Source organism: Sphaerospermopsis aphanizomenoides BCCUSP55, from assembly GCF_001586785.1.
Taxonomy (GTDB): Bacteria; Cyanobacteriota; Cyanobacteriia; order Cyanobacteriales; family Nostocaceae; genus Sphaerospermopsis_A; species Sphaerospermopsis_A aphanizomenoides_A.
Genome location: NZ_LUFH02000039.1, coordinates 1 through 49,595 on the forward strand (window position 1 = coordinate 1; position 49,595 = coordinate 49,595).

Below are 49,595 nucleotides of genomic sequence, written 5' to 3' on the forward strand. Positions count from 1 at the left end.
GATACATTTTGATGTACCTTGATGCAAGGGTTTTTACCTATTTTACCCCTTTTTCTTGCACCTTGTTCCTTTTTTCTTACCCTTAAACTCTTTATTTATCTGGCTTTTGGCTTTATTCAGCAAACCCTACATACTTCTGTTTTTTCACGCCTTTCTACTTATCACCAATTTATCAAACATTCTCAATCCTGACTCGTGAATTCTTACTCTTGTTCAATCAACTTTTCTAATGTTCTTCGCAAAGATGGAAACTGGTCAATTATTACAAATAATTTATCCATATCTAAGACATCTATTTGAGTTTGTAGAGAATTAGCGTAATCAACTAATAACTGACACTGATGCTCTTTTCCCCAGGAATATAGACGCTGAATAAACTGTTTTATCTCACGCATTTTGAGAGTTTTACGTAAGCTATGCCAGATAGTTTCTTCTGCTTGTTGTAACTTAGTTAATAATTTTGGTAAATCTATGGTATTGATGAATAATTGCGGAGAAACAGTATTAGTTTTAGAGCTATCGCTGGGATTTTCTTCTGCTATTATGCTCACTGGTTGTAAATACTTCTTAATTTCTGTAAATAGTTGTACACAGCTAATCGGTTTAGATAAACATCCCTGACAGATATTCTCAAGTATTTCTTGGTCTTGGAGATGACATGAAGCGGTGATAATTATGATAGGAATATGTTGAGTTTGTGGGTCTTTCTTAAGATGTGTAGCAACTTCTATGCCATTAATATCTGGCATGATTATGTCCAATAAAATTAAATCAGGATAGTGTAATTTAGCTAAATTAATAGCTTTTTGTCTATCTTCTGCCAGCAAAATATGATGATGAGTTTGGTGAAAATAGCCTTGGATTAAGTCTCGATTTGATGCTACATCATCTACAACCAAAATTGTGCTTGGTGCAAACTGGTTTAAATCATCAGGGGAAGATTCTGGAACTATTTTTATCATATCCGATCCGGGTGAAACGGCTGGAAATACAAAGGTAAAAATACTACCCTCTCCAGGTTCACTTTGCAGTGTTAATATGCCACCCATCATGTTGATTAATCGTTTAGTGATTGCTAGTCCTAGCCCTGTACCGCCATATTTACGACTGCTTTTTCCAGAGCTTTGAACAAATGCTTCAAAAATGCTTTGTTGCTGGTCACGGGCAATCCCAATACCTGTATCTTCAACAGCAATTTCTAACCAGATTTTTTCTTCTTGATCAGCAAAATATGACTTAGCACGGATAGATATTTTGATGTGTCCTTGTTCTGTAAATTTGACAGCATTCCCAACTACATTAAAGAGGATTTGCCGTAACCGGATTTGATCTATATCAATAGCTTGAGGTATTGTATCTTCAACTATTGAGTATAAAAGTAAATTTTTATCAGTTGCAATTGGGTTAAATATTTGGATAATTTCATTAATTAGTGTGCGTAAATCCACAGGTTCGTAGTAGAGATCCAGCTTTCCGGCTTCAATTTTGGACAGGTCGAGGATATCATTAATCAGTACGAGTAGAGTCCTGCCACTGGAGACAATAGCGTGAATATAAGATGATATTTGAGGTTCTGTAACAGTAGATTTTAATAAATTTGCAAAACCAATAATGGCATTCATGGGTGTACGAATTTCGTGGCGCATATTAGCCAAAAATTCACTTTTTGCTTGGTTAGCACTTTCGGCTTGCCTTGTTGCTTCTTCTAGAGCCAAATTTTTCAGTGTTAGTTCTTCCCGTCGAGTAGTTTCTTGTTCTAATAAAGCAGCTTGAGCCAGTGCAATTCCTACCTGAGCAGCCACAGCTTCTAGTATTTCAATTTCATCATGTTTCCACTCTCGAATTTGCTGATCCTGCAAAGTTTGCTTGCTGATACAGTGATGTATTCCAATGCAGCCATTAGGTTTTCCTTGGTAAGAAGTACGAATACATAACATTGATTTAATTTCTAGTTCGTAGCAAAGGTCAATCACAGGCTGCAATAATGCTTCAGTTTCAATATCTGAGATCACAATTGCCCGATCTTGAGCTAAGACTGCTTCAGCATGAGGATTATTGGCAACAGGAATTATCAATTTTTGGCTTGATTTATAATTTTCATTTAAGTATTCTGCTACCAAAGATAGATGAGGTTCGGGTTGGTCAAGATATGCATGAATTAGACAACGATGAACTCGAAACGCCCTACCAATTTGCACCGCAGCAGTTTCAAAAATATGTTGAGTTTGCAAATTCTGCCGAATTTGCTCAGTGATTTGCTTGAGTAGTACCTCTTTTTGTAACTGCTGTTGCAAGGTTGATTCTACTTGTTTACGTTCAGTAATATCTGTCAACATTACTAATGCACCTACATATTTTCCTGTAGCATCAAGAATTGGTGTTGTGGAAACTATTGCCCATAATTCAGAACCATCTTGACGACGAAATTTGAAATCTGGTTGATCTTGAATACCTTGATGACAATTTTCTAAGTATGTTTGGGCTATTTTTTGTTCTTCAATGCCCATAAAATTAAATAAAGGTTTGCCCAGCATTTCTTCTACAGAATAGCCCAACATTACTGCCATTTGAGGGTTGACAAAGCTAGTTTTGCTTTCTGTATCCAGCATCCAAATTCCTTCAGAAGTTGTTTCTACAATGCGTCGATATTGTTCTTCACTTTTTTGGAGTGCAGCTTCTGCTTGTTGAGCGCGGATTAACTCTTGTTGTAAACGTTGATTAGCCGCTTGCAGTTGAGAAGTTATTTCTGCTACTTTGGTTTCAAGTTTGGCATTGGCTGTCTGGACTTGTTGGAGTAAGGTGGCTTGTTGAATAGCGGTTGCTACCTGTACTGATAGTTGTTCTAGAAATTCCACTTCATCAGCTTCCCACGGACGCACATCGCTACAGCTATGGGCAATTAGTAGTCCCCAAGGTGAATTCTCTACTAAAATTGGTACTAATAAACAGGCTTTAATTTGATACTGTGTTAATAATTCAATATGATCAGGATTTAAATTTGATTGATAAATATTGGCTATAGATTGAGAAACTTTGTTGTGATGAGAATCTAGCCAATTTCGCTGGAAGTATTTATGTGGAATTATTTGATCTAGAATAGACAATTCGGTTGTGACAACAGATTCCACGGTGATTTTTCCACCACCATTAGGATCAAAACGATAAATAATTACACGCTCAACCTGTAGTAATTGCCGTACTTCTGTGACTGTGGTATTGAGAATTTCGTCTAAACTCAAAGATGTATAAATGCGTAAAACGACATCAGCTAACAGTTGATTGCGTTGCACCTGGGTTTTTAGTTTGGCTTTTTTGTTGCTAACCTGTTCTGATTGATTAGCGAAGTTATGAATTGAAGGATTTGTCGGTTGCATAATCAAAGCAAGAGTTTGAGTTTATAGGCATTATCTTAATTGTTCCCAAAATATTGCTCTAGCACGTTATAACTGTTATAGCTTAAGCTTTTTCGGATTTTACTAATAGTAATGATACGGATCACACCGTCTATTGGGCATTAATCACTCAGTAATCTAGATAAAATCACTGCCTCTTACTTACTAAGATCAGCTTTCGACTTATTCACAATCACAGTTGCATCCTATCGTCATCACTGTCCAACTCATCAAAATCACTGAATATTAATTATATAAACCAGCCAGGGAAAGCAGTCATGCAGTTAATTAATTGTATTTTTACCAATCATTCTCATTCTAGACAAGTTTCTACTCCTGTCAGTGAAACCATGACCCAAAATTACAATATTTATACCTTAGAAGATTTAATTCAAACTCTGGAAGAAGCCGCTAACTATTTGGCAGCTTTTTCTGCTATGTAAGGGTGTGGGAGTATAATGTTTTCTTCCTAGGAAAATTGCTGGGCATAAAACCGCGCATATCTACCTTCTAAAGCTAACAATTCTTCATGATTTCCTGATTCCACAATTTGTCCTTTTTCTAATACCAAAATGCGATCGCACTTTCTCACTGTTGATAATCTATGGGCAATAATTAACACAGTGCGGGTTTCCATTAATCTTTCCAAAGCTTCCTGCACTAAAGCTTCTGACTCGGAATCTAAGGCAGATGTGGCTTCATCAAGTATCAAAATTTGCGGATCTAAGAGTACAGCACGAGCGATCGCAATTCTTTGTCTTTGTCCACCAGATAAATTCACACCACGCTCACCTACCCAAGTATTATAACCTTCCGGTAGTTGCTGAATAAATTTATGAGCATTGGCAATTTTTGCCGCTTCTTCTACTGCCTTAATATCAAAATATTTTTGTCCAAAAGCAATATTTTGGGCAATAGTTCCGGAAAACATAATCGTTTCTTGTGGAACAATGCCAATTTGTCTTCTTAAACTATTTAATGTCACATCTCGAATATTGACACCATCTATAAAAATTTCCCCACTTTCAGGATCATAAAATCGCGGTAAAAGATTTACAAAAGTAGTTTTACCAGCACCAGAAGCACCCACAAGTGCGATCGCTTGTCCTGGCATTACTAATAAACTAATATTATTTAAAACCAGTTCCCCAGGTTTATAAGCAAACGTTACATCCCGGTATTCAATTTTGCCAATCACATCAGGCAGATTGGTAGCATGATCTTTTTCTAACACTGTTGGCTGAATTGCTAACAATTCAAAAACCCGGTCAACCGAGGCTTCACCTTGTTTAAATTCATTATAGTTATGAGTAGTATGACCAATAGGATCAATTAACAAAGCTGCTGCTGCTAAATAACTGAAAAATTCCCCTACAGTTAAATTTTTTTGAGAAATTTGCCATACTCCCACCATCAGCAAAGATAAAGCACTCACAGCTTCTAAAAATCCCACAATGGGAATTTGAATTGCTTTTAACCGTTCTGCTGAATATTTAGCTTTCAAACTACGTTCTGCTTCATAGCTAAATCTAGCAATTTCATAGTTTTCTGCGGCAAAAGCTTTGATTAAACGAATACCGCTAAATACTTCTGTCAAAATAGCTGATAAATCAGAAATCCGATTTTGACTTTTCAGAGAATATTTCCGTAATCTTTCCCCAAACCAACCAATTAAAATTCCCATCACGGGGGCAACAACAACTGTAGTAAGGGTGAGTTGCCAATTCAAATAAATCATGTAGATGGGAATAGCTATCAACTGCAAAACGCAGGGAACAAAATCATGAAAAAGCTTATTGATAACTTCCCCAACTCTGTCAACATCTTCCGTGAGACGGTAAGATAAATCTCCAGCTTTTGCGGTTTCAAAATAACTGAGATTTAGCTTTTGTAAATGTGAATAAACTTGTTGACGGAGATGAAAAGCCACTCTTAAAGCTGCACGTGCCATGTATAAATCTTGTACAGCTTGGAAAAAGCCCCGCACCAAAAATACCAAAGCACAAATCCCCGTTAATTGGGCGATCGCTACTACATTACCTTGTCCAAAGGGAACTGCCAACTTCCCAGCGAGATTAATCAGCGTTAAAGTGGCCAATACATATCCTAATATTCCCACAAAACCCTTAGCAATGGTTTCCCACTGGGTGCGAATATAAGGTAAAAGTTGCCAATAATTAGAGCGTGAATTAGAGCGTGTGTTCAAAACCTAAACTTCCAAAAAAATATTTTTCCTTTGTTTGACGTTACCAGTTTTTGGCTAAATTTGGTAATGGGTTATTCACCTGTCACCTGTCACCTGTCACCTGTTACCTGTTACCTGTCACCTGTCACCTGTCACCTGTCACCTGTCACCTGTCACCTGTCACCTGTCACCTGTCACCTGTCACCTGTCACCTGTCACCTTTATTTATTCGCTCTATTTTCTTTAATGACATGAACAATCGAAGGTAATAAAGAAACCATAATAATTAAACCAATGATTGGTAATAGATATTTATCTAATTGTTCTGCTGGTAGTGACTTACCTAAAAAGAAACCTAACATAGTAATGCCAAAAGTCCAAACAAAACCACCAATCAGGTTGTAAACCATAAATGTGCGATAGTGCATAGAACCAATACCTGCTACAATTGGGGCAAAGGTGCGAATAATTGGCATAAATCTTGCTAAAACAATAGTTTTTTTACCATGCTTTTCATAAAATGCTTGAGTTTTCACAACGTGATTTTTATGAAATAACCAAGACTCTTCTTGATCAAATAATTTTCTGCCAAATTTATGGCCAGTAAAGTAACCTACATTATCCCCAAACACAGCACAAACAAACGCACCAAAAATTAGCACCCAAATATTCAGTAATTGCTGAGAAGCCACAAATCCTGCTGTAAATAGTAAACTATCACCAGGAAGAAAAAAGCCGATCAGTAGGCCAGATTCAGCAAAGATAATTCCCCATACCCCAAAGTAACCCAATGATTTAATTAGAGGTTGTTTTAAAAGTTTGAGATGGTTATTTTCAACACTTCTAGATCCCCCCTAACCCCCTTAATAAGGGGAACTAGATTCAAAGTCCCCCTTATTAAGGGGGATTTAGGGGGATCTGAAAATCTTTGATACACCATGAGAGACTTTTCAAACATCCTCTAATTAAATCTGGTAAATTAAAATGCATGAAATCTCACCTGCTCAAGAAGTTGCATTCAACATCTTAACGTTCAAAATTTTCTGAAAATAAAAATTAATATTAAGATTATAAAAAGTTATTTTAGATGTTGTAGATATTGGTTTAAAGGAACAAGATGGAAAGATATTTAAAAGTGTTACGATTATTTTGGAGTGCTGCGATCGCCGCAGAAATGGAGTACCGTCTTAACTTCATCATCGCCACCTTCAGCAGTATCGGTAATCTCGTAGGTAGCATTTTTGGACTATTCCTATTTTACCGCAACGGTTACACCTTTCCTGGTTGGTCATGGTCAGCCGCTTTAATAGTTTTAGGAATATTTACCTTATTACAAGGCTTTTCTGCCACTTTTTTAGCACCTAACTTAAACCAAATTGTTCGTCACGTTCAAGAAGGAACTTTAGACTTTGTATTATTAAAACCTATCCGCAGTCAGTTTTGGCTTTCTACTCACACTCTATCACCCTGGGGATTACCAGATTTAATCTTTGGCTGTATGATCATTGGCTATGCAGGTAACAATCTAGGTTTAGGAATAGACAAATACTTACTGAGTATATTTCCCTTGACCTGCGGTTTCGTGATTCTTTACAGCCTCTGGTTTATGCTGGGAGCTACGAGTATTTGGTTCGTGAAAATTTACAACGTTACAGAAGTATTACGGGGTTTATTAGAAGCTGGCAGATATCCAATAGTAGCTTATCCAGCTGCTTATAGAGTTTTCTTTACCTTTGTAGTTCCAGTGGCATTTTTAACCACAATTCCTGCCCAAGCAATGTTAGGTGAAACTCAGTTAACTTGGTTATTTGGTGCAGTCATATTAGCGGTGATATTATTTTTAATTTCCACTTGGTTTTGGCGGTTTGCATTAAGGTTTTACACCAGTGCTTCGAGTTAATTATTAACGAAGGCAGGAGGCAGGGGGCAGGAGGCCGTTTTTGTAACAAGGAATTTATACCCCGCTCCAAAAACTTTGGGCGAAGTCCGGTTTTAGTCCCAATTGTTTAGATAATCACTGTAAGCCGGGGAATACCATCAACAGCGATGACTCCCCAACCTACAAAAAAGAGATTACAACATATCTGGATTTTCACCCAGTTCTCTTAATCTAGCAGCCAATCTAGCCGCCTGTGCTTTAGCTTCCTCCTCTCTTAATTTAGCTTCCTCAGCTTGTATAACTGCAATTTCTGCTTGTGATTTTGCCGCTTCTTCTGGTAACAAAACTAAATTGCCAGCAACATCATAAAATCGTACCCAGATTGCACTTTCCCTATCTATAGTTCCTTCCCAAGTTCCTAACCAAAAACCCAAACGTCTACACCATAACCAACCATTTTCATTAGGTGTTAAAGGTTGATATTCTTGGTTTTCATCTAAATGCCATCCTTGTAAAGAATTAGGGTCAAAAGGATCATAGACAAAATAATCTGAAGTCCGAAAAGTCTGTTCATAAAGGTCTTTTTTAATGCCTTTATCTATAGCTGCTGTAGACCGTGACATTAATTCCACAATCACATCAGGATAGCGACCATCTTCTTCCCAAACCACCCAACCTTGTCTAGAAGCTGTGCCGTCAACATTAAGAACAGCGAAAAAATCAGGGCCACGAAAATCACGATTTATTAGCTGGTTACTGCTGTAGTAAATAAACATATTGCCCCCAGTAAAATAATCACTGCGATCGCACCAAGCCTGTTGCAACGACCGAATGAGGACATTCATGGCAATACGATGTCGATTTGATTCCAAGGGTTCACCATCATCAAATATTAAATCTGTAGGTGGGTTGTGGGGTTCCCAGTCCACAATGGCTAGATTGTTTTCGGTAGTCATGAGCAATTATCACCTTTTTCATCAAGCCTTAAATCTTAATCATAATCTGTTTTCAGCTTCCTAAAATTAAAATGTGCAGATTAAAAATGGCTACAAATTATCCCTAACCCAACTCCTAAAGTTCCGCATCGCCTGACTTCTGCCAATAGTTAAACACTGCTGCACATACTCATTAACTAATTCCAAAATCGGGATATTAGGAAAATTAGGACTAGATTGAGATTTTACATATTTCCCTTCCTGTAACAAGAAAATTTCCAAACCTTGTTGTTTATATCGCCAAAGTTCAGGAACTCCCAAAATTTCATAATTTTCAAATCGAGTCCGAGAAGTAATATCAATTTCAATCGCTAAATCTGGTGGTGGATCTATATTTAAATCAATTCGATTTTTACCAATTACAGCCGCTTGATTTTGAATATAAAAACTAGTATCTGGTTCTACAGCTTGACCCATCCTCTGATTTTTCAGTGTGGTAGAACCAAAAGGTTCAAAATCAATTTGCAGATGGTCTAATAAAATTCTGACAAACTCACCAACTATTTCTTTATCTTTTTCGTGTTCAGGTAAAGGAACCATAATCTCTAACCAGCCATCACTATAAGAAATACGTGCAGCACGCCTTTCTCCCATTTCTTCTAAAATATTTTCTAACTGCTGCCAACTAATATCCTTGAGTAACATTTGTTGGCCAGGGTTGACAATAATTTGTTGAAGTTCTAAAAGCATATCGCCTCTTTATAATTGATAATTGATAATTGATAATTGATAATTGATAATTGATAATTATTTATTTTCTCCTTTTACTCCTTACCTGATCATAACCACAATTTTTAACACCAACCTACTCATACCTCCTGAATTAGTTAAAATCAAAATCTAAAACACAGTGCAACAGGAGAAACCAGGCGTGCCTACACTCGGTGTAAATATTGACCATATCGCTACCATTCGCCAAGCCAGAAGAACAGTAGAACCAGATCCCATCGCCGCTGCGGTATTAGCCGAATTAGCAGGTGCAGACGGCATTACCGCCCATTTGCGGGAGGACAGAAGACATATTCAAGATAGAGATGTGCGTCTGTTGCGGCAAACAGTAAGAACGCACTTAAACTTAGAAATGGCAGCAACTGATGAAATGTTGGGAATTGCCCTCGACATTAAACCCGATTATGTCACATTAGTACCAGAAAAACGCGAAGAAGTAACCACAGAAGGCGGTTTGGATATTGTCGGGCAAATTGCTAGAATAGGAGAGATAGTAGATAAATTGCAAAATGCTGGCATTCCCGTGAGTTTGTTCATTGATGCCGAACCAGCACAAATCGAAGCGTCTGCCAAGGTTCAGGCAAAATTCATTGAACTACACACAGGACAATATGCTGAAGCCAAAGATGAAACCACTCGTCAACATGAACTAGCTTTATTAGCACAAGGGTGTGAACAAGCGATTAAAGCTGGGTTGCGAGTGAATGCTGGTCATGGACTTACATACTGGAACGTTTACCCAGTAGCGGCACTTCCAGGTATGGAAGAACTCAATATTGGCCATACTATCATTAGTCGAGCGGCTTTAGTAGGAATGGAAAGAGCCGTCCGAGAAATGAAACAAGCAATGAAGGGAACAGGGGATGGGGTGTAGGGTGTAGGGTGTAGGGTGCGGGAAAACAACTTCATCGTCAACTCCTGATAGCGAAGCGTGGCGTTAGCCATACTCCTGAACTCCTGATAGCGGAGCGTGGCGTAAGCCATACTCCTGAACTTCTTCCACGAGAGGGGTTGTAGCTGCGTAATCCTCAAAACTTAGAGTCACATTAGTAACTTCAGACTGCTATGACTGCCAAACAGCCTAACAACCTGCCTCTTTGGGTACAAGACCGGGATACAGTAATCGCATACAGCACCCATGCAGAATGGCGCTATCAAACACCCCCGGATTATACCCGTTCTAACGAAAATCTCGCTCAAGAAAGTACCTGTAATCACTTAGAGGGTACACTAGAAGCCCTCGTGCAGAACTTGGTCAGAACCTTCGAGATGGAGGTATCTTTCAAAAGCAACCCCCAGCAATGGTTATCTGTGGTGACAGATAAGTTTCGGGTTAGTACCAATGGCGGTAAAGAGTATACAGCAGCAGATTTATCAGCCCAAGGTACTTATAACTTATTTATGGCTGACTCCGAACATTACAAAGCTTCGGAAGAAAGTTTTGAATCATCAGCTAAAATATTCCACAGTACCTTTCCACAAGGATTTCCTTGGGAAGTGCTAGAAGTGTACTCAGGACCACCTAATGTTGCATTTAAGTGGCGGCACTGGGGACATTTCCGGGGTGCTTACAAAGATTTTGCACCTACGGGGGAAACAGTGGAAATTATCGGTATGAGTGTAGCTCATGTCACTGATGATTTAAAGATTCTGTCCGTGGAACACTATTTTGACAACAACCTGTTTTTAGAAAAGCTGACAGCAGGTGGCAAACTAGTCAATAGTGAAAACGAAAACAAAGCTGGTGCTTGCCCCTTCAGTTCTTGGTTTAAGGGATTCAAAAAAAGTTAACTGATTAGGGTACAGTATTGCTGCTGTACCCTATAAATTATCAAATAGTAACCAAAGGATAAAACATGACAACATACTATTACGTTTTGGCTAGTCAACACTTTCTGCTGGAAGAAGAGCCAATACACGAAGTTTTGAAGGAACGTACCCGTCATTACCACGAACAAGAAAAAGAAATTGATTTTTGGTTAGTGAAAAACCCAGCTTTTCTAGAAGCACCAGAAATGGCAGACAATAAAAAGAAGTGTCCTAAACCTCCAGTGGCAATTATTTCTACCAATTCTCAATTTATTACTTGGTTAAAATTGCGTCTAGAGTATGTAATAACTGGAGAATTTCAGGCTCCTTCACCAAAAATTCCTGATGCTTTGGCATCTTTAACAACTGTGTCATAAAGTCAAGGCAGGGAGCAGGCAGCAGGGGGAAAATAACAACTGATAACTGTTAACTGCTCCACACCATACTTAGCAACATAAACAGATAAGTTGGCAATTTACTCAGAGTAGAATCTATATATTAGGTATCCAATGTTTGTACCAAAATTTTATTCTTTACCAAGTGCTTTATTACCAGTATTAGCTACGGTCGCCGCAAGTATCACGCCCTTGATTAGTAGTATTGATCCTGTTTTTGCCCAAGCAGCTATTCCTGTATGTCAACCGCCTAATCCTGGGGAGTATCTGTTATTAGTTGTTAGTCCCACAACTAGTAATCAACAACAATTACGCAGTGCTTTACCATCTGATTTGAAAACAGTTACTTGTCAATATTTGAATGAAACAGTAACGCGAATTGGTGGTTTTAATAAAATTGATGATGCTAACCGTTGGGCAAAATATGTTAACAATATTGTGGGTTTATCTGCCATTATTACCACTCGACCAACATCACCAACAGTAGCACCTGCAACAATCACACCGCCAATTACGACATCAACAAGAGTTGTACCTGCAACAGTCGCACCGACAATCACGACATCAGCAACTGTACCAAATCAGAAAGTTAGTTATAATCCCAGAGTTTTGGGAGATGGTTTTGCAGTATTGGTGGATTATTTCAACCGCCCCGAACTGGCAAATAGTGTACAAATGGCTGTGGGGGGTAATGTCGGTCTTGTTTCCTATGGGCAACGCCCTTATTTATTGGCTGTTTATACTACCAACCAAACCGAGGCATACAACACATTACAAAAATTAACTGAAAAAGGGTTTTTTGCCCTATTAGCAGATGGAAGAAAAGTAATGTTGCTGCGCTCAGTTGTCAGTTCAAAGTGATTTTTTTCAGCTATCAGTTAACAGTTGTCAATTGTTATTTTCCCCCTGCTCCCTATTCCCTGTTACCTATTCCCTATTACTAATAAGCGGCTCTAGATAGCCAATAAATTGTTATTCCTAAAGCTGAACCTGCTATTACTTGAACTGGTGTATGTCCAAGTAGTTCTTTGAGACGGTCTTGACTAAATTCTGGTTTTTCATGAAATAATTCATCAATCATTTGATTGAGTATTCGAGCTTGTTTACCAGCGGCTTGGCGCACTCCCGCTGCATCATACATGACAATGATGGCAAAAACCGCAGCTACGGCAAAATCAGGAGATGACCAACCCAGAGTTTGCCCCACACCAGCCGCTAAAGCTGTTACTAAAGCGGAATGGGCGCTAGGCATACCTCCTGTGGTAACTAAGACACGCACATTTATTTTGCGATGTTTGATAACTTCAAAGATGAGTTTTAATCCTTGAGCCACAAAACAAGCTACAAGAGCAACCAGCAGCACCCGGTTGTTGAAAATGTCGCCTATGTCCTGCATGGTATTTTGGTTTGGTAATGTTCAGTAATTAATTTATGAGTAACAGTTGTGTGTTGAGGAAAAGTTGTTGATGTCAGTAGTTAGCTGTCAAAACATTGTGGTGCATAATTTTGTAACTATAGCAGGTGACTCCAGTTAAAAGGGTTGGATTGTCTATGTTTTATCATCTGTTGTTGTCCTAACCACTTTGGCTGTTGCTATAAATTTTGGATTTGCGATTTTAAATTTGAGATTGTCTAATCCAAAATCCAAAATCCACAATCCAAAATCCAAAATGTTTAGTGATTGCGATTGATGATGAAGTGAGCGATCGCTTGGAGAGGGACTGCTTTTTCTCCATAGAATGCCAATTCTGCACAAGCTTCTTCCACCAGTTGTTTTGCTTTAGCGCGAGATTCTTCAATTCCCCACAGGCTGGGATAGGTGACTTTTTGTGCTTTGAGGTCTTTACCTGCGGTTTTACCTAATTGTTCTTGGGTGGCAGTGATATCCAGAATATCATCTATGATTTGGAAGGCCAGACCAATATTTTGAGAATAATGAGTTAATTTTTGTATATCTGAAGGGGATGCTCCGGCAATAACTCCTCCGCAAACCACAGATGCTTCTAACAAGGCGGCTGTTTTGTGGTTATGAATAAAATTCAGGGTTGCCAAGGAAATATCTGACTTACCTTCCGATTCTAAATCTACCACTTGACCACCAACTAAACCAGCAGCGCCCAAAGCCTTACCCAGACGGGCAATTACCTCTAAAGTTCGCTCTGCGGGGACGTTTTTGGGGGTTTGGGTGGCTACGAATTCAAAAGCCAAAGCTAACAACCCATCCCCGGCTAAAATTGCAATATCTTCGCCGTAGACTTTGTGATTTGTTAACTTACCACGGCGGTAATCGTCGTTATCCATTGCTGGTAAGTCATCATGAATCAAGGACATGGTGTGAATCATCTCTACAGCACAAGCTGTTGGCATGGCCATGTCCATAGTGCCACCCATAATTTCACAGGCCGCAAGGCAAAGAATGGGACGTACACGCTTACCTCCAGCGAGGAGGGAGTAGCGCATGGATTCGTAAATTGTTTCTGGATAAACTACAGGAATCGCTTGATCCAAGGCAGTGTCACAAAGCTGTTGTCTTTCTTTGAGATAGGCAGCGAGGTTGAATCTGGCTGGTTCTGATGTTTTTTGAAAGTTATCCGTTGCTACCATACTGCAATTCCTAAAGTTTTGGTTTATTGTGATGTGTGTGACAATTTTACGGTGTGGTGGAGCAGAAACATTCGCTGGATTTTAGATTTGGGATTTTGGATTTGGGATTTTGGATTTTACTTAGATTCCATAAATCTCAAATCGCTTCAGTTAAATAAGAAACTATTACTCCTTAATTACTGGTTGTCCGCAAATAGCTAGATACCGTATTTTGCAATAGCATAGCGACTGTCATTGGACCAATACCACCGGGAACTGGGGTGATATATTCTGCCACCATAGCCGTTGTTGAAAAGTCGATATCGCCGACTAAACGACTTTTGCCACTGCTATCAGTGATGCGATTTATCCCCACATCTACCACAACAGCGCCCGGTTTCACCATATCAGCTGTGATTAATCCTGGAATACCTGCTGCGGCAATGAGAATATCAGCATTTTGGGTGATGGTTTTGAGGTCTTGGGTGCGGGAGTGGGCAATAGTGACTGTCGCATCAGCCTCTAATAGCATCAATGCCATTGGCTTACCAACTAAAATACTACGTCCTACCACCACTGCCTGTTTTCCCACCAGGGGAATTTTATATTCTTCTAGCAGTCGCATCACACCCGCTGGTGTACAGCTGCGTAAACCTGTCTCACCCCGCACCAGTCGTCCCAAGTTAACAGGGTGCAGCCCATCAGCATCTTTATCCGGTGCAATTTTATGTAAAAGTGCAATCGCATCTAAATGTTTAGGTAAGGGTAACTGTACCAGAATTCCATCTACCCTTTTATCTTGGTTGAGTTCAGCAATTACTTCCTCTAGTTCAGTTTGGCTAGTTTCCGTGGGAAAATGCTTCCCAAAAGAGGCAATTCCTACTTTGGCGCAAGCTTTTTCTTTGTTGCTAACATAAGCTGCTGAAGCTGGGTTATCACCAACCATTAGCACAGCTAAACCCGGAGGTCGGTCAATTTTCGGTTGTAAGTTTGTAATAGTAGCAGCCAATTCTTGCTGAATTTTAGCCGCTAATGCTTTACCATCAAGGATTTTGGCAGTTTGTGTTTCCATTGTTAATTAGTCAGAAGAAGGAGTTGAGGAGTATGGCTAACGCCACGCTCCGCTATCAGAAGTTCAGGAGTGCCACCCGCAGGTTGGAGCTTACGCTAACAGGAGTCAGAAGAAAAGATACATTTGGGTTCTTAATTCCTTACACCCTACAACCTACACCTTATCCCTTTTCTTCACCTGTTCCCTGTCACCTATTGCCTTGACTATTTTCTCAGATTAGCTGCCTTAACTGAAGGATAAAAGAGAGGAGGAACAGCTGAACCCTTTTTTTTGGTCAGCACAACATAGATAGTATGAATAAAAACTTGAAGAAATTGGTGACAAGGTAAGGATTAATGCAAAAATTATCTCAATTGCTGGCTTTTATGCAACAAACAAAACTTTCTTATTTGAGGTTCTTGCCGCAAGGATTGGCTTTTTTTCTGGTTGTAGGACTGTGTAGTTGTAGTAATGGCAAACCTACGGAATTGAATTTCAACAATTTTAGGATTGGCGCTAATGTAACACCGATTCGGGAAATTAAACCTGTAGAGGATAATAAGGCTACAGTTTACATCCAAGGCAAGGTAGAAAAAGAAGCTCCTCTAGTAAAGCAGCGGGGATATCAAATTGCTGACTCAACTGGGAAAATCTGGGTTGTGACTAATCAAAGCAATCTGAAAGTGGGACAAGACGCAGTGTTTAAGGGCAAAATAAAATACAAGAGTATTCCTTTGGCTGGTCAGGAGTATGGAGAAGTTTACCTAGAAGAAGAATAATATTATAGCGGTTGTCAGTTGGAAGATAATTAAGAATTCAGGAGTTAGCAGTCAGGAATCAGAATGCTTATGAAATGAAGAATAGAGACAAGTGAGATTTTATCAAAATCATCAAATTTGACTAAAAAAGCCTTTATTCTCCTGATTTGGAGTATTCTCTATCCTGAATACTTACGATGATAACAAACAGTTATCATAAAACTCAGATATAAAAGGAATTTCAACTATTTTCCCTATTCCCTATTACCTGCTATATGAACAATCAAATTGAACAAGTTGCCATCGCTATTCTTTACCAAGATAACAAATTTCTCATGCAATTACGGGATAATTTCCCTCATATTGCCCACCCTGGTTGCTGGGGATTATTTGGTGGACATCTTGAACCTGGTGAAGCACCAGAAATAGCCCTCCAGCGAGAAATTTTAGAAGAAATTGGTTATGAGTTACCATCTTTTTCTAAATTTGGTGTTTACTCTAATGTCAAAGTTTTACATCATGTTTTTCATGCACCATTGTTAGTGGCATTAGATCAACTGGTTTTAAATGAAGGCTGGGACATGGGATTTTTAACCCCAGAAGATATTCGTCAAGGTGGTTGTTATTCAGCAATAGCTGGAGAAATACGACCGTTGGGGGATATAACTCACCAAATTATGCTGGATTTTATTTCTAACTGAAAATATTTTCAGTTATCTATTCTCTGTTCCCTATTATATAGGACTACTATTTGATTTTTGATAGCTTGCGTGGCGTAGCCATACAAAACTCAGTACACCTAAATTCTATAAAACCCTCTTGCCTTTTGCCTCTTGCCTTTTGCCTGCCTACACAAGTAAATTCAGAAACCAAACCGGATTCCTATATGAATAATCAATTACCAGAAGTTGCGATAGTAATTCTCTACCAAGACCACAAATATCTCATGCAACTACGGGATAACATTCCTAACATAGCTGCTGCTGGTTGCTGGGGATTGTTTGGTGGTCATCTTGAACCAGGAGAAACACCAGAAATAGCACTGGTGCGAGAAGTTATTGAAGAAATCGGTTATGAGTTAACCTCTTTCGCTAAATTTGGAATTTATGCCGATGAAAAAGTGATTCGTCATGTTTTTCAAGCACCATTATTAGTAGGATTAGAACAACTGGTTTTAAATGAAGGTTGGGATATGGGATTTTTAACACCAAAAGATATTCACCAAGGTAGTTGTTATTCAGCTATCGCTGGTGAAGTCAGACCTTTAGGAATTCCCCATCAAAGGATTATGGTGGATTTTATTAATCGTGCCAACGACTAATCAATCAGTGATTGAGAAGTTGTTAAAAGTGAATCAATTAAATTACTAATTTGGTGGAGTCTACTTCATGCAAACGGTCAACAAATTACCAAAATGGTTAAGCATAGGCTTGGCATTTCCTATCGCCATTCTGAATGGTTGGTTATTAATCCAATTTGTTCAATATTTTCAACCTTTAGTTAGTGTTATTTCTGTTGCGATTTTATTAGCTTTTGTTTTGGATTATCCGATTAAATTTTTTCATCAACGGGGAGTACCGCGTAATTTAGCAATTGTGGGAGTTTTACTATTAGCGGTAATCATTCTGGGTGCTGTAGGTGTAATTTTAGTACCTCTGATTTTTCAACAACTCAACGAATTAGTTAATATTCTTCCAGTTTGGATTGATTCGGGAACTGAACAATTACAAGCTTTTCTAAATTGGGCTGCTACACAGGAATTACCTGTAAATATCACAGGTTTAGCAACTCAGTTATTAGAAAAAATTTCTAGTCAATTTCAGTCTTTTACGGGCAAGATTCTGAGTTTTGCATTTGATACAATTGGGTTTTTAGTAAATTTACTCTTAGCAGTCGTCTTAACTATTTATTTAATCTTAAATGGTGAAAGAATGTGGGACGGAATTTACCAATGGTTTCCTAACCATATCAGCACAAAAGTCAGAGCATTACTAAAAGAGGATTTTCAAAATTATTTCATTGGTCAAGCAACTTTAGGGGCGATTTTAGCGGTAACAGTTACTTTGGCATTTGTAGCGTTAAGAATTCCTTTAGCTTTGCTGTTTGGAATTGGTATTGGTATTTTCTCTCTTTTCCCTTTTGGAACTGGTATAGGTATTGGTATTGTGAGTTTATTGGTAGCGTTAGAAAATTTTTGGGAAGGGGTGGAAGTTGCAGCAATAGCGGTGACAATTGACCAAATTAATTCTAATATTGTTGCACCCAGGATTTTGGGTAATTTGACTGGTTTAAATCCTGTTTGGGTGGTGATTTCTTTGTTAATTGGTGCAAAATTGGGTGGGGTTTTAGGTTTGTTGGTTGCTATTCCTATTGCTAGTTTTATTAAGGATATTGCTGATAGTTGGCGGGCGGGTGAGTTGAGGAAAATTGATGATGTAGATGGGAGTGTAATTGAAACGCAAAGGGGAGCGGAGGTTAACGCCAGATAGCAAAACTTCATCAAAACCGCTATCAACAGACCCACTCAAAAAACGGGAAACACAGAAACAAGAAAGACTCAAGTGTCAACCAGGGGTACAACCAGGACATCAAGGAAAAACCCGAATTGAGGTTGGTCGAGTAGACAGATTTGAAATATTGCAACAAAACCAATGTCTACTCATTTACTACTCAAAAAAGTCCGGTATACATTAGATTGCAGATCGATGAGGTAAAGTAACTTCCCAGCCAGACAGTAAAGGAGTTTTACTCCTGACTCCTGAATTCTGAATTCTTAGAATCTTGTAAATCCTGATTCTGACAGTTATTACAACGTATAAGTGAAATCTTCCACCAACATTCCTGGAACTAAACTACCACCTAATTGCCGACTTTCATAAGTTCCCACTTCAGGAATAAATTCTTGAAAATTAGTGAAATCAATGAGATTTTCTGCACCCCAAAAGCGATATAGACTTTCATCGAAACGCAGATTTTCAATAGGTGCGACTATTTCTCCATTTTCTACCCAAAAGCAAGCATAACGAGTCATACCTGTAATTCTACCAGTTGGGCGATCGCTCCAATTTAAATAATGCAAATTAGAAAGATATAATCCTGTATCTAAACTGGTTAAAATCTCCTCAAATCTCAAATTACCTAGACTTATTTCTGGAGAACGTAAAGTTTCTGAACTATTCGCACCATTTGCTTGTTTATTATATTCTTTAGCCGTGCGAGAATTAACGAGGCTATTTACCAAAACACCTTCTTCTATTAATTTTAACTCCGGTGCTGCCATTTCTCCTAAATCATTGAATCTAGGAACTAAACCCAGTTGAAAATTTTCTTTTAAACTCAACTTTTCTGAAAGCTGTTTTTCCTGACGAGACAAAGCAGCTAAAGCACTGTTACCTTGTTGAATATCAGCTTCACCAATAGCACCCCAAGATAGCATAGCTAATAAATCAGCAACAGCCGCAGGAGCAAAATAAGTTTTGTATTGTCCTTTTGGTAAATCTTTAGGTGAACGCGACAGCATTGCTAATTGTTGCTTACCATCATTTATCTTGGCTATATAAGCAGATTCATCCCACTCACTCCCAGCAAAAGTGCCTTTTACAGCTTGTCCTGATGTCAGAAATAATGAATAGTCTAAATTAAAAGAATCAGTTACAAACCAGTGTTTTTGTCCGTTAGAATCACCATAACCTCTAATTACCACTCCCCCAGCATAGCTACCAGTAAAATCTAAGTCAGCGACAGATTCTAATATATTACCAACCACAGTTTCTGGTGCTAATAATTTACCTATATTAACTTCTCGACTAGTATTATTTTCCGTAGGTAAAACTAAATAAGGATCAATAGGTAAAAGAGTCAATTCATCCCGTAAGTCTTGTAAAGCTGTGTATGCTAATTGCCAATCTGATTCCCACTCTCCAGTAAAAGGAATTTGACGGAAACTGGTGCGCTGATTTTCCATTAAAGTTATTTGAATCCAACCATCAGCAACTAATCCTGTTTGCCGCACCTTAGCATGATTAAAGCGAGTAAATTGGCTTATTTCGCTATTGAGTCTGACTGTGAAATGTTCATTTTCTGCTTTTTTTATGAGCAGCATTTCTATCAGTTGATCAAAGTTTTTTTCTAATGTTGATAATTCTTCTATTTGCATTTTTTTAAATTGTATCTGGATCAATATTTAATTCTCTTAATTTTGCCGCTAAACGTTCTGCTCTTTGAGCTTCTATTCCTGCCCTTTGAGCTTCTATTTCTGCCCTTTGAGCTTCTATTTCTGCTCTTTGAGCTTCTATTTCTGCTCTTTGAGCTTCTATTCCCGCTCTTTTGGCTTCCTGACTTGCTGTTTCTTCTGGTGTAGGTACTAATTCTCCTTCTGGAGTAAAATACCTTAACAATCCTTCATGAATTCCTAAAAATAAACCTAACTGTTGACTCCACAAATGTCCTCTTTCATTTGCTGCTAAAGGTTGATATTGATTATCTACTAAATGAAAACCGACAAATTCTAATGTATAAGGATCAAACCAAAAATAATCAGGTGTTCTAAATGTATTTTGATAAAGTTCTTTTTTAGTCACTCTATCACTGTTAGCTGTGCTGGGTGAAAGAATTTCTATAATTACATTGGGATATTTACCATCTTCTTCCCACACTACCCAACTTTTCCGGGTTTTGCGTTCTGTTCCTAAAACCACAAAAAAATCAGGTCCTCTTAACTTCTCGGTTTTTTTCTGTTTAGGACTATAATAAATACTGAGATTTCCCGCAGCATAGAAATCTGTTCTATCTTTCCATAACCATTCTAAGCATTGGAAGAGTAAAATTATTTGTCGTAAATGCAGTTCTGTTTCCACGGGTGGTTCATCACTATATAAGTCGCTAGGAGGAAAAGTTACATCTGGGGAGATGTCCTCTGCTAGTTCTAATTCTTGTGCAATCATTATATTGATATGGCATCAAGTAGTTATTTGTTAATTGTAGCATTAGTAAGCATTCGGGTAAGCTGTTCCCACCCTATGTATATTCCCTATATCACATCAAACACCAAAAATCAAAAATTAATTAACCTCCTCCAAAAACCTCCACATTAGCAAATACACAAACAGGTGAACCATGTCCTACCCAAATAGCTTGGTTTGGTTCTCCCTTTCCACAAAAAGGAGTACCATACATTTGCCAGTTAGAATCATTACCAACTTGAATTAAACTGTGCCAAAATTCTGGAGTTGTCGCTCTATAATTAGGATTGCGGAGAGTTTTAGTAAATTTGCCGTTTTCAATTAATTTGGCATATTCACAACCAAATTGAAATTTATATCGTTGATCATCAATTGACCAAGAACGATTAGATTTCATGTAAATACCATGTTCTATTCCCGCGATTATTTCTGCAAAACTAGCATTTCCCGGTTCTAAATTTAAGTTAGCCATGCGGTCAATTGGTGGACGGTTCCAAGAACAAGCACGCGCACAAGCAACACCTGGTAAACCTGATCGAAATTGACTTTCTAAACTGCCTAAACCTCTTTGTAAAATACCATCTTTAATGACATATTCTCTGGTTGCTTTTGCACCAGTGTCATCAAAACCATAACTGGCAAATTCACCTTCTACTGTCGGGTCAAAAGTGATATTCATTAAAGGTGAACCATATTCTAATTTACCGAAATCTCTCGGTTTAACAAAACTGCCTCCAGCATAGTTACGTTCGTCTCCTAAAATTCGGTCTATTTCTAAAGGATGTCCGATACTCTCATGAATTTGTAGCATCATTTGGTCTGGTGCTAAAACCAAATTGGTGCGGATATTTGGACATTCTTCGGCTGTTAATAATTCTAATGCTTGTTCACCAATTGTTTGCGCTTGCTGCCATAAATTCTCTTCTTTTAACAGTTCCCATCCACCTTGATAGCAGTGTGCATGAATTCCGTTGTTTGTACGTTGTTGAACAACTCCACCATCTTGTGCGATCGCACCCAAATGATTACTAATAAACAGAATTTTTTGGTATACTTCTGAACCATTACTACTCACAAACCAAGTTTCTTTTTGACTGGTGCTGATATTAGCTGTAGTTTGGACAATTTTGTCGTTAATTTTCAATTTTTGGCAAACACGAATTAATAACTCGTTTATTTCACCTGGACTGATAGCATCTAATGGTTCAAAGAATGGTGAATTATATTCCCCGACAACTTTAGGACGGGTATTTTCACCAAAAGGATAAATCCAAAATTTACTAGCTGCAATTGCCTGTTTATAAGCTATTTCGGCGGCATTTTGTAATGATGATAATGTGAATGAGTTGGTAGCAGCATAACCTATGCTACCATTAACTATTACTTCTATCATCGCTCCCATTGTTAATGATTTACCATTGCTTTGGGGTAAGCCATCACGCACAGAATGGTTTCTAGATGTTTCTTTGACAGCGCGAATACCAATCCAATCAGCGGGAATGTTAAAATGAGAAATTGCTGTTGTTAGTTCTTTCCACATGGTATTAATTAAAAATTAAAAAATCAAAGTTGAAAATCTGTTTTTACATTATAAATTATGTATCATTCAAACAATAACGAACCGCTCCAGACGCAGAGTACACAGAGAGAAAGAGTTTTTGAGATATGGTTAGTTGTGAATAATTTTTCAAGAGAATGAACCACGAAGAACACAAAGGACACGAAGGAATAAGAGAAGAATAGGGGTAATATTAGAACGATAAAGGAGTAAGATTCAATCATCTTTTTTGTCTTTACCTCTGTGTCCTCTGCGCCTGGAGCGGTTCGTTCAAAAAATCATGTTCACAACTCAGATGACAATGCTTTTTTAATTTTTAATTTTTTCTTTGCCAGCGTGTACCTTCTTTGCTATCAATTAATTCTATTCCTTGGGTTTTTAGTTCATCTCTGATTCTATCAGATTCGGCAAAGTTTTTAGATTTTCTTGCCTCCTGTCTCTTCTGAATTAAATCCTCAATTGCTGCATCACTTAAACCATCAGTTGCAGGTTTTTCTTCTGCAAATGTGGCAGTTAACCCTAAAACATCTGCTAAAGTAACCAGGGTTTGCCATTGTTTTAATAGTTTATCTGCTGGTGTTTCTGTTTTCCCTTGGTGAACTATTATATTTCCTTCTTTCCGCAGTTCTTTTGCTAATTCAAAAATGACTGCTAAACCACCGGGAAAATTAAAGTCATCATCAACTGCTGTAGTAAATTTCTCAATTTCTGATTTATCAATGTTAGAACTATTTAATTCGAGGTTTTCCCAACCTAAATGTTTACCATGTTGATGTCCAAATAATAAACCTTCTTTCAAGGTATGCCAGCCGTTGGTTGCTGCTAATATGGCTTCATCGGTAAAATCAATCGGCTTGCGATATTGTGCCATCAACACAAATAATCTTAATGCCATCGGGTCAACACCACGATCTAGCAAATCGCGGATAGTAGTAAAATTGCCTAAAGATTTAGACATTTTTTCCCCATCTACCTTCACCATGCCATTGTGTAACCAATAATTGGCCAGAGGTTTACCAGTGACTGCTTCCGATTGGGCAATTTCGTTTTCATGGTGTGGGAAAATTAAGTCAGCACCACCAGCATGAATATCTATCGTATCACCCAGGCGATCGCGCACCATCGCCGAACATTCAATATGCCATCCTGGACGACCTTTACCCCAAGGTGACTCCCACGCAGGTTCTCCCGGTTTTGCAGCTTTCCACAGGGCAAAATCGAAGGGGTATTGCTTCTTTTGATATTCCACGTCTTCGATATTTACCCGTTCACTCGCACCAGCTTGTAAATCTTCTAGTTTACGTCCTGAAAGTTTACCGTATTGATCAAATTTCCGCACCGCATAATAGACATCTCCATCAGCGGGATAGGCAAAACCGTTATGTTCTAAATCGTGAATTAATCTTTGAATACCATTCATAGTATGGGTAGCGCGGGGATATTCATCTGCTTCTTTAATCCCTAAACGTGACATATCTTCAAAATATGCCTGAATATATCGTTCTGCTACCGCTTCCATTGATGAATTTTCTTGTCTAGCGCGGTTAAGAATTTTATCATCAATATCCGTAAAGTTTTGGATATAACGGACATCATAACCGATAAACTGTAAATATCGACGCACTACATCCCAAACAATACAAGCTCTAGCATGACCCAAATGACAATAGTCGTAAACCGTCACACCGCAATAATACATCTTGACCTTACCAGGTTCGACAGTTTTAAATTCTTCTTGACGACGGGTGAGAGTATTGTAAATAGATAGGGTCATAATATAAGGGATAAGGCATCTAACGATTAGCAATGATAGCTTATGTAGTGAGTAACCGGATAGATAAATGAGATTGAATTAAGAGCGATCGCCCTCATCATCTATGATATCTAATATAGTTCTACAAATAATTTCCCAGTAAAATCATGTAATGCAATCAGCAGAGGTTGGTAAATTATGATTCAAGCTTTACCCAAAACTAAACCAGTAACTTTTACAGAATTTGTGGAATGGAAACCAGAAAATAAAATATATGAATTACATAATGGAGTAATTTTTGAAATGAATCAACCTTTAGGTTATCATGAGTGGATTATCCTTTTTTTAAATGAAATAATTTTATCAGAATATAAACGTTTAGGTTTACCCTATGGTATATCAAAAACTGTCCTAGTTAAACCGACCAATAATGAATCTGCTTATTCACCAGATGTTTTAGTTTTAAATCGTGATAATTTAATCAATGAATTTTTATGGGAAAAACAAGCTACCGTTTCTCAAGCTGCATCAATACCTTTAATTATTGAAGTTGTAAGTACAAATTGGCGTGTTGATTATTTAACTAAAGTTAAAGATTATGAGGAAATTGGTATTCCTGAATATTGGATAGTTGATTATTTAGCTTTAGGTGGAACTCCCTATATAGGCGATCCTAAACAACCTACTATTTCTATTTATAATTTAGTCAACGGTGAATATAAAGTTAAACAATTTAGAAATGATGAAATAATTATATCAGCCACATTCCCAGAGTTAAAATTAACAGCTAATCAAATTTTTAAAGCTGGTATATAACTAGCAAAGCCAAGTATCCAAAAACAGGATAAAATTCTAAATAGACTCAAATCCTACTTTACAAAGTATGACATCAAAACTTACTACCGAATCTCACCCAATGGAAGCTCCCAAACAAGGATTACCAGTAACTATTATTACAGGTTTCCTTGGTAGCGGCAAAACAACTTTACTCAATCATATTCTCACTAATCAGCAAGGTATAAAAACCGCTGTCTTAGTTAATGAATTTGGTGAAATCGGGATTGACAACGAATTAATTGTTGCCACAAATGATAACATGGTGGAACTAAGCAACGGTTGTATTTGTTGTACTATTAATAATGACTTAGTTGATGCTGTTTACAAAGTTCTAGAACGGGAAGAAAAACTAGATTATCTGGTTGTTGAAACTACAGGATTAGCAGATCCATTACCAGTAGCTATGACCTTTTTGGGTTCAGAATTACGAGATTTAACCCGTCTGGATTCCATTATCACCGTAGTAGATGCGGCCAATTATAGCTTAGATTTATTCAACTCCCAAGCTGCATTTAGTCAGATTACCTATGGTGACGTAATTCTGTTAAATAAAGCAGATTTAGTTGACGAACCCACATTACAAGAATTAGAAAGAAAGATTAACGAAGTTAAAGAAGGTGCAAGAATTATTAGAACTAAAAATTCCCAAGTCCCACTTCCTTTAATTCTCAGTGTTGGTTTGTTTGAATCTGATAAATATTTTGAGTCAGAAACGCACGAACATGACCACCATGATCATCATGACCACGACCATGACCATTCTAACTGTGGACATGACCATCATGACCATGATCATTCTACTTGCGGTCACGACCATCATGATCATGAACACCATCACCATGATCATTCTGACCACTTAGAAAATGATGGTTTTACATCTATATCTTTTCAAAGTGATAAACCTTTTTCAATTCGCAAATTCCAATATTTCTTAGATAACCAACTTCCCACAAATGTCTTCCGCGCAAAAGGTATTATGTGGTTTGATGAAAGTCCCCAACGTCATATTTTCCATTTGTGCGGTAAACGCTTTACCATAGATGATAGTGAATGGAAGGGTGAACGCAAAAACCAACTAGTGTTAATTGGCCAACATTTGGATCAAGAAACTCTACTCAAACAGTTAGAAAATTGTCTTTGTATTCCTTCCGTGAGTAGAGGTAAAGGTTTTGGGAAATAGTTATCAATTGATAATTGACAATTGATAATTGACAATTGATAAATTGGGTTTGAAACCTCTCTTTGTTAAGAGAAAGATCAAGAAAAATATTTCCTACTTTTCGATTCTCTACCCTTGAGAGAAAGGAAATTTTACACTGTTCATTGTCAATTGTTGAATAGTTAGTTGTCAGTTGTTAGTCAATACTTTTCGGTTCAGGGTTTGTTCGCGTAGCGTGCCGTAGGCAATCCCCTCAACCCCCCTAAAAAAGGGGGGATAAAAATTCCTTTGTTTCCCCCTTTTTTAGGGGGACTAAGGGGGATCACCAATACCTAAATCTCGTTAACCAAACAGTATTGAGTTGTTAATGATATAAAAAGCAACTAATAACTGATACAGCAGCTTTTAGGAGTAAAACCCTTTTGCTGCAAGTCTTTGTCATAAAAATTTGTACCTTATTGATCTGCAATATACTGTAATTAACAAATATGCGAGTAATTGTTCAACGAGTTAAATCATCTCAAGTAACTGTAAATGGAGAAATTGTTGGTAAAATTGGACGGGGATTAAATTTACTTGTTGGTATTTCTCATACAGACACTGTTGTAGAACTTGAATGGATGGTTCGTAAATGCTTAGAATTACGCTTATTCCCGGATGATGAAGGTGGTGACAAATGGCAAAAATCTGTACAAGAAATTAACGGTGAATTATTAGTAATTAGTCAATTTACTCTGTATGGAGATTGTCGTAAAGGTCGTCGTCCTTCCTTTGACCGTTCTGCTGCACCCACATTAGCAGAAAATTTATATAATCGCTTTGTTGACAAATTACGTGATAGTGGTTTGCGGGTAGAAACAGGTAAGTTTGGTGCGATGATGCAAGTCGCAATTGAAAATGATGGACCCGTGACTTTGATATTAGAACGGGAAGCAACACTCAATAATTCGTAATTTATTAGGACTTATTTCTCGTTCCCATACTATCTCTGGAAATGAATTTTAGATGACTCTGCCTTAAATTATATCAGAGTCAGAGCCTAGGAACGAGATCAAACAACTTCTCACCCATGACGAATTGCTTCTTCACGAGTTTTACCGTGAGTACAAGGCATAATTACGCGATCGCTAAATTCTGGAATTGTTACCAAGACGAGCTGATCTTCTTCTGATCATTGCACAATCATACTATATTGATTCATTAATTATCATCCTCCCCTAGATGCTATACATACTGATATCCTGGCGATGTGTGTGGCACAGTATCAACTAAACTTCCCTAAATTATCCTTTCTCCATTGAGAATCTCTCTTCCTATTTGTCCTAATTTCTAATACCCTAATTCCCTTTTTCGGTAACACATTCAATCTTTCTTTTAACTGTTCCCAAGAAATAATCAACTCATGTTGTACACCATAGGTAGCGCATAACTGAGCAAAATCAATATCTTGGGGTGTGGCAAAAAATTCCTCAAATGGTGGCTCAAATTTAGATATAGGTAACATTTCAAAAATTCCTCCACCATTGTTATTAATTAAGATAATTGTCAAATGTCCAATAAATTTATTTCTAATTAAGAACCCATTGGTGTCATGTAATAAAGCTAAATCTCCTGTCAACATCACACTTATTTGTTGATGATGGGCTATTCCTAAAGCTGTAGAAAGTGTACCATCAATTCCATTTGCACCACGATTAAAATAAGTTTTAATTCCTAAATTATTCGGTTTCCAGAAAAATTCTACATCCCGAACTGGCATACTATTAGCAATAAACAATGGTGTTCCTGGTGGTAAAACCTGCGAAATTAACCAAGCGGCTTTACATTCAATTAATTCTACTATATTTGTAAAGTTGCCATCAATATTTTTTCTGATTTGCGCTTCTAAATCACACCATATTTGTAGGTATTTATTGTTGGCTAATTGCCCCAGTTCCCAGGTTTCAGGTTTCAAATTTTCTACAGATGTTCTTAAATGTGTGGTTTTTCCATGTAAAGGATCTAAATTTTCACCACTGCTATCAATTATCCAACGATGAGGTTTAGTAGCAATTAACCAATTACGCAACTCTTTACTAGTGGGCATTTCCCCAATTTGAATTACCATTTCTGGTGTTAATTCTTGGGCTAATTTTTGATTACGTAAAATGATGTCGTAGGTAGAAATTAAATAGGGGTTAATATCAGCATAATTTCTGACTGGGGAAAGTCCTTCAGCTAAAACAGGCCAGTTAAGAGTTTGAGAAAGACGTGCGATCGCTCTACAATATTCTTCAGGTTGTTGAGGTTGGGCTACACCTGCAATCATAATTCCCCGTTGACATGATTTCCAGTTTTTGGGTATTGGGTAATAGCTAACAGATGATGAGGTAGTGACTATCCCAGAAAAGAAATCTTCACAGTCTAAGGTAAAATCTGTACCATCAGCAATGGGCGCGAGGGGATCACGAAATGGTATATTTAAATGTACTGTTCCCCCTTTAGGAAATTGGCAACGTTCCCAAGCATGAATTACCGTTTGTCTGAGATAACCTAACATTTCTATATCTGCAACAGGTGTAGCTAACTCAGTTTGCCAATTGGGATAATGACCGTATAATTTCACTTGGTCGATAGTTTGTCCAGAATGACAATCTCGCAATTCTGGTGGTCTATCGGTGGTTAAAATTAACAAAGGTACACGACTTTCTTTAGCTTCAATTACCGCAGGGTAAAAATTTGCTCCTGCTGTTCCTGAAGTACAAACTAATACCGCAGGTTTTCCTGTTGCTTTTGCCCTTCCCAACGCAAAAAAAGCCGCAGAACGTTCATCTAAAATAGGTATAGCTTCAATATCTGGTGCTTGTTTCGCAAAAGCAACTGTGAGAGGTGTGGAACGAGAACCAGGACAGAGGACAGCACAACTTAAACCTAAGCGTTTGCAGGTTTCAGTTAACACATAAGACCAAAGTTGATTAACATTATTAAAAGTAATCTGCATTCAATTAAGATCGAGAGAAAATTTTTACAGAAAGTCATACCATGTTGGATTTGGGATTGGGGATTGTGAAAGTCTTGCTATGTAAGCTTTTCACATTTCCATCTGTCACCATCATTTTTCAAATTGGTATGATTTGTTTGATCATGCCCTATCTGGTGTCAATTGTTCAAGCACCTACCGCAATTTAGCTGACAATTTTAAATTTGATTTAAATTTGAGATTTTTTGTAGCGATATTCATTTTAAAATCTAAAATGCAAAATTCACCTCAATTTTTTATGGACTGTATTCATTTAACAGGAATTCGTGTTTATGGTTATACTGGCTTTTTAGCTGAAGAACAGGTGCTAGGACAATGGTTTGAGGTAGATGTAAAACTGTGGTTAGACCTTTCACTTCCAGGCAAAACAGACAATATTGAAGATACGATAGACTATCGAAGCATTATTAGCTTGATTCAAAATTTAGTTAAAAACTCAAAATTTGCTTTGTTGGAAAGATTAGCCGCAGCTATAGCTGATGGTATTTTGCAGGATAGCGATGCTATTAACCAAGTTCAAGTTATTGTCAGCAAACCTTCAGCACCCATCCCCGATTTTAATGGCAAGATTAGTATTGAAATGACGAGAAGCAAGTCCCAGGTAATAATTGATAATTGATAATTGATAATTGATAATTGACAATTGACAGGGGAAAAAAAGAAAAAAATTCTGCTTTTTCAATCCTCTCCCTTCCAGGTAAAGGTAATTGTCAATTGTTCATTGTTAATTGTCCATTATTAAACGGTTGTTCCTCACGCCACAACTGATATAACCTATTTGCAGGTATGGTCATATACAAAATATCACCCGCACTCAGATTAGTCTCTAACAAATCCCAACCGTGTAAAGTTTGGTGATTTGTTTCTACATACAAAGGTACAAAATCAGCAGACCTAGCTACATCTTTCACCCACAGACCACAAAAAGGATGTGCAGGTGTAATTAAAGTGGCAAAAGCTACCCATAAATTATCGGCAATAATACCATTACCAATAATTCTACCACCAAGGGCGGCGGCGGCAAAAGCTGGGGCTGCTAATTCAGCCGGACTCAGTACAGCTTCAAAGTCAAATACTTGTTGTGCCATACCGGCAAAATCAGGGTCAGCATAATGAACAATAACAGGAATTTTCGGTGTTAAACCCTTAGCTTTGAGAGCAATTTCTAAATTTGTAGCATCATTATTAGTTACAGCTAAAACAGCAGATGCAGTATCTATATTACTGGTTTGTAGAGTTAACCGAAAACTCGCATCAGCTGAAATTACAGGAATACTCATGCCCCTAGCAGTGTTGACAAATCTATTATTAGGATCTGTTTCAATTACTACTACTTCATGTCCACCAGCGTGCAGTTGTTGAATAATCCTAATGCCAATTCCACTCAAACCACAAACAATATAATGATGGCGTTGGGGAATTCTGGCAGCATCCCAAAATTGTTTGAGACGAGTTCCTAAAACAAAATCCGTCAGCATAGCATACCAAATACCAAACACTACTGCCCCTGCCAGCATCATGAAAACAGTAAATAATTTAATGCTATTAGGTGCATTTTCTACTACTTTGTCATTACCACCAGCACCTGTAATCATGCCAACAGCAAAATATAAAGCATCCACAAATGAGATATTTAATTTAGCAGAAACAAAAGTGAATGTAGCTAGTAAAATAATTACTACTAACGCTATTGCCATGCCAATTACTGATTGGGCGTGTTTCTGAAATTGCTGGATGCTAGTGAAGATTTTTAGCAGTTTTCTTCCCCATGATTTGCGTGTTTGATTGATGCGGGGTTGAGTGCCAATAATTAAGCGATCGCCTACTTCTAAACGTTGTTCAGCCAGGACTGCTGCTACTAAATTCATCTTCCCAACGACAGGTAGATAATAAATCAGCATTCGTGACTTATCTTCCCACAAATCACTAATTTTTTGACCCCGCCAAGGATGATTTTCATCAATATATTCTTCCTGAATTGGCCAAGTCTGATCAAATAATTTAATTTGTCCGATGGCTTGATTTCCTAAAGCGGCAAAAGTAAATACTGGTGCTGCCAAACCGACAACACTCATACTGAAGTGATCTACGAGAGTGTGATCTAGACGTTCACCCAAATTTGCATTATAAAAGCGGTTAATGATCCGCAGGTGAGGATTGAGAATCCGCGCTTGCATCATAATTGACAAATTTAGGGCATCATCAGAAGTAGCAATTACTAGAGTATTAGCTTGTTCAATCCCTGCTGCTTTTAGGGTAGAAGCTGCATATAATTCACCAACAATCACATCTCCCGTAGCTTCTCCAGGAATGGGTTTGCGATGAATACCAACAACCAAAGCACCCTGTTGTCTTAGCAGACGAAAGATTTTATATCCGGTACGTCCTAAGCCGCAAACAATAATTCGAGGTTTCATGAAACAGCAGCAGTTAGCAGTTAGTGGTTAGTAGTTAGCGATAAAATTCTTTTGGTGTAAAGTTTCGTCACTAAATTGTTTACTTCATTTACCAGCTATAGGCTGTATGAATCTCTATTTTTGCCTGATTTCTCTCAATAGAACTGTAACTGAACACACTTGTAGGAAATTAGAAATTAAAAATTAGAAATTTTAAATTTAAGACACTATCTGTTGAGTTATCCTGTCTATACAATTACAAACTAGTAATTATTCAGGTAACAATGAAAAATTTATTACAATTTAGAAAAATCAGCGTAATTTTTGGTTCTTTATTAGTAGCATCAACAATTTCTCATCCAGTTTTAGCACAGGTAAATTTTGCATCAGGCCCTATTGCTGCACCAAATGTTAAGTTGAGCGTACAACGCAAAAGTGGTAGTTGTCCGCAAACAGTGGGTTTATGGTGGATTACTTTACCTTATGAAGGTGGTGCAGAACATACAGTAGTTGCAGATACTAAAGCTTTTGCAGATGCAGTTAAATTAGTTGCTTCTAATCATAAGCAATTTGTAGAATTTGTTGCACCTTTACGCAGTAATTATGCATCCTGCGTTGGTCAAACTCGCAATCAGGAATATAAATTCTACACCGTACAATTTAAGGATAAAAAAGCTTATTTCCGAGTAGATTTGCAAAAAATAAACGCACCTGCTCAGGAAATTACGTACAAAACTATAGCCGGTTCTCGTCCTTATGTGCGATGGGCAGTAGCTGATTAAGTAAAATATTTGATACAGCAGCTTTCAGCTATCAGCGGTCAGGTTTCGCAGAGACTCTATTTAAGCCTGAGCGCGAAACCTATTCATTTTTTTAATCAACTATGCTGAATATTAACTAAAATTCAACTGTTTCAAATTCAAAAGTAGCAACTAAACGCTCATCAACATAAACCTCTATTTTATGTTTACCAAGAGGATCACCAGGAGCTATCTTCCAAAAATTTTCAATCACACCATTTGCAGATGTTTCTGTGCGTTTTGTCACCGCAGTAGTTCCATCTACTGATAAAGAAAAATTCTCATTTTTCTCCTGTGTAGCCCAAGTTTCTGGTGCTTTTGGTAAACGTAAAACTTCACGCCATTTTACCTTACCCCGGTAATTTTGTAATTTAATTCGCCACCCATAAGCATCACCTTTCTTCAGTGGTACTTTAATAGTCGGGAAAAAATTAGCTTTACCTTGAGCATCAACTATTCTGACTCCAAATTCAGATTTAAGAACAGTAATATTTTGACCATTAATTGACACTTGAGGATGTTCTCGTGGTGCTTCTGCCAAAACATCACCCGTCTTGTATAAATTCACAGTTAAAAAGCTAACTATCAACCCCAAATAAGTTAGCAACAGCCTCACAAAAGGAATTTTCATGAACATCTTTTATCAGATATTATGATTTAGTTTCATTGCTTTTAATCGTGTTTCGGGATAAAAATTAGATATCAAAAAACTTTTAATTTTTCTCCTGCAAAAACATTAAACCAATTCTTCAAAATAGAAAATAGGATACAAAATTGCTGCATCCTACTTTCCAAGTATATTGCTGAAAATAGTTCAGCTTTTTAGTCTTCGTCCAGTGCAGGGAAAATTTCTTCAAACCGCCACAAAATATCTTTGTTCTCAATAAACCAAACGCGAGATGCAGTAGTTAACTTACTCCAAACAATTTCCGGAGGAATGTGAGGAGAAGCATACTGGTATTCTTGGCCGATTTCTCTGAGATTATCCGCTACTTCATCAGGAATACCAAAGTCTTCCCAGTTAATTTTTACATTTCTACCAGAAAGTCCCGCAGCAGGGTCAAAAACTAATTGTGCAGTTCTGATTAAATCAGCAAAGTGTTGCGGTTTGAGTCCGATAATATCCTGAATTTGGAGTGATTTATTAGGCTCTAGGCACATTGTAACTGAAGTGATGAAGATAAATGGGTGATTGAACTTACAGCCAGAGATGACCCCAGTTTATCTCAATGAATTATCATAAATTTAGTTTAGCTTAGTTTAGCGCAGAAAATCAAAATACATCACTAAGATTGAAGGTCTCTAGAATAAAACCCGTAAAATTAGAATCCTTGTATGTGCGAATTCCACGTAGTAATAAACTAGGTCGTGCCAGCCAATCTACCACATAACTAAAATCTTAATCGCTGACTATTTTCTGAGGGAAACTAATAGAAACATTATTAGAAAAATGTAAGATTTGATTATCTTCAGCTAATGTTTCTAAATTTTTCCACTCTTTTACTGCTGGTTTAGATATGATCCAATCTGATGTAATTGTTTTACTGATTCCTTGCCAATTATTATTAACTTCCTGTGCAGGCAAATTAGTAGTTGCTTTCGGGAAATTTACTAGTTTTTCATCAATAAATGTAATTTTTTGTAAATTACCGCTTTCATTGTAAACTACAATAGCTTCTATGCGTCTATTTTCATACCTAAAACCTGTTTCAAAACCAAAAAATGAGCCAATTTTTATTTGTGGAGAACCAGCAGAAAAGCTATTGTCTAAAAATAAAGCTCTGATATTTGGTTTTTTGTAAGGACCAAAGGTTTTAGTTTCGGTTCTGCCATCTTGATAGTGATAATGATTTTGATGAGTGACTTCGCTACCATCTTCATTTGCATGAAGACTTCTTACCCCTTCCAATGACTCAATTAATTCTCCATCTGGAGAATATCTATACCAAATTCCATACCAATCACAATTGACATGATATTTAGAGAATTTATCCCAATTTTGTAATTGTGCGTCCATTTTTTAACTCTATCTAAATATTGCCATGTTAAAACTTCAGAAATTAACAGTTATTCAGTTTCAACTAAAACAGTCACCGCTGCAACTGCTATCAACATTTCATCATTTTTATCATTGAGAGAAGGTATTGCTAACCCATCTACTACCATTCCCCCAGCTTCTACCGTCAGGGTTTTTTTACCAAAGGGGAGGACTGCTAATACTTCTGCTGCTCGTACTTGTTCTGGGTAAGGTACAGCTACCTTCACTTCTACAATCATTTCATTCGGGTCTTTTAACCCTGCTACTTCCATAATACCAAGTAAGGCGTTGTGTGCGATCGCATTTCTAACTGCTCTTGCTGCTGCTACCGTGGGTTCTTGTCCATGCTGGTCTACACCCATTCCCATTTCGATGATAAACCTTTTTAGTGCCATAAATTTTTGTATCCTCTCTCGTTTAATATTTAACTAGACCAAATACTCAATTTTATCAATTAATCTTCTATTATTTTTAATAAACCTTCATAAAATACTTGAAAACTTTTAGAACGATTTTTTGATGGGTTTATATGTAGCGATACTTCTCGTGCTGTTTTTCTTTTTTCTAAACCACCTCTTTGATATCCTGCTGTTTGCAGTAATTTTTCTAAAGCTTCTGCTGTTCCACCTGAAATTGCATCTGGGTCGCGGTATTTCGCCTGTTTTTCTAAATTATGTGATAGCTTAGGATAAGCCGTAACAAGAGCATTGATATCTCCAAAAACCATGCTTCTAGCTCTTCAATGGCGATAGGATTGAGAACTTGAAATTTCTGGTTGACACCAGCTGATGTTTTGGTAATAAAACCTGCATCAATAGCTATTTTTTCTAACTTCTCCTTGAGCAATTTACAATCTTCCCTGTCTTCATCAACTAAAACTACAATGCGGTGATCATCTGGCAACCATGATTTATATCCTTTTAAACGATTGGGTAATTTAGATAACAAATCTGTTTTACCTTGGAATGTGTGAATATCAAAACTTATATTCTCTCCCCAGATTTTAGGCAATATATTCTGGAGTGCTTCTTTCATAGATTGTTCTTCAACTAAAAACTCAATATGCAAGTTTATTTCACCCTCCTTTATCTTTTTCTTTTAATTCCACCCGAATTAATGAGAGGATTTCCAGCGTCGAAAAAGTCCTCCATCCACAAAGAACCTAAAGTAGCTCCATGTTCTATAAACTCTTTAATGCCTTGCATATCAGCAGTACGTTTTGCTTGAGTATAACCTTGCTCATCTCGATACAGTACCCATAATTCTTCTGGTATCAGCGCATCAACAAAAAACGGAGAATGAGTTGTAATCATTAATTGAGTATTGGCTGAAACTCCGCGACATTCTTCTGCTAATTCTGGCAATAAACGCGGGTGTAAGTAATTTTCTGGTTCTTCAATGCCAATAAGTTGGGGAGGGTCAGGGTCATATAAAACTGTCAGATATGCCAACATTTTAAGCGTGCCATCTGAAGCAAATTTCGCAAGTATAGGTTGTGCAAAAGGAGCATCTTTAATTTGGAGTAAAAGCCTTCCATCTTGCATCATTTCTGCATCTACTCTTTCTAAGCGAGGGATGCGAGAAGATAAATTATTAAGTATTTCTTGTAACCGCTCTGGATGTTGTTCTTTCAAATATTGAATAACATTCGGTAAATTGTCACCTGTTTCTGATAACCTTTCTTGTTGTCCTGCTTCTGGAATACTGCGGGTATTGTCTGCATTTAAATAGGAAAGATACCAACCTGTGATAAAGCGGCGTAAAGCACTCACACGAGGATGTTTAGTAAATTGTCCAAGGGTGTTAACAGCTAGTAGTTCTGGCGAATTAAGTTGTTCAGTTACTCGCTCATCTTCTTCATCTGGCATTTCACCTGTAATTACCTTTCCAACACCTTGTTGAAAGTCGAGAAATTTAAACGGCTTACCTGTTTGACCTCTTCTCCATTGCAACCATTCTTCCGCTACATAAGGACCTTTACTACCTTCATCAATAGCTAAATAATAGGTAATTTTAGGTGAGTCTAATTTTTCACGGTATTTTAACTCAATCACAATTGGCCCTTCAGCACCTCTTGTCCGCAGTTCTCTAAAGCGTCCGCGTCTGTCCCAAGCTTTACGTAAACCATTAGTAAAACATTCTGATAAAAAAGCAAAAACGTCAAAAATGGTAGATTTTCCACTACCATTAGGCCCTAAGAAGACAGTGAGGGGAGTAATTCCCTTAAGTTCTAAGTCATGCAAGGCTCGATAATTTTTAACTCTTAGATATTCTATACGTGGTACTGATTGTCTAGGCATGGGTAAACCTGTATGAATTTTTTTCTATTGCTACATATTTATTAATATCCTGCATCTGGATTGCGCTTGATAGTAGTTTCAAATGTATTTTAGCAACTCTATTATACTGAATAAAATAATACTACCAAATTTACGCTGTAATTATTAACTCTCTATCCCCCATGACCCTCAACCGTCGTCAATTTCTCACCACCCTAGGACTAACAACCATAGCCACCCAAATTCCCCCAGCCATCGCCCAAAATCAAATTTCACCACTTACCAATATTAAACCACCACGTCTACAAATCGGCGATACTATAGGTTTAATTTCCCCAGCGGGTATTATTGAACTTAAAGATATCGAAGATGCCAAACAAACCTTGACAAAATTAGGTTTCAAAATCAAAACAGGCGCACATATTTTAGACCGGGATGGATATTTAGCTGGAACAGATATCAACCGCGCCCAAGATATTCATACCATGTTTGCTGATAAATCTGTCAAAGCAATTATCGCTATGCGTGGCGGTTGGGGATGTAATCGGATTTTGCCTTTACTTAATTATCCTCTCATCCGTTCCCATCCTAAAATTATTATCGGCTATAGTGACATTACTTCTTTATTATTAGCTATTAATGCCCGTAGCCGATTAATTACTTTTCATGGTGCAGTTGCCACTTCTAGCTGGAATGAATTTACTATTGATTACTGGCAACGTATCTTATTTAATGCTGAAACATTAACCATGCAAAACACTTCCAGCGATGAAGGTAAAATAGAAATAATTACACCAGGAAAAGCGCAAGGAAAATTAATTGGTGGTAACTTATCAGTTTTAGCTGCGATGGTAGGTTCACCTTATTTACCATCATGGAATAAAAGTATTTTATTTTTAGAAGATATTGGTGAAGATATTTATCGTTTAGACAGAATGTTAACTCAGTTAAAAAATGCTGGTATTCTCAATCAAATTTCCGGCTTTATATTTGGACAATGTACAAATTGTCAACCTTCAGAAAAGCAATCATTTACTTTAATGCAAATATTACAACAGCATATCCAGCCATTAGCTATTCCTGCTTGGTATGGTTCAATGATTGGTCATATCAAAGATAAATTTACGATACCAGTAGGGTTAGAAGTAGAAATAGACGCTGAAAATGGCACAATTAAAATGTTAGAATCGGCTGTGATTTAAAGTTTTATAGAAAGCAACTAGCTATTGGGTAAATGCTTACGGTAGAATAGAGGGATTGTGAAAAGATATATGGCAAATGTTTTGGGCTGATAAAATCGCTGCTGATGCACAAGGCTTCCAGGTAGTTAATGATTCCAAGACTCCATCAGGTAGAGTCCACGTCGGGTCATTGCGGGGTGTGGTTATCCATGACGTTATTTACCGTGCCTTGAAACACGCAGGTAAGCCCGTGAAATTCATGTACGGTGTGGATGACTACGACGCACTGGATACCGTACCTAAATACTTAGACCAGGAAAAATTTGCGCCCTATTTGGGTTTTCCCCTGTGTAATGTTCCTTCACCTGGTGATGGTGCAAGTGATTACGCTAAGTATTTCATTGGCGAATTTTTTGAAGTTTTCGAGTATTTAGGAATTAAACCAGAAACTTATTTTTTACGTGATTTATATCGTTCTGGAAAACTTAATTCCCATATCGACACTTTCTTAAAAAATGCTCACCTTGTGAGAGAAGCATATAAAGAGGTAAGTAAAGCAGACCGCCCTAATAACTGGTATCCTTTTCAAGTTATTTGTGAAAATTGTGGCAAAATTGCTACCACAGAAGTTACAGACTACAACGGCTCAGAGGTATTTTACACCTGTAAACCTGATGGCGCTAACTATGTTAAAGGTTGTGGTCATTCTGGTTGGGTTTCTCCCTTTAATGGCAATGGTAAATTACCCTGGAAAGTTGAATGGGTAGCGAAGTGGGAAGTTGTCGGTGTAACTATTGAAATGGCAGGTAAAGACCACTCTCAAAAAGGTGGTTCGAGAGATGTAGCTAACGCTATCTGTCGTAAAGTTTTACAAAAGCAACCACCATTCCATTCTCCCTATGAATTTATTCTCGTCAATGGCACGAAAATGAGTTCATCGAAAGGTGTAGGTTCTAGTGCTAAAGAAATTGCTGATTTATTACCACCTGAGTTATTACGCTTTTTAATGTTGCGGACTCAGCCAAGAACAGTAATTAACTTTGCCCCCAATTATGAAACCATCACCCGTTTATTCCGAGATTACGATACTTTAATTAATAAGTATCAAGGCAATTCTTCAGAATTAACTGAGGAATTAATGCCCTTATTCTACGCCCAGTTAGGCGATGAAGTTAAACCATTCCAACCATTTGATTTTAGTACGCTAATTTCTTTGTTGCAAGTTCCCCGCTTGAATATTCAGGAAGAAGTGGTACAACGCAGTTCACAACCTTTAACCGAGTACGACCAGCAAATTGTTAATCAAAGAATTGCCTCTGCTCAAAAATGGTTACAAGACTACGCAGATGAGGAAGAAAAGTTAGTTCTCTATTTAGAACAAGTACCAGAAAAAGCAAACGATTTAACAGCAGAACAAATTGCCTATTTGCAAAAATTGATCGAGAATTTGCAGAATATTTCCAATTGGGAAGCAGAAGAATTGCAAACTTTGATTTTTTCAACCACCAAAGAATTGCAGATTCCCCAAGCAAATGCGTTTAAAGCTTTGTATCTATCCTTCTTAAATAAAGAACGTGGACCAAAAGCCGGCGGTTTGTTTTCTTATTTAGAGAAATCTTTTGTAATTTCTCGACTGCAAGAAGTTGTAGATTTGAACCAGTCTAAACAAACGGTTGAAGTTTAATTACTTGTTCCCTGTCTCTGACAGGGAATAAAGTGGATGAGGCTCTGCCTCATAATGATTGATATTAACAGAAGTCAGAGCCTTTTGATTGCATTCCCAGCTAGAAACTGGGAACGAGGGACTCCTCCTATACAAATTCCTAAGCTACCCAATTCCAAATAGTAAAGTTAAACGCATACCAAAATAGCAAGATTGTAAACCAAATAAACACAAAATATTTCCAACTTTTCTGCTGAGAAAACAACAAACCTAATGCCAAAGAGAGCGATACAAGACCATAAGCATAACGGTTGATAGAAGACAAAGCGCCAGAGAATATAATCATTAACAAATAGCAAAAACCGTATACTACAGCCACCTTACTAAGCTGGTGGCGGTAATACCACAACAAATAGCCGCCCCCAAAAACCATAACAACTTTAATCAAACCATCTTTACCCACTAATAGAGCTTCTAGAAATATATCCCACCAACTCGGTTGTCCCCATGCTTTTTGTACATGAATAAATGCTAAGGGATCTGCAAAACTAAAAGCGCAATATACAGAGAATAACAATAACCCCACAGATACAAATAGACCTGCCGTATAGGCACTCAGTGATCTCCGTTCCATCCATGCTACGATCATAAACGTGGGTAGTAATGTAATCCCTGTAGCCCGCGTCGCACTAGCCAAAGAGCCAAAAATAGCAGCCCAGACATACTGACGATGCTCAAATGCTCGTAAAGCTGCCGTAGTCAAAAATAAAAATAATCCTTCCGTATAAATTACTGTGCCATATAAAGAAAAAGGACACCAAGCCATCACCGCAACTACCCATCTGGCAACATTACTACCATGACGTTCTTTTGCCCAATCATACACAAGCAACAGCGCACCAAGAAAAGAAAAGTTATTGACCAGTGTTCCCGCTACCTCAAACGACAAGCCAAACATCATCAGCCCGCGAATGATTAACGGAAATAAAGGATAAAAAGCAACAGAATGCTGATTTCCATCATCAAGATAGTTATAACCTTCAATTGCAATTTGCCGATACCATTTACCATCCCAATGGGAGAAAAGTTCCCAACTGAGTTGAGGAAAAAAATCAGGAGAATAGCCTAGTGGATATGGAGGTTGCCAATATAGAGGAACAGGCGATTTATATATTAAAGGAGCAACAATTTGCATTGCAACTATAATCACAAGCCTGCTCAAAAGCCACATCAAAATTACAAAAACATACCCATTAACTTTAAACCTATTATCTTTTTCAACTATAGTTTTTCCAGAATCTTGTTTACTCATCACACTAAAAATTAATAACCGTGAGTTCAAAACAACTAAAAAATGACAAGAATCAAAAACAGTAAATCTTGATATTTTTTAGTAGAATATCATACTTATAGGCATTCCCATTCAAGTGAGGTACAAGCAGTAATAATTGAACGCAGATGGACGCAGATAAACGCAGATAACTTTGTACTTCATTAGACTGGAAAACGCTATATAACCTTTCATTTTTGACCATAAAATACATCAAACTTATCGAAGTTATCTCCTATCGTGTGTGCAGTTGTCATCTAAAACCTGTTCAATTTTTCTCCCTCCTCCTCCATAAAAACTCCGCGAACCTCTGCGATATCCTCCGCGTTCCTCTGCGTTTAAAAACTCATCAATCAACAACTCCATACTGCTGCACCTGCATATTCCACAAGGCCGTATATTCACCTCCAAACTGTAAAAGTTCCTGATGAGTACCATCCTCAATTAAACAACCATCTTTAAGGACTAAAATGCGGTCAGCCATCCGCACAGAAGCTAATCTGTGGGTAATAACAATAGTAGTCTTACCCTCCGCTAACTCAATAAAGCGCCGATATAAATCACATTCACTGCGGGGGTCAAGTGCAGCAGTTGGTTCATCCAGAAGTAATAATTGAGCATCTTTGCGGACAAAAGCACGAGCTAGAGCTAACTTTTGCCATTGACCTCCAGAAAGTTCTGTACCACCAAACTGTTTACCCAGTGGTGTTTCCTCCCTGGCGGGAAAATCATTAACTAATTTGACGATATCGGCTTTTTCAACCGCATATCTGAGAATTTCTGGACGTTCCAACGCCGCTAAATTTCCTAAAGCGATATTTTCTCCCAGAGTGAGCGCATAGTGACCAAAATCTTGAAAAACTCCGGCAATTTGCTGCCGCCACTGCTGTAAATTGAGATTTTTTAAATCTGTACCATCAACTATAATTCGTCCTTCCGTGGGATCATAAAGCCTAGTTAACAGTTTAACTAAAGTGGTTTTACCTGCCCCATTTTCTCCGACAATAGCTACTGTTTGACCTGGGTAAAGAGTAAAGGAAATATTTTGCAGGGCTAGTCTACCATCTGGGTAGGAAAAATCAACTTTCTCAAAAGTAATACCGGAACGAATGGGAGTTGGTATTTTCTCACCTGGTATGCTGAGTAGCATTGGGGTGGGAGTATCGAGAAAATTGAAAAATTGCTGCATATAAAGAATATTTTGAAACAAATATAACCAATGTGCGACAAATCTTTCCAGATTAGTTTGGAAGTAAGTTAATGACTGGACAAACAAAAGCACACTTCCAGGACTAAACTCTCCTCTAAAAGCCTTCTGTACCACCCAGTAAAAAGCAAAACCATTGCCTAATGTACTGAGAATAGCTAAACTAGATGACCAAAATGCTTGCTTTCCCCGCAGATGACGCATTGTTTGATGTAAAGACTCAAATGCTTGCAGGTAACGCTCCATAAAAAACGAACCTAGTTGAAATAACCTCACTTCTTTAGCATGGGTATCAGTCAGCATCACGGAAGTGTAATATTCCATTCTCCGAGCTTGAGGACTGTTTTCAAATAAAGTTAACCAAATAGCTTTGCCATATTGGGAAGAAACCACTATCTGAGGTATAGTTGCGATCGCAATCACTATTGGTATCCAAACAGCTAAGGGAATCAATAGCCCGACTATGACTATCAAAGTCACAAAAGATCGACTTAATTCCACCAAATTCTCTAATAAATTCAACGGCTTATAGCTAACTTGTTCTTGGAGAATTTGTAGCTCATCATAGAACTGAGAATCTTCAAATCTGCTCAGGTCTGAAAAAGTATCAGCTTTCCGCATTAACAATAAACTAATGTGTGCCGTTAACTTATCATTGAGATTTCCTTGAAGTGCGAATACCCAAGGATACAGCAGAGTTTCTAATAACAAAGCTCCCACCCATCCTGCTACCAAAGGGGCAAGAATGGAAAAACTTAATTCTCTACCAGAAGTTAAGGCTTCTGCCACAGTATCTACTACTAATTTAGTAATCCAAACACTGATAGCAGGAAGAAAACCCTGTAATAAGGTGACAACAATCAGAAAAAACATTTCCTGTGGTGCTGCTTTCCATAACAAAGGCAGAGAACGAAATAAAGCTCTAGAGTAATCTTCAAACCAAAATCTTAAATTGCTCATCAATTCCACCTAATTGGTTATGCTGTGGTCAGCATTCAGCTTTTTAAAGGTTTTTCTCAAGTAAACTATTTGATACTCTACGTATTTATCAAATATTATGAATGCTGACTATTGAATTCTTACGATATGATAGCTATTCCCGACTTAGTATTACTACTTCCCTAAAGTCATAACCATAAAGTAATAGAAATATGATGGAAAATCATCTATAAGCAATAATTAAAATTTGTTGCAACCGTCAAATTACTTTCAATTATCCGTTGTTAGTATCATTATTACGGTTTAAAAAACCTGTGTTATGCGCTATCACGATAAAAACAATACTACTTAAGAAAGAAGCAAAATCTAAAGTAAAAGATATTCTTGTAGAAGTTAGAACAGCAAAAAAGATACGATTGGCGACGCTAATATTAACAAATTTTTTTCTCAAAGACAAGGTTTTAGGGAAGATAAATAAAATCTGAAATTTTCACACAATTATCAGACAGTTATCTTAACCTTTTGTGGACTAATCAGACTCTGAATAAAAGTCTCACTGCTGTTTGTTTAAGTTTGATTTTCTCGTCATTTGGTAAACACGATCATTTCCATACCTATGATTCATTGAAAACTGGTTGATCGTGGGAATTTTAGACCGACTCAAAAACATCAACCTAGCTGTTCACAAATGCAAATGTTTTCTTTGTGGACAGGTAGAAATGTTGAATTAACAAGGAGTAAGTCACCATGCTTGCAGAAAAAACACTGACCCAACCAAAACTGGAAATGCGTTTGGCAGACAAAGCAGACAAACTAGAAAAACTGTTGTTGTCTGAAGAGGAAATAGCAGCTTTAGAAAAATTAGCAATGTCAGAAGACTTGGAATCTGAAACTACCCAAAGATGGTTTGCTAATTGCTTTGGATGCGGTGGATGTGGTGGATGTAGAGGCTGTTTTGGATGCGGTGGATGCGGATGCCGTGGATGTGGATGTGGTGGATGCCGTGGATGTGGTGGATGCGGATGCCGTGGATGTGGTGGATGTGGTGGATGCAGATTTAGTAGTACCGAAACCGGATCTGGTGTGATTGATGAGAGTGAAGAATACGGATTTGGACACTAAATGACTGTCAATAAGGGAGTGTAGGGATGTAAGGGTGTAGGGGTGTAGAGGTGTAGAGGTGTAGAGGTGTAGAGGTGTAGGGGTGTAAGGGTTTTCCTGTTCTCGACCTTGATTTTTCTATCACTCACTTTACCCCTTTGTCCAAACCTTTAATTTAAGGACTTTTCCTCCCCCTGCTCCCTGCTCCCCATCACCTCATCACCCTTTTATCAAACAAAAGCCTATGAAATTAAACGATGGTAAGCGGCTACGTCTACTAGAACACGCTGTTATTCACGTGATGCCGCCAGATTGCAATGGTGAAGAAACAATGATATTCAATACAACACGGCGATCGCTCACAGTTAAGGGTCAAGCACTGCACGATGTGGAAAACATTGTCTTACCTTTACTAGACGGAACTCGCACAATAGGAGAAATCCGGGCTGTAATTGGTGAAACTTTGACAGATTCTTCACTCAATCAATGTTTAGAGTTTTTGCTGGACAATCGCTTAGTAGAGGAGTTTTTAGAAGATACAGTTGATTTAGATAGTCGTGCCTATTTACTTCCGCAAATTAGTCTTTATCACGAATTAGGCTTTCAGCAAAAAGATGTTCTCAAGCACTTAGCTAATGCCAGAATTGCTATTTTTGGACTTGCAGGTTCAGGTCTGGTAGCAGCAATTAATTTAGCTACAGCTGGCATCGGTTTTCTCCGTCTGTGCGATGATGCTTGCACACAGCCATCTGATTCCCGGATGATGTCAGGCTCTGTAGGTCATAAAATCGGTGCTTTTCGAGGTGTGGAAGCGGCTAGACAGATTGAGGAAATCGCCTCAATTACCCAAACTGAAATTATCACAGATCCTTTGACTAACGACGAAACAGTAAATCCTTTGCTGGATGACGTTGATTTAGTCATTGTGGCCACTGATGCAGTATCAGTTAATCTAGCCTATCGCCTGAACAGACTATGCCTGAAGATGCAGCGTCCATTGCTACCTGGTGGGGCGGCTGGTATTGAAGGAACTGTCGGTCCACTAGTCTTTACCAAGGATGGGCCTTGCTATCTTTGCTATCGGATGCGTTCTATGGCCTGTTCCAAATTGCCAGATGTGGAATTTGCAATTGAGCAGTTTCTCGACCGGGAAAGGCGTTCTCAACCACGGTTGCGAGAAAATTTACCGATATGCCAAATGTTAGTTGGTAGTTACCTAGCACTTGAAGCGGTGAAAATGTTGCTGGGTTTACCCATCGCCACCGACGGTAAATTATTGCATATAGACTTGCTCGGCACAAAACTAACTCATAACGTTGTGCTGAAAAAACCTGGGTGTCCCCATTGTTCAGCAAAACAGGTGACAGGTAACAGGTGACAGGTGACAGGTGACAGGTGACAGGTAACAGGTGACAGGTGACAGGTGACAGGTAACAGGTGACAGGTGACAGGTGACAGGTGACAGTGTAAAAACTTGGAACTCAGCACTCAGCACTCAGCACTGTTATGACAGGAGAAAACACTGTGAACAAAGCAATTACGCAGAGCGTAGCGCCAGGGGCGAACGCAAGTCCACGTTGGCGGGATTTAGTCAGCCCCCATACGGGAATCATCAGAGCCATAGAAAGATTTACTAAGCCTTATACAGAGTTTGATTTGCCAGTTTTATGGCAAGCCGAATTATCTAATTTTCAGCTTCGCAAACAACAGGAGGACTTGCGTTACGGTGTGGGCAGGGGTATGACTGATGAGCAAGCAATTTTCGGTGCTGTTGGCGAAGCTATAGAAAGATACTGTGGCGGTATTGTTGATCATGGGCGGTTAATTTTCAGTAGCTATGCCGAATTAGATCATCGCGCCGTCCCGCCTCCTGCTTTTTTCTCTTTTTCTGATCAACAATACTCTGACCCAACTTTTCCTTTTCCTGCTTTCGACCCCACAACGCAGACTTCATGGATGCCAGCCCTTTCTCTGAGCAGCAACCAACAGGTTTTAGTACCAGCTTTTTTGGTGTATTTGGACTGGGACGGTGAGCAACCAGGAGATTATATTTTACCTGTCAATTCCAATGGCATGGCTAGTGGCCCTACTCTAGAGTTTGCTACCTACAGTGGCCTATGTGAATTGATTGAACGTGATGCTTTCATCATTACATGGTTAAACCGCTTACCTGCTCCCCGTATCTATTTCACTCATCGACCAGGAATTGAGACGGAAATTGCCCGTCACTATGCTCGGTTTGGCATTGAGCTAGTTACCTTTGATTTAACTACGGATATTCAAGTCCCTGTTGTCATGGCGATGTTAATTGACCGTTCGGGCAAAAGTCCGGCGGTTGCAACTGGTTTAGGATGCCATCTGGATGGAGCAACTGCCTTACGGAAAGCGATTTTTGAAGTTTGTCAAGCCCGTTTTGGTGACATAGAACGCATGAAAGGTGGTGCTGGTGCAAATCTCCATCAATATAGTGATATTAAATATTTGGATGACCACAATGCTTTCTTCTACACAACGGCTCGGCTTTGTGAGTTGAGTTTCCTATTTGACCATGATCAAAGCCGCAAGACTGAAGATTTACCTACTTATGAATCTCAGTCTGAGGTGGAGAAATTGCAATCAGTAATTACAAGACTGCATTCTGTAGGCGCTGAACCATATTTAGTAGAGATTACAACCCCTGATATCGCCTCCCTAGGTTTCCGAGTAGTGCGGATTTTAGCCAGTGAACTAGTGCCTATATATTTTGGCTATGGACAAGAACCACTGGGTACTCGACGGTTATTTGAAGTGCCAGAAAGGTTGGGTTATGGCGGCCGACGGACTCCAGATGACCTCAATCCTTGCCCACATCCTATGGCTTAATAAACGCAAGGGAGCAGGGGTGCAGGAGAAATATTAATACTTTTTACCCAAAATCCAAAATCCAAAATCCAAAATCCAAAATTGTATCGCCATGTATAAAGTTAACGAGCCGCTGGAGTTAGCTCTTTTATATCATTTGAACTCTCCAGTTCCTAAAAGTTATGTAAAGCGTGTTTCGGCTACTGAACTTCGGTATATGCCGGAGGCTGCTTTTCTGGAACTGCCCCAAGCGCCACATAATAATCATGTGAGTGAGCTTTTGGAACGGCGTTCTTCTGTGCGATCGTTTGCAAATAAGGTCATGCCGCTAATTTCATTGGCTCAACTTCTTGATGCAGGATGTGGACTTAATGGGTTACGTCACATGGATGGTTACACCTATGAAGCTCGTAACTCTCCGTCTGCGGGGGGACTTTATCCGATAGAGATTTTTGTATCCACCCAAGCAGTGGAAGGTTTAACTGCGGGACTATATCACTATGAACCACGTGGTCATGGGCTACATCGAGTCAGTGACGCAGTACCAACGGATTTTATAGAACCTTTTTTACAGCAAGATTACATTGTAAATGCCAATGCTCTGTTCTTTTTCACATCGGTTTTTATGCGATCGATGTGCAAATACGGGGCGCGTGGCTATCGCTTTGCCCTTTTGGAAGCTGGTCATCAAGCTGAAAATATATGTCTAATGGCTGTCCAATTGGGGCTTGGCAGTCTTTGTATAGGTGGATTTAATGACACAGATGTGAACACCATGTTGGGGATTGATGGGAAACATCATGCTGCTCTTTACTGTGTCGCTGTCGGTACTGATAGTAGTCAGTGAGGGCAGGAGTGTGGGATGTGGGAGATGGGGAGCAGGGGGAGAATAAGGGACTTCCAAATAAAAAAATATCCACTCGTTGAGTAAGCAGGGGACGCAGGGGACGCAGGGGAGGAAAAATTTTTCGCTATCAAAATTGGATAATTTAATTTCTGGAAGTCCCTAATGTATTTCTTTGACCTACTGCTTCTTAACTTCAGCTATTAATAGGTGACTACATCTAGCTGATTGATACTATTAATTTGGGTAATTGAACTATAGTTCCAGACGCTTTCAAACACTAATTTTTCTTCACGTTTTTTCTGGGAATCATAGCTAATTTCCGTGACAAATTTTAGGTCTGATTTCGGTAAATCAATGTTACCTAGTCGCAGTTTATTAAATTCTATTACCTCTGGGGTTAAGAAGTATTTGTTTCCTTTCAGTCTAAAACTTTTCTGCTTCTTTCCTGACCTCAATCAGCATTTTGAACAGCAGTTTTACAGCTTTTACTGCTACCCTCATTCTCACCAGTGCTACTGGTTTACCAGCAGCTTTTTCAGCATCAAGGAACTCACCCAAACTTTTGACAGTGGGATTAGAACGACGGCGGGCGGGTTCGACTGCACTAAATACCCACTGCCAAATCGCACGACGACATACAGCACTTCCACCAGAAACCTTGAGTTTGGAAATATCTCCACTAGATTCCTGAGTAGGTGCAAGTCCTAGAGCTTTTTGAAACCTTCTCAAACTCAAGTAACGCTTGGTAGGTTTACCAGACTTTCTACCCTTACGAATTTTGACTACAGGTTTACCATCATCCCCCAAGAAATTTTCTAGGGGGAAAATTTGACTAATGATTGTGGCTTGTAGGCGATCGCCAAAGTTGAATTTCTGGAAAACCTCACGGTAGGTTATAAACTTCTCATGATTCAGGAGTTGAGCCAATTCATCCTCAATTAACTGTTCCTCACGCTGCAAGCTACAGATGCGCTGCGCGTGAAATTTAACCGAATCAGTTAAACCAAGTCCAGCAGTCTGGGAATAAATGCGATCGTACTTCTTACTCTCTCTTTCCCCTGCCAGCCACCCCCAAAGTAGGGGGACGTTTCCAGAAACACCACGCTGAGAATTGACTAACGCCACTTCTGGAAACTGCCAAGCTAAATCCTGTCTGGCCCGGTTAATAATTGGTGACTGGACTTTACTGAGGTGGTTAAGCCTGAGAATCAGTTCTCGAATTCTGGAAACCACCGGGTCAAGAACCCTAACAAACCTACCCAACTCACCACAGTAATCAAAGTAATAACAGGCCAATGCTAGAGAATCAGCATCATCATCCTTGTCAGGTAGTTGCAGATGATTTTCACGATATCGCCGTAATTCCTTGTGACCTACCAACCTAATCTCTACACCAACACGACTCAGATGTTCTACCCAAAATTTACTATAGTTAACACCAGTCGGCTCTAAAACAGCTACATCTGGTTTGAGTGCCAGTAAACTTGATATACCCTTTTGATTGTTCTGGAAAGATTGGAACCTACAGTCATAATAAAATTCCCTAACATCACTCGGTTTGCTTTCCAGTAAGCAGCACGAAACCGAGGATTTAGAGACATCTAAACCCACAATTCTCATATAATTTGTAAAGGGTGTGAACTAATTACGCTTAAGAATCACCCGAAGGCCAGAAATTAATCAGCCTGATTCAGTCTCAAAGCAGCAAAAGTAACCAAGCTTATGAAAGGAAAAAAGCCATTACAGCTTATTTCTTGGTCAAAGCCTTAAGTTACTTTGCTGGTTGCAAGATTGGTTTGGACCCAATCCGCGACACACCAAGGGGTGTGTTTCGGCTACCGGGTCTAAGCAGCCATCATCAGGCGGTTACATATAGTGTTCATCATCCTCATCCTCACCTTCGTAGCAGG

44 protein-coding genes and 2 pseudogenes are annotated in these 49,595 nt (G+C 38.4%); 22 read left to right on the top strand and 24 right to left on the bottom strand.

From position 1 onward, the window contains the following. Positions 1-203 precede the first annotated feature (203 nt). Positions 204-3,374 carry a GAF domain-containing protein gene (locus A0J48_RS11730; RefSeq protein ID WP_200323264.1) on the bottom strand — a complete coding sequence of 1,057 codons (3,171 nt, stop codon included), beginning with the start codon at positions 3,372-3,374 and terminating at the stop codon, positions 204-206. A 296-nt stretch (positions 3,375-3,670) separates the two neighbouring features. On the opposite strand from A0J48_RS11730, the gene A0J48_RS11735 reads away from it, so the two are divergent. Continuing rightward, positions 3,671-3,835 (top strand): serine dehydratase, encoded by a 165-nt coding sequence (locus tag A0J48_RS11735; protein ID WP_234300866.1) that lies wholly within the window; start codon positions 3,671-3,673, stop codon positions 3,833-3,835. A gap of 26 nt (positions 3,836-3,861) precedes the next feature. On the opposite strand, the gene A0J48_RS11740 is transcribed toward A0J48_RS11735, so the two are convergent. Next, positions 3,862-5,598, bottom strand: coding sequence for an ABC transporter ATP-binding protein (locus tag A0J48_RS11740; RefSeq protein WP_200323265.1), 1,737 nt, complete (start codon positions 5,596-5,598; stop codon positions 3,862-3,864). 200 nt (positions 5,599-5,798) lie between these two features. Beyond that, entirely contained in the window at positions 5,799-6,368 is a 570-nt protein-coding gene (locus tag A0J48_RS11745) for a DedA family protein (protein ID WP_234300867.1), read from the bottom strand. A 326-nt stretch (positions 6,369-6,694) separates the two neighbouring features. Here A0J48_RS11745 and A0J48_RS11750 point away from each other — a divergent pair, with 326 nt between their 5' ends. After that, a complete protein-coding gene (locus A0J48_RS11750) occupies positions 6,695-7,477 on the top strand; it encodes an ABC transporter permease (protein WP_200323266.1) in 783 nt (260 codons plus the stop codon). A gap of 173 nt (positions 7,478-7,650) precedes the next feature. Here A0J48_RS11750 and A0J48_RS11755 read toward each other — a convergent pair whose 3' ends face one another. Together A0J48_RS11755 and A0J48_RS11760 are read right to left on the bottom strand one after the other, a co-directional pair. Then, a complete protein-coding gene (locus A0J48_RS11755; RefSeq protein ID WP_200323267.1) occupies positions 7,651-8,412 on the bottom strand; it encodes a Uma2 family endonuclease in 762 nt (253 codons plus the stop codon). 90 nt (positions 8,413-8,502) lie between these two features. Next, a complete protein-coding gene (locus A0J48_RS11760) occupies positions 8,503-9,141 on the bottom strand; it encodes a Uma2 family endonuclease (RefSeq protein WP_200323268.1) in 639 nt (212 codons plus the stop codon). Between the two features lie 181 nt (positions 9,142-9,322). On the opposite strand from A0J48_RS11760, the gene A0J48_RS11765 reads away from it, so the two are divergent. The 4 genes from A0J48_RS11765 to A0J48_RS11780 all read left to right on the top strand — a co-directional run bounded on the left by A0J48_RS11765 (position 9,323) and on the right by A0J48_RS11780 (position 12,245). Beyond that, a complete protein-coding gene (locus A0J48_RS11765; RefSeq protein WP_200323270.1) occupies positions 9,323-10,054 on the top strand; it encodes a pyridoxine 5'-phosphate synthase in 732 nt (243 codons plus the stop codon). 191 nt (positions 10,055-10,245) lie between these two features. After that, complete coding sequence (locus A0J48_RS11770) at positions 10,246-10,971, top strand: SnoaL-like polyketide cyclase (RefSeq protein ID WP_200323272.1); 726 nt, start codon at positions 10,246-10,248, stop codon at positions 10,969-10,971. Between the two features lie 65 nt (positions 10,972-11,036). Next, positions 11,037-11,366, top strand: a complete 330-nt coding sequence (locus tag A0J48_RS11775; protein WP_200323273.1) for an MgPME-cyclase complex family protein — start codon at positions 11,037-11,039, stop codon at positions 11,364-11,366. Between the two features lie 132 nt (positions 11,367-11,498). Then, the gene (locus tag A0J48_RS11780) at positions 11,499-12,245 is read left to right on the top strand and encodes a hypothetical protein (RefSeq protein ID WP_200323275.1); all 747 of its coding nucleotides are present in this window, start codon (positions 11,499-11,501) and stop codon (positions 12,243-12,245) included. A 79-nt stretch (positions 12,246-12,324) separates the two neighbouring features. On the opposite strand, the gene A0J48_RS11785 is transcribed toward A0J48_RS11780, so the two are convergent. From A0J48_RS11785 to folD, 3 genes are all read right to left on the bottom strand, one after another. Further along, on the bottom strand, positions 12,325-12,780 hold the full coding sequence (locus A0J48_RS11785) for a divergent PAP2 family protein (protein WP_200323277.1): 456 nt from the start codon (positions 12,778-12,780) through the stop codon (positions 12,325-12,327). A 278-nt stretch (positions 12,781-13,058) separates the two neighbouring features. Then, complete coding sequence (gene crtE, locus A0J48_RS11790) at positions 13,059-13,988, bottom strand: geranylgeranyl diphosphate synthase CrtE (RefSeq protein WP_200323279.1); 930 nt, start codon at positions 13,986-13,988, stop codon at positions 13,059-13,061. A 172-nt stretch (positions 13,989-14,160) separates the two neighbouring features. Then, positions 14,161-15,039: a bifunctional methylenetetrahydrofolate dehydrogenase/methenyltetrahydrofolate cyclohydrolase FolD gene (gene folD / locus A0J48_RS11795; protein WP_200323281.1), complete on the bottom strand. Its 879-nt coding sequence runs from the start codon at positions 15,037-15,039 to the stop codon at positions 14,161-14,163. 32 nt (positions 15,040-15,071) lie between these two features. On the opposite strand from folD, the gene A0J48_RS11800 reads away from it, so the two are divergent. From A0J48_RS11800 to A0J48_RS11820, 5 genes are all read left to right on the top strand, one after another. After that, positions 15,072-15,242 carry a hypothetical protein gene (locus A0J48_RS11800; protein ID WP_200323282.1) on the top strand — a complete coding sequence of 57 codons (171 nt, stop codon included), beginning with the start codon at positions 15,072-15,074 and terminating at the stop codon, positions 15,240-15,242. A 132-nt stretch (positions 15,243-15,374) separates the two neighbouring features. Further along, entirely contained in the window at positions 15,375-15,797 is a 423-nt protein-coding gene (locus A0J48_RS11805; protein ID WP_200323283.1) for a hypothetical protein, read from the top strand. 254 nt (positions 15,798-16,051) lie between these two features. Further along, positions 16,052-16,477, top strand: a complete 426-nt coding sequence (locus tag A0J48_RS11810) for an NUDIX hydrolase (protein WP_200323284.1) — start codon at positions 16,052-16,054, stop codon at positions 16,475-16,477. Between the two features lie 185 nt (positions 16,478-16,662). Beyond that, entirely contained in the window at positions 16,663-17,097 is a 435-nt protein-coding gene (locus A0J48_RS11815; RefSeq protein WP_200323285.1) for an NUDIX hydrolase, read from the top strand. A gap of 67 nt (positions 17,098-17,164) precedes the next feature. Beyond that, positions 17,165-18,265, top strand: a complete 1,101-nt coding sequence (locus A0J48_RS11820; RefSeq protein ID WP_200323286.1) for an AI-2E family transporter — start codon at positions 17,165-17,167, stop codon at positions 18,263-18,265. Between the two features lie 317 nt (positions 18,266-18,582). Here A0J48_RS11820 and A0J48_RS11825 read toward each other — a convergent pair whose 3' ends face one another. The 4 genes from A0J48_RS11825 to cysS form a co-directional block, all read right to left on the bottom strand. After that, positions 18,583-19,932, bottom strand: a complete 1,350-nt coding sequence (locus A0J48_RS11825) for a TldD/PmbA family protein (RefSeq protein WP_200323287.1) — start codon at positions 19,930-19,932, stop codon at positions 18,583-18,585. A 4-nt stretch (positions 19,933-19,936) separates the two neighbouring features. Beyond that, complete coding sequence (locus tag A0J48_RS11830; protein WP_200323330.1) at positions 19,937-20,722, bottom strand: Uma2 family endonuclease; 786 nt, start codon at positions 20,720-20,722, stop codon at positions 19,937-19,939. Between the two features lie 118 nt (positions 20,723-20,840). Continuing rightward, on the bottom strand, positions 20,841-22,277 hold the full coding sequence (locus tag A0J48_RS11835) for a TldD/PmbA family protein (RefSeq protein ID WP_200323288.1): 1,437 nt from the start codon (positions 22,275-22,277) through the stop codon (positions 20,841-20,843). 334 nt (positions 22,278-22,611) lie between these two features. Beyond that, positions 22,612-24,069 carry a cysteine--tRNA ligase gene (gene cysS / locus A0J48_RS11840; RefSeq protein WP_200323289.1) on the bottom strand — a complete coding sequence of 486 codons (1,458 nt, stop codon included), beginning with the start codon at positions 24,067-24,069 and terminating at the stop codon, positions 22,612-22,614. A gap of 177 nt (positions 24,070-24,246) precedes the next feature. Between cysS and A0J48_RS11845 the strand changes: the two genes are divergently transcribed. The 3 genes from A0J48_RS11845 (at position 24,247) to dtd (ending at position 26,997) form a co-directional block, all read left to right on the top strand. Beyond that, the gene (locus A0J48_RS11845; RefSeq protein ID WP_200323290.1) at positions 24,247-24,864 is read left to right on the top strand and encodes a Uma2 family endonuclease; all 618 of its coding nucleotides are present in this window, start codon (positions 24,247-24,249) and stop codon (positions 24,862-24,864) included. Between the two features lie 67 nt (positions 24,865-24,931). Further along, positions 24,932-26,065 (top strand): CobW family GTP-binding protein, encoded by a 1,134-nt coding sequence (locus tag A0J48_RS11850; protein WP_200323291.1) that lies wholly within the window; start codon positions 24,932-24,934, stop codon positions 26,063-26,065. 467 nt (positions 26,066-26,532) lie between these two features. Beyond that, a complete protein-coding gene (gene dtd / locus A0J48_RS11855; protein WP_200323293.1) occupies positions 26,533-26,997 on the top strand; it encodes a D-aminoacyl-tRNA deacylase in 465 nt (154 codons plus the stop codon). Between the two features lie 113 nt (positions 26,998-27,110). Here dtd and A0J48_RS26930 read toward each other — a convergent pair. Together A0J48_RS26930 and menD are read right to left on the bottom strand one after the other, a co-directional pair. Then, positions 27,111-27,245 (bottom strand): annotated as a pseudogene (locus A0J48_RS26930) (type II toxin-antitoxin system HicB family antitoxin); the annotation flags it as partial. 63 nt (positions 27,246-27,308) lie between these two features. Next, positions 27,309-29,024 carry a 2-succinyl-5-enolpyruvyl-6-hydroxy-3-cyclohexene-1-carboxylic-acid synthase gene (gene menD, locus A0J48_RS11860; RefSeq protein ID WP_200323295.1) on the bottom strand — a complete coding sequence of 572 codons (1,716 nt, stop codon included), beginning with the start codon at positions 29,022-29,024 and terminating at the stop codon, positions 27,309-27,311. A 277-nt stretch (positions 29,025-29,301) separates the two neighbouring features. Between menD and folB the strand changes: the two genes are divergently transcribed. Next, a complete protein-coding gene (gene folB / locus A0J48_RS11865) occupies positions 29,302-29,682 on the top strand; it encodes a dihydroneopterin aldolase (RefSeq protein WP_200323332.1) in 381 nt (126 codons plus the stop codon). A 91-nt stretch (positions 29,683-29,773) separates the two neighbouring features. Here the strand turns inward: folB and A0J48_RS11870 are convergent, their stop codons facing one another. Further along, a complete protein-coding gene (locus A0J48_RS11870) occupies positions 29,774-31,480 on the bottom strand; it encodes a potassium channel family protein (RefSeq protein WP_200323297.1) in 1,707 nt (568 codons plus the stop codon). A gap of 263 nt (positions 31,481-31,743) precedes the next feature. Here A0J48_RS11870 and A0J48_RS11875 point away from each other — a divergent pair, with 263 nt between their 5' ends. After that, entirely contained in the window at positions 31,744-32,241 is a 498-nt protein-coding gene (locus A0J48_RS11875; RefSeq protein ID WP_200323299.1) for a hypothetical protein, read from the top strand. A gap of 115 nt (positions 32,242-32,356) precedes the next feature. Here the strand turns inward: A0J48_RS11875 and A0J48_RS11880 are convergent, their stop codons facing one another. The 6 genes and pseudogenes from A0J48_RS11880 to A0J48_RS11905 form a co-directional block, all read right to left on the bottom strand. After that, entirely contained in the window at positions 32,357-32,890 is a 534-nt protein-coding gene (locus A0J48_RS11880; RefSeq protein WP_411841130.1) for a hypothetical protein, read from the bottom strand. A 191-nt stretch (positions 32,891-33,081) separates the two neighbouring features. Next, entirely contained in the window at positions 33,082-33,420 is a 339-nt protein-coding gene (locus A0J48_RS11885) for a hypothetical protein (protein ID WP_200323303.1), read from the bottom strand. 238 nt (positions 33,421-33,658) lie between these two features. Continuing rightward, positions 33,659-34,276, bottom strand: a complete 618-nt coding sequence (locus A0J48_RS11890; protein WP_234300869.1) for a DUF3598 family protein — start codon at positions 34,274-34,276, stop codon at positions 33,659-33,661. A gap of 50 nt (positions 34,277-34,326) precedes the next feature. After that, complete coding sequence (locus A0J48_RS11895) at positions 34,327-34,692, bottom strand: Lin0512 family protein (RefSeq protein ID WP_200323305.1); 366 nt, start codon at positions 34,690-34,692, stop codon at positions 34,327-34,329. Positions 34,693-34,751: 59 nt separating this feature from the next. Then, positions 34,752-35,332 (bottom strand): annotated as a pseudogene (locus A0J48_RS27740) (DUF4276 family protein). Between the two features lie 50 nt (positions 35,333-35,382). Beyond that, the gene (locus tag A0J48_RS11905; protein ID WP_200323307.1) at positions 35,383-36,597 is read right to left on the bottom strand and encodes an AAA family ATPase; all 1,215 of its coding nucleotides are present in this window, start codon (positions 36,595-36,597) and stop codon (positions 35,383-35,385) included. Positions 36,598-36,758: 161 nt separating this feature from the next. Here A0J48_RS11905 and A0J48_RS11910 point away from each other — a divergent pair, with 161 nt between their 5' ends. After that, positions 36,759-37,778, top strand: a complete 1,020-nt coding sequence (locus A0J48_RS11910; RefSeq protein ID WP_200323309.1) for a S66 peptidase family protein — start codon at positions 36,759-36,761, stop codon at positions 37,776-37,778. 76 nt (positions 37,779-37,854) lie between these two features. Next, a complete protein-coding gene (lysS, locus tag A0J48_RS11915; protein WP_200323310.1) occupies positions 37,855-39,441 on the top strand; it encodes a lysine--tRNA ligase in 1,587 nt (528 codons plus the stop codon). Between the two features lie 139 nt (positions 39,442-39,580). Here the strand turns inward: lysS and A0J48_RS11920 are convergent, their stop codons facing one another. Next, positions 39,581-40,732 carry a hypothetical protein gene (locus tag A0J48_RS11920; RefSeq protein WP_200323312.1) on the bottom strand — a complete coding sequence of 384 codons (1,152 nt, stop codon included), beginning with the start codon at positions 40,730-40,732 and terminating at the stop codon, positions 39,581-39,583. Positions 40,733-41,099: 367 nt separating this feature from the next. After that, on the bottom strand, positions 41,100-42,917 hold the full coding sequence (locus A0J48_RS11925) for an ABC transporter ATP-binding protein (protein WP_200323314.1): 1,818 nt from the start codon (positions 42,915-42,917) through the stop codon (positions 41,100-41,102). Between the two features lie 726 nt (positions 42,918-43,643). Here A0J48_RS11925 and A0J48_RS11930 point away from each other — a divergent pair. The 4 genes from A0J48_RS11930 (at position 43,644) to A0J48_RS11945 (ending at position 47,685) form a co-directional block, all read left to right on the top strand. After that, positions 43,644-44,018 (top strand): hypothetical protein, encoded by a 375-nt coding sequence (locus tag A0J48_RS11930; protein WP_200323316.1) that lies wholly within the window; start codon positions 43,644-43,646, stop codon positions 44,016-44,018. 223 nt (positions 44,019-44,241) lie between these two features. Continuing rightward, positions 44,242-45,375 (top strand): TOMM precursor leader peptide-binding protein, encoded by a 1,134-nt coding sequence (locus A0J48_RS11935; RefSeq protein WP_200323318.1) that lies wholly within the window; start codon positions 44,242-44,244, stop codon positions 45,373-45,375. Positions 45,376-45,521: 146 nt separating this feature from the next. Further along, positions 45,522-46,859: a YcaO-like family protein gene (locus A0J48_RS11940; RefSeq protein WP_325078712.1), complete on the top strand. Its 1,338-nt coding sequence runs from the start codon at positions 45,522-45,524 to the stop codon at positions 46,857-46,859. A gap of 91 nt (positions 46,860-46,950) precedes the next feature. Continuing rightward, positions 46,951-47,685, top strand: a complete 735-nt coding sequence (locus tag A0J48_RS11945) for a SagB/ThcOx family dehydrogenase (protein WP_200323322.1) — start codon at positions 46,951-46,953, stop codon at positions 47,683-47,685. A gap of 423 nt (positions 47,686-48,108) precedes the next feature. Here A0J48_RS11945 and A0J48_RS11950 read toward each other — a convergent pair whose 3' ends face one another. Continuing rightward, positions 48,109-49,305 carry an IS110 family transposase gene (locus A0J48_RS11950; protein ID WP_200323324.1) on the bottom strand — a complete coding sequence of 399 codons (1,197 nt, stop codon included), beginning with the start codon at positions 49,303-49,305 and terminating at the stop codon, positions 48,109-48,111. Positions 49,306-49,595: the final 290 nt, after the last annotated feature.

Bases quoted from the DNA above. Each gene is read 5' to 3' on its own strand.
- A0J48_RS11730 (WP_200323264.1), bottom strand. From the start codon at position 3,374: ATGCAACCGACAAATCCTTCAATTCATAACTTCGCTAATCAATCAGAA.
- A0J48_RS11735 (WP_234300866.1), top strand. From the start codon at position 3,671: ATGCAGTTAATTAATTGTATTTTTACCAATCATTCTCATTCTAGACAA.
- A0J48_RS11750 (WP_200323266.1), top strand. From the start codon at position 6,695: ATGGAAAGATATTTAAAAGTGTTACGATTATTTTGGAGTGCTGCGATC.
- A0J48_RS11755 (WP_200323267.1), bottom strand. From the start codon at position 8,412: ATGACTACCGAAAACAATCTAGCCATTGTGGACTGGGAACCCCACAAC.
- A0J48_RS11760 (WP_200323268.1), bottom strand. From the start codon at position 9,141: ATGCTTTTAGAACTTCAACAAATTATTGTCAACCCTGGCCAACAAATG.
- A0J48_RS11770 (WP_200323272.1), top strand. From the start codon at position 10,246: ATGACTGCCAAACAGCCTAACAACCTGCCTCTTTGGGTACAAGACCGG.
- A0J48_RS11775 (WP_200323273.1), top strand. From the start codon at position 11,037: ATGACAACATACTATTACGTTTTGGCTAGTCAACACTTTCTGCTGGAA.
- A0J48_RS11780 (WP_200323275.1), top strand. From the start codon at position 11,499: ATGTTTGTACCAAAATTTTATTCTTTACCAAGTGCTTTATTACCAGTA.
- A0J48_RS11785 (WP_200323277.1), bottom strand. From the start codon at position 12,780: ATGCAGGACATAGGCGACATTTTCAACAACCGGGTGCTGCTGGTTGCT.
- crtE (WP_200323279.1), bottom strand. From the start codon at position 13,988: ATGGTAGCAACGGATAACTTTCAAAAAACATCAGAACCAGCCAGATTC.
- folD (WP_200323281.1), bottom strand. From the start codon at position 15,039: ATGGAAACACAAACTGCCAAAATCCTTGATGGTAAAGCATTAGCGGCT.
- A0J48_RS11800 (WP_200323282.1), top strand. From the start codon at position 15,072: ATGGCTAACGCCACGCTCCGCTATCAGAAGTTCAGGAGTGCCACCCGC.
- A0J48_RS11805 (WP_200323283.1), top strand. From the start codon at position 15,375: ATGCAAAAATTATCTCAATTGCTGGCTTTTATGCAACAAACAAAACTT.
- A0J48_RS11810 (WP_200323284.1), top strand. From the start codon at position 16,052: ATGAACAATCAAATTGAACAAGTTGCCATCGCTATTCTTTACCAAGAT.
- A0J48_RS11815 (WP_200323285.1), top strand. From the start codon at position 16,663: ATGAATAATCAATTACCAGAAGTTGCGATAGTAATTCTCTACCAAGAC.
- A0J48_RS11820 (WP_200323286.1), top strand. From the start codon at position 17,165: ATGCAAACGGTCAACAAATTACCAAAATGGTTAAGCATAGGCTTGGCA.
- A0J48_RS11825 (WP_200323287.1), bottom strand. From the start codon at position 19,932: ATGCAAATAGAAGAATTATCAACATTAGAAAAAAACTTTGATCAACTG.
- A0J48_RS11835 (WP_200323288.1), bottom strand. From the start codon at position 22,277: ATGTGGAAAGAACTAACAACAGCAATTTCTCATTTTAACATTCCCGCT.
- cysS (WP_200323289.1), bottom strand. From the start codon at position 24,069: ATGACCCTATCTATTTACAATACTCTCACCCGTCGTCAAGAAGAATTT.
- A0J48_RS11845 (WP_200323290.1), top strand. From the start codon at position 24,247: ATGATTCAAGCTTTACCCAAAACTAAACCAGTAACTTTTACAGAATTT.
- A0J48_RS11850 (WP_200323291.1), top strand. From the start codon at position 24,932: ATGACATCAAAACTTACTACCGAATCTCACCCAATGGAAGCTCCCAAA.
- dtd (WP_200323293.1), top strand. From the start codon at position 26,533: ATGCGAGTAATTGTTCAACGAGTTAAATCATCTCAAGTAACTGTAAAT.
- menD (WP_200323295.1), bottom strand. From the start codon at position 29,024: ATGCAGATTACTTTTAATAATGTTAATCAACTTTGGTCTTATGTGTTA.
- folB (WP_200323332.1), top strand. From the start codon at position 29,302: ATGGACTGTATTCATTTAACAGGAATTCGTGTTTATGGTTATACTGGC.
- A0J48_RS11870 (WP_200323297.1), bottom strand. From the start codon at position 31,480: ATGAAACCTCGAATTATTGTTTGCGGCTTAGGACGTACCGGATATAAA.
- A0J48_RS11875 (WP_200323299.1), top strand. From the start codon at position 31,744: ATGAAAAATTTATTACAATTTAGAAAAATCAGCGTAATTTTTGGTTCT.
- A0J48_RS11880 (WP_411841130.1), bottom strand. From the start codon at position 32,890: ATGAAAATTCCTTTTGTGAGGCTGTTGCTAACTTATTTGGGGTTGATA.
- A0J48_RS11885 (WP_200323303.1), bottom strand. From the start codon at position 33,420: ATGTGCCTAGAGCCTAATAAATCACTCCAAATTCAGGATATTATCGGA.
- A0J48_RS11890 (WP_234300869.1), bottom strand. From the start codon at position 34,276: ATGGACGCACAATTACAAAATTGGGATAAATTCTCTAAATATCATGTC.
- A0J48_RS11895 (WP_200323305.1), bottom strand. From the start codon at position 34,692: ATGGCACTAAAAAGGTTTATCATCGAAATGGGAATGGGTGTAGACCAG.
- A0J48_RS11905 (WP_200323307.1), bottom strand. From the start codon at position 36,597: ATGCCTAGACAATCAGTACCACGTATAGAATATCTAAGAGTTAAAAAT.
- A0J48_RS11910 (WP_200323309.1), top strand. From the start codon at position 36,759: ATGACCCTCAACCGTCGTCAATTTCTCACCACCCTAGGACTAACAACC.
- lysS (WP_200323310.1), top strand. From the start codon at position 37,855: ATGTTTTGGGCTGATAAAATCGCTGCTGATGCACAAGGCTTCCAGGTA.
- A0J48_RS11920 (WP_200323312.1), bottom strand. From the start codon at position 40,732: ATGAGTAAACAAGATTCTGGAAAAACTATAGTTGAAAAAGATAATAGG.
- A0J48_RS11925 (WP_200323314.1), bottom strand. From the start codon at position 42,917: ATGAGCAATTTAAGATTTTGGTTTGAAGATTACTCTAGAGCTTTATTT.
- A0J48_RS11930 (WP_200323316.1), top strand. From the start codon at position 43,644: ATGCTTGCAGAAAAAACACTGACCCAACCAAAACTGGAAATGCGTTTG.
- A0J48_RS11935 (WP_200323318.1), top strand. From the start codon at position 44,242: ATGAAATTAAACGATGGTAAGCGGCTACGTCTACTAGAACACGCTGTT.
- A0J48_RS11945 (WP_200323322.1), top strand. From the start codon at position 46,951: ATGTATAAAGTTAACGAGCCGCTGGAGTTAGCTCTTTTATATCATTTG.
- A0J48_RS11950 (WP_200323324.1), bottom strand. From the start codon at position 49,305: ATGAGAATTGTGGGTTTAGATGTCTCTAAATCCTCGGTTTCGTGCTGC.